Origin of the sequence: Robertmurraya kyonggiensis (assembly GCF_005116465.1) — a bacterium.
Taxonomy (GTDB): Bacteria; Bacillota; Bacilli; order Bacillales; family Cytobacillaceae; genus Robertmurraya; species Robertmurraya kyonggiensis.
The window spans coordinates 346,029-403,699 of record NZ_SWBM01000003.1 but is presented as its reverse complement, the minus strand read 5'-3'; the positions used below and the strand labels follow the sequence as shown (position 1 = coordinate 403,699).

At 38.5% G+C, this 57,671-nt stretch carries 58 protein-coding genes and 1 other annotated feature (2 of these 59 cut by a window edge); of the genes, 38 read left to right on the top strand and 20 right to left on the bottom strand.

Annotation, left to right across the window (positions count from 1 at the left end; all coding sequences use genetic code 11):
* Positions 1-327 carry the 3' portion of a DoxX family protein gene (locus tag FA727_RS15740; protein ID WP_136832410.1) on the top strand. It extends 78 nt beyond the left edge of the window, so 327 of the gene's 405 nt are visible here — the last part of the coding sequence; its start codon lies off the left edge, out of view; its stop codon occupies positions 325-327.
* A gap of 37 nt (positions 328-364) precedes the next feature.
* The gene (locus tag FA727_RS15735; protein WP_136832408.1) at positions 365-1,444 is read left to right on the top strand and encodes a maleylacetate reductase; all 1,080 of its coding nucleotides are present in this window, start codon (positions 365-367) and stop codon (positions 1,442-1,444) included.
* A 179-nt stretch (positions 1,445-1,623) separates the two neighbouring features.
* Here FA727_RS15735 and FA727_RS15730 read toward each other — a convergent pair whose 3' ends face one another.
* Positions 1,624-2,508: a helix-turn-helix transcriptional regulator gene (locus tag FA727_RS15730; RefSeq protein ID WP_246041919.1), complete on the bottom strand. Its 885-nt coding sequence runs from the start codon at positions 2,506-2,508 to the stop codon at positions 1,624-1,626.
* 74 nt (positions 2,509-2,582) lie between these two features.
* Here FA727_RS15730 and FA727_RS15725 point away from each other — a divergent pair, with 74 nt between their 5' ends.
* Positions 2,583-3,278: a DUF4386 domain-containing protein gene (locus FA727_RS15725; RefSeq protein ID WP_136832406.1), complete on the top strand. Its 696-nt coding sequence runs from the start codon at positions 2,583-2,585 to the stop codon at positions 3,276-3,278.
* Positions 3,279-3,407: 129 nt separating this feature from the next.
* Here FA727_RS15725 and FA727_RS15720 read toward each other — a convergent pair whose 3' ends face one another.
* Entirely contained in the window at positions 3,408-4,358 is a 951-nt protein-coding gene (locus FA727_RS15720) for a Ppx/GppA family phosphatase (RefSeq protein ID WP_246041917.1), read from the bottom strand.
* A gap of 170 nt (positions 4,359-4,528) precedes the next feature.
* Here FA727_RS15720 and FA727_RS15715 point away from each other — a divergent pair, with 170 nt between their 5' ends.
* From FA727_RS15715 to FA727_RS15700, 4 genes are all read left to right on the top strand, one after another.
* Entirely contained in the window at positions 4,529-6,715 is a 2,187-nt protein-coding gene (locus FA727_RS15715; protein ID WP_136832404.1) for an RNA degradosome polyphosphate kinase, read from the top strand.
* Between the two features lie 500 nt (positions 6,716-7,215).
* Entirely contained in the window at positions 7,216-8,349 is a 1,134-nt protein-coding gene (locus FA727_RS15710; protein WP_136832402.1) for an MGDG synthase family glycosyltransferase, read from the top strand.
* Between the two features lie 15 nt (positions 8,350-8,364).
* Positions 8,365-9,321, top strand: a complete 957-nt coding sequence (locus tag FA727_RS15705; RefSeq protein WP_136832400.1) for a metal-dependent hydrolase — start codon at positions 8,365-8,367, stop codon at positions 9,319-9,321.
* A gap of 41 nt (positions 9,322-9,362) precedes the next feature.
* The gene (locus FA727_RS15700) at positions 9,363-9,725 is read left to right on the top strand and encodes an MmcQ/YjbR family DNA-binding protein (RefSeq protein WP_136832398.1); all 363 of its coding nucleotides are present in this window, start codon (positions 9,363-9,365) and stop codon (positions 9,723-9,725) included.
* A gap of 53 nt (positions 9,726-9,778) precedes the next feature.
* Here the strand turns inward: FA727_RS15700 and FA727_RS24085 are convergent, their stop codons facing one another.
* Positions 9,779-9,934 (bottom strand): hypothetical protein, encoded by a 156-nt coding sequence (locus FA727_RS24085; protein ID WP_158318887.1) that lies wholly within the window; start codon positions 9,932-9,934, stop codon positions 9,779-9,781.
* A 283-nt stretch (positions 9,935-10,217) separates the two neighbouring features.
* On the opposite strand from FA727_RS24085, the gene FA727_RS15695 reads away from it, so the two are divergent.
* Together FA727_RS15695 and FA727_RS15690 are read left to right on the top strand one after the other, a co-directional pair.
* Positions 10,218-11,075: a PHP domain-containing protein gene (locus FA727_RS15695; RefSeq protein ID WP_136832396.1), complete on the top strand. Its 858-nt coding sequence runs from the start codon at positions 10,218-10,220 to the stop codon at positions 11,073-11,075.
* Between the two features lies 1 nt (position 11,076).
* Positions 11,077-11,709 (top strand): DapH/DapD/GlmU-related protein, encoded by a 633-nt coding sequence (locus tag FA727_RS15690; protein WP_136832394.1) that lies wholly within the window; start codon positions 11,077-11,079, stop codon positions 11,707-11,709.
* A 299-nt stretch (positions 11,710-12,008) separates the two neighbouring features.
* On the opposite strand, the gene FA727_RS15685 is transcribed toward FA727_RS15690, so the two are convergent.
* Positions 12,009-12,500 carry an Rrf2 family transcriptional regulator gene (locus FA727_RS15685; protein WP_136832393.1) on the bottom strand — a complete coding sequence of 164 codons (492 nt, stop codon included), beginning with the start codon at positions 12,498-12,500 and terminating at the stop codon, positions 12,009-12,011.
* A 226-nt stretch (positions 12,501-12,726) separates the two neighbouring features.
* Here FA727_RS15685 and FA727_RS15680 point away from each other — a divergent pair, with 226 nt between their 5' ends.
* The 16 genes from FA727_RS15680 to ileS all read left to right on the top strand — a co-directional run bounded on the left by FA727_RS15680 (position 12,727) and on the right by ileS (position 28,848).
* Positions 12,727-13,365: an FMN-dependent NADH-azoreductase gene (locus FA727_RS15680; protein WP_158318886.1), complete on the top strand. Its 639-nt coding sequence runs from the start codon at positions 12,727-12,729 to the stop codon at positions 13,363-13,365.
* A gap of 481 nt (positions 13,366-13,846) precedes the next feature.
* Complete coding sequence (locus FA727_RS15675) at positions 13,847-14,548, top strand: GntR family transcriptional regulator (protein ID WP_136832389.1); 702 nt, start codon at positions 13,847-13,849, stop codon at positions 14,546-14,548.
* 460 nt (positions 14,549-15,008) lie between these two features.
* A complete protein-coding gene (locus FA727_RS15670) occupies positions 15,009-15,353 on the top strand; it encodes a DMT family transporter (protein ID WP_136832387.1) in 345 nt (114 codons plus the stop codon).
* Complete coding sequence (locus FA727_RS15665) at positions 15,353-15,670, top strand: DMT family transporter (RefSeq protein WP_136832385.1); 318 nt, start codon at positions 15,353-15,355, stop codon at positions 15,668-15,670. The genes FA727_RS15670 and FA727_RS15665 overlap by 1 nt, the downstream gene beginning before the upstream one ends.
* 325 nt (positions 15,671-15,995) lie before the next feature.
* Complete coding sequence (gene phnG / locus FA727_RS15660) at positions 15,996-16,421, top strand: phosphonate C-P lyase system protein PhnG (protein WP_136832384.1); 426 nt, start codon at positions 15,996-15,998, stop codon at positions 16,419-16,421.
* Between the two features lie 14 nt (positions 16,422-16,435).
* Positions 16,436-17,041 (top strand): phosphonate C-P lyase system protein PhnH, encoded by a 606-nt coding sequence (phnH, locus tag FA727_RS15655; RefSeq protein ID WP_136832382.1) that lies wholly within the window; start codon positions 16,436-16,438, stop codon positions 17,039-17,041.
* On the top strand, positions 17,041-18,156 hold the full coding sequence (locus tag FA727_RS15650; protein ID WP_136832380.1) for a carbon-phosphorus lyase complex subunit PhnI: 1,116 nt from the start codon (positions 17,041-17,043) through the stop codon (positions 18,154-18,156). The genes phnH and FA727_RS15650 overlap by 1 nt, the downstream gene beginning before the upstream one ends.
* Positions 18,156-19,001, top strand: coding sequence for an alpha-D-ribose 1-methylphosphonate 5-phosphate C-P-lyase PhnJ (locus FA727_RS15645; RefSeq protein WP_136832377.1), 846 nt, complete (start codon positions 18,156-18,158; stop codon positions 18,999-19,001). Before FA727_RS15650 ends, FA727_RS15645 begins: the two co-directional genes overlap by 1 nt.
* Positions 19,002-19,847 (top strand): ATP-binding cassette domain-containing protein, encoded by an 846-nt coding sequence (locus FA727_RS15640; RefSeq protein WP_136832376.1) that lies wholly within the window; start codon positions 19,002-19,004, stop codon positions 19,845-19,847.
* Positions 19,848-19,877: 30 nt separating this feature from the next.
* Positions 19,878-21,056, top strand: coding sequence for a phosphonate metabolism protein PhnM (gene phnM / locus FA727_RS15635; RefSeq protein ID WP_136832374.1), 1,179 nt, complete (start codon positions 19,878-19,880; stop codon positions 21,054-21,056).
* Positions 21,057-21,090: 34 nt separating this feature from the next.
* Positions 21,091-21,786 (top strand): phosphonate C-P lyase system protein PhnL, encoded by a 696-nt coding sequence (locus tag FA727_RS15630; RefSeq protein WP_136832372.1) that lies wholly within the window; start codon positions 21,091-21,093, stop codon positions 21,784-21,786.
* A 121-nt stretch (positions 21,787-21,907) separates the two neighbouring features.
* Positions 21,908-22,951 (top strand): phosphate/phosphite/phosphonate ABC transporter substrate-binding protein, encoded by a 1,044-nt coding sequence (phnD, locus tag FA727_RS15625; RefSeq protein WP_136832370.1) that lies wholly within the window; start codon positions 21,908-21,910, stop codon positions 22,949-22,951.
* 24 nt (positions 22,952-22,975) lie between these two features.
* A complete protein-coding gene (phnC, locus tag FA727_RS15620) occupies positions 22,976-23,761 on the top strand; it encodes a phosphonate ABC transporter ATP-binding protein (protein WP_136832368.1) in 786 nt (261 codons plus the stop codon).
* Positions 23,751-24,536 carry a PhnE/PtxC family ABC transporter permease gene (locus tag FA727_RS15615; RefSeq protein ID WP_136832366.1) on the top strand — a complete coding sequence of 262 codons (786 nt, stop codon included), beginning with the start codon at positions 23,751-23,753 and terminating at the stop codon, positions 24,534-24,536. The genes phnC and FA727_RS15615 overlap by 11 nt, the downstream gene beginning before the upstream one ends.
* Positions 24,536-25,396 carry a PhnE/PtxC family ABC transporter permease gene (locus FA727_RS15610; RefSeq protein WP_136832364.1) on the top strand — a complete coding sequence of 287 codons (861 nt, stop codon included), beginning with the start codon at positions 24,536-24,538 and terminating at the stop codon, positions 25,394-25,396. Before FA727_RS15615 ends, FA727_RS15610 begins: the two co-directional genes overlap by 1 nt.
* A 97-nt stretch (positions 25,397-25,493) precedes the next feature.
* Positions 25,494-25,734, top strand: a binding site (T-box leader).
* A gap of 54 nt (positions 25,735-25,788) precedes the next feature.
* Positions 25,789-28,848 carry an isoleucine--tRNA ligase gene (ileS, locus tag FA727_RS15605; protein WP_136832362.1) on the top strand — a complete coding sequence of 1,020 codons (3,060 nt, stop codon included), beginning with the start codon at positions 25,789-25,791 and terminating at the stop codon, positions 28,846-28,848.
* A gap of 101 nt (positions 28,849-28,949) precedes the next feature.
* On the opposite strand, the gene asnB is transcribed toward ileS, so the two are convergent.
* Entirely contained in the window at positions 28,950-30,848 is a 1,899-nt protein-coding gene (asnB, locus tag FA727_RS15600; RefSeq protein ID WP_136832360.1) for an asparagine synthase (glutamine-hydrolyzing), read from the bottom strand.
* 284 nt (positions 30,849-31,132) lie between these two features.
* On the opposite strand from asnB, the gene FA727_RS15595 reads away from it, so the two are divergent.
* From FA727_RS15595 to FA727_RS15575, 5 genes are all read left to right on the top strand, one after another.
* Positions 31,133-31,588, top strand: a complete 456-nt coding sequence (locus FA727_RS15595) for a hypothetical protein (RefSeq protein WP_136832358.1) — start codon at positions 31,133-31,135, stop codon at positions 31,586-31,588.
* Between the two features lie 322 nt (positions 31,589-31,910).
* Positions 31,911-32,357, top strand: a complete 447-nt coding sequence (locus FA727_RS15590; RefSeq protein ID WP_136832356.1) for a GyrI-like domain-containing protein — start codon at positions 31,911-31,913, stop codon at positions 32,355-32,357.
* 145 nt (positions 32,358-32,502) lie between these two features.
* A complete protein-coding gene (locus tag FA727_RS15585) occupies positions 32,503-32,727 on the top strand; it encodes a cyclase (protein ID WP_136832354.1) in 225 nt (74 codons plus the stop codon).
* A 235-nt stretch (positions 32,728-32,962) separates the two neighbouring features.
* Positions 32,963-33,841: a MerR family transcriptional regulator gene (locus tag FA727_RS15580; protein ID WP_136832352.1), complete on the top strand. Its 879-nt coding sequence runs from the start codon at positions 32,963-32,965 to the stop codon at positions 33,839-33,841.
* Positions 33,842-34,033: 192 nt separating this feature from the next.
* A complete protein-coding gene (locus FA727_RS15575) occupies positions 34,034-35,050 on the top strand; it encodes an oxidoreductase (protein ID WP_136832351.1) in 1,017 nt (338 codons plus the stop codon).
* An 82-nt stretch (positions 35,051-35,132) separates the two neighbouring features.
* On the opposite strand, the gene FA727_RS15570 is transcribed toward FA727_RS15575, so the two are convergent.
* Positions 35,133-35,777, bottom strand: coding sequence for a response regulator (locus FA727_RS15570; RefSeq protein ID WP_136832349.1), 645 nt, complete (start codon positions 35,775-35,777; stop codon positions 35,133-35,135).
* Position 35,778: 1 nt separating this feature from the next.
* Entirely contained in the window at positions 35,779-36,570 is a 792-nt protein-coding gene (locus FA727_RS15565) for a sensor histidine kinase (protein WP_136832347.1), read from the bottom strand.
* 202 nt (positions 36,571-36,772) lie between these two features.
* Between FA727_RS15565 and FA727_RS15560 the strand changes: the two genes are divergently transcribed.
* On the top strand, positions 36,773-37,414 hold the full coding sequence (locus FA727_RS15560; protein ID WP_136832345.1) for a YcnI family copper-binding membrane protein: 642 nt from the start codon (positions 36,773-36,775) through the stop codon (positions 37,412-37,414).
* Positions 37,415-37,769: 355 nt separating this feature from the next.
* Here FA727_RS15560 and adhE read toward each other — a convergent pair whose 3' ends face one another.
* Entirely contained in the window at positions 37,770-40,364 is a 2,595-nt protein-coding gene (gene adhE / locus FA727_RS15555) for a bifunctional acetaldehyde-CoA/alcohol dehydrogenase (protein ID WP_136832343.1), read from the bottom strand.
* 63 nt (positions 40,365-40,427) lie between these two features.
* Positions 40,428-40,655 (bottom strand): hypothetical protein, encoded by a 228-nt coding sequence (locus FA727_RS15550; RefSeq protein ID WP_136832341.1) that lies wholly within the window; start codon positions 40,653-40,655, stop codon positions 40,428-40,430.
* Between the two features lie 586 nt (positions 40,656-41,241).
* Here FA727_RS15550 and FA727_RS15545 point away from each other — a divergent pair.
* A complete protein-coding gene (locus FA727_RS15545) occupies positions 41,242-41,739 on the top strand; it encodes a hypothetical protein (protein ID WP_136832340.1) in 498 nt (165 codons plus the stop codon).
* Between the two features lie 18 nt (positions 41,740-41,757).
* Here the strand turns inward: FA727_RS15545 and FA727_RS15540 are convergent, their stop codons facing one another.
* The 4 genes from FA727_RS15540 to FA727_RS15525 form a co-directional block, all read right to left on the bottom strand.
* A complete protein-coding gene (locus tag FA727_RS15540; RefSeq protein ID WP_136832338.1) occupies positions 41,758-42,258 on the bottom strand; it encodes a GNAT family N-acetyltransferase in 501 nt (166 codons plus the stop codon).
* Positions 42,255-43,256, bottom strand: coding sequence for a glutathione S-transferase family protein (locus FA727_RS15535; protein WP_136832336.1), 1,002 nt, complete (start codon positions 43,254-43,256; stop codon positions 42,255-42,257). Before FA727_RS15535 ends, FA727_RS15540 begins: the two co-directional genes overlap by 4 nt.
* A 156-nt stretch (positions 43,257-43,412) precedes the next feature.
* On the bottom strand, positions 43,413-44,501 hold the full coding sequence (locus tag FA727_RS15530) for a DUF1648 domain-containing protein (RefSeq protein ID WP_136832334.1): 1,089 nt from the start codon (positions 44,499-44,501) through the stop codon (positions 43,413-43,415).
* The gene (locus FA727_RS15525) at positions 44,498-44,890 is read right to left on the bottom strand and encodes a GntR family transcriptional regulator (protein WP_136832332.1); all 393 of its coding nucleotides are present in this window, start codon (positions 44,888-44,890) and stop codon (positions 44,498-44,500) included. Before FA727_RS15525 ends, FA727_RS15530 begins: the two co-directional genes overlap by 4 nt.
* Before the next feature lie 275 nt (positions 44,891-45,165).
* On the opposite strand from FA727_RS15525, the gene FA727_RS15520 reads away from it, so the two are divergent.
* Both FA727_RS15520 and FA727_RS15515 read left to right on the top strand, forming a co-directional pair.
* Complete coding sequence (locus tag FA727_RS15520) at positions 45,166-45,600, top strand: hypothetical protein (protein ID WP_136832330.1); 435 nt, start codon at positions 45,166-45,168, stop codon at positions 45,598-45,600.
* 168 nt (positions 45,601-45,768) lie between these two features.
* Positions 45,769-46,584, top strand: a complete 816-nt coding sequence (locus FA727_RS15515; protein WP_136832328.1) for a class I SAM-dependent methyltransferase — start codon at positions 45,769-45,771, stop codon at positions 46,582-46,584.
* Between the two features lie 66 nt (positions 46,585-46,650).
* Here FA727_RS15515 and argH read toward each other — a convergent pair whose 3' ends face one another.
* The 3 genes from argH to FA727_RS15500 form a co-directional block, all read right to left on the bottom strand.
* Positions 46,651-48,114 carry an argininosuccinate lyase gene (argH, locus tag FA727_RS15510; protein WP_136832326.1) on the bottom strand — a complete coding sequence of 488 codons (1,464 nt, stop codon included), beginning with the start codon at positions 48,112-48,114 and terminating at the stop codon, positions 46,651-46,653.
* A gap of 116 nt (positions 48,115-48,230) precedes the next feature.
* Entirely contained in the window at positions 48,231-49,658 is a 1,428-nt protein-coding gene (locus FA727_RS15505) for a sodium:solute symporter family protein (RefSeq protein WP_158318885.1), read from the bottom strand.
* Positions 49,659-49,701: 43 nt separating this feature from the next.
* Positions 49,702-50,811, bottom strand: a complete 1,110-nt coding sequence (locus FA727_RS15500) for a mandelate racemase/muconate lactonizing enzyme family protein (RefSeq protein WP_136832322.1) — start codon at positions 50,809-50,811, stop codon at positions 49,702-49,704.
* A gap of 254 nt (positions 50,812-51,065) precedes the next feature.
* Here FA727_RS15500 and FA727_RS24975 point away from each other — a divergent pair, with 254 nt between their 5' ends.
* From FA727_RS24975 to FA727_RS15480, 4 genes are all read left to right on the top strand, one after another.
* Positions 51,066-51,767 (top strand): GntR family transcriptional regulator, encoded by a 702-nt coding sequence (locus FA727_RS24975; RefSeq protein ID WP_136832320.1) that lies wholly within the window; start codon positions 51,066-51,068, stop codon positions 51,765-51,767.
* Positions 51,768-51,804: 37 nt separating this feature from the next.
* A complete protein-coding gene (locus FA727_RS15490; RefSeq protein WP_136832318.1) occupies positions 51,805-52,341 on the top strand; it encodes a GNAT family N-acetyltransferase in 537 nt (178 codons plus the stop codon).
* Between the two features lie 215 nt (positions 52,342-52,556).
* On the top strand, positions 52,557-53,144 hold the full coding sequence (locus FA727_RS15485) for a GNAT family N-acetyltransferase (protein WP_136832316.1): 588 nt from the start codon (positions 52,557-52,559) through the stop codon (positions 53,142-53,144).
* A gap of 109 nt (positions 53,145-53,253) precedes the next feature.
* A complete protein-coding gene (locus FA727_RS15480) occupies positions 53,254-53,877 on the top strand; it encodes a sterol desaturase family protein (RefSeq protein ID WP_136832314.1) in 624 nt (207 codons plus the stop codon).
* Positions 53,878-54,000: 123 nt separating this feature from the next.
* Here the strand turns inward: FA727_RS15480 and FA727_RS15475 are convergent, their stop codons facing one another.
* The 4 genes from FA727_RS15475 to FA727_RS15460 form a co-directional block, all read right to left on the bottom strand.
* Positions 54,001-54,900 (bottom strand): glycine betaine ABC transporter substrate-binding protein, encoded by a 900-nt coding sequence (locus FA727_RS15475; RefSeq protein ID WP_246041916.1) that lies wholly within the window; start codon positions 54,898-54,900, stop codon positions 54,001-54,003.
* A 29-nt stretch (positions 54,901-54,929) separates the two neighbouring features.
* A complete protein-coding gene (locus FA727_RS15470) occupies positions 54,930-55,784 on the bottom strand; it encodes an ABC transporter permease (protein WP_136832310.1) in 855 nt (284 codons plus the stop codon).
* Positions 55,781-57,031: a quaternary amine ABC transporter ATP-binding protein gene (locus FA727_RS15465; protein ID WP_246041915.1), complete on the bottom strand. Its 1,251-nt coding sequence runs from the start codon at positions 57,029-57,031 to the stop codon at positions 55,781-55,783. Before FA727_RS15465 ends, FA727_RS15470 begins: the two co-directional genes overlap by 4 nt.
* A 73-nt stretch (positions 57,032-57,104) precedes the next feature.
* Positions 57,105-57,671, bottom strand: partial view of an aromatic ring-hydroxylating oxygenase subunit alpha gene (locus FA727_RS15460; RefSeq protein WP_136832306.1) — the 3' portion only. 582 nt of this gene lie beyond the right edge of the window; 567 of the gene's 1,149 nt are visible here — the last part of the coding sequence; its start codon lies beyond the right edge, outside the window; it ends in the stop codon at positions 57,105-57,107.

Genomic DNA, 57,671 nt, shown 5'->3' with positions numbered 1-57,671 from the left:
GGCTGGTTTGGTGGGAACGGATTAGAAGGGACAGGCGGTTGGTTTGAATCAGTCGGAATTAAACCTGGTTATACTATGGCCCTGCTTGCAGGATTAGTAGAAGTACTTGGAGGGGTGTTGTTTGCGGTAGGTCTCTTAACTCCAATCGCAGGTATCATGATTGCTGCTACCATGGTTGTTTCCATTGCGAAGGTGCACGGTGGAAATGGAGTATGGGCACAAGCAAATGGTTATGAATATAACTTAACCTTACTGGCTGTTGCTATTGGTATTGCTTTAATCGGCCCAGGACAATATGCGCTAGATTCATTGCTTTTTCAAAAATAGAAATATAGTCATTTGTGGGAAGAAGGAGGGAATTGAGGTGGAGAGTTTTATTTATGACGTTCAGGCGAGCAGAGTCATATTTGGGATAGGAAAGATTAAAGAAATTAAAAATGAGTTGGAGAATCTTGGTGGAAAAAGGGCTTTCGCGATTTCTACACAAGAACAGGAAGGGCTAGCTTCGGAGGTTAAAAATCTACTAGGGGATTTATGTGCTGGCGTCTATACGAAAGCAATTCAGCATGTCCCTTTGGATACAGTTGAGGAATCACTTAAACTAGTAAAGGATTTAAATGTGGATAGTCTTGTCCCTATTGGTGGAGGTTCATCCATAGGGCTTGCAAAGGCGATTGCTCTACAAACAGCATTGCCGATATTGGCTATCCCGACAACCTATGCTGGTTCAGAAATGACACCTATTTGGGGAATGACAGAGAATGGGTTAAAAAAGACAGGCAAAAATTTAGTGGTAAAACCTAAAACCGTTATTTATGACCCAGAGCTTACATATACACTTCCTTCGCGGTTGACAGTAACAAGTGGCATGAACGCTATTGCTCATTGTGTGGAGGGGTTATATGCAGAAAATGCAAATCCGATCACTACGATTATGGCGGAAGAGGGAATCCGCGCACTTAGTTCGAGCTTGCCCAAAATTTTAGCTGATCCAAGCGACTCCAATGCCCGTTCCAATGCCCTTTATGGCTGCTGGTTAGGAGGTACAGTATTAGGTTCTGTAGGAATGGCACTTCATCACAAGTTATGTCATGCATTAGGTGGGAGCTATAATCTGCCCCATGCGGAAACACATACTGTCATCTTGCCTTTTGCTCTTTTCTATAATGCAAATTATGTACCAGAGGCGATTAAGGTAATCGCGAGGGCGATTGGGTGCGACGAAAGCGATCCGGCAGGTGCCTTATTTGATTTAGCATCCTCCCTTGGTGTTCCAACTTCATTAGAAGAGATTGGGATGAAGGAGACTGACCTTGATGAGGCTGCGAAAATTGCTACTGAAAATCCTTACTATAATCCTGGTCCCGTTCATGAACAGTCCATTCGGCAATTACTCGAACTTGCCTATAAAGGAGTACGTCCTCAGCCAGTGTTCACTTCCTAAAGTTAATAACTTTATAAATGTAAAGAATAGACTGATTTTAAAAGGGTGTTGATGCTACCCTTTTGAAGTCAGTCATTTTTGTTTATCAGGATTTTAAAATACAGCAAGATTTGGAAAGTCAAAGAAACCCGATGTTGTTATTTTATAAGTATAAAAAGAAAATCAAGAAAGAACGGCATTTACATTTCTGAATCAATCGGGAGTTTTTTGATAGGTGCATAGATGTGGTAGGTTGATTCAAGGTGGTGTAGGTTCTCAAAAACTTGAATTAGTTCGATATCCGTATTCTCGGATTCTTGTTTGGAAATCTTTAAAAATCTTGCAAAGTCGCTCTTAAGGACCTCGCCTATTTCAAGGAGATCACCCGAATATCTGAACTTGGCACAAAAGATTTGTGGTACATCAATGGTAAAATATAATGGTTTATCTATTTGGATATCACGTGGAATCCCAGCCAGTACATTGAATCGGGTTGAATTGTGATGGCAGTTCGAATAGACCACATAACATGGACCATTTACCGTTGTATCAATATGCTCTAATACCATTTTTATATGAGAGTGAATCTTCTTTTTGTAATCTTCAGTTGCTAAATCAACTTCAAAGACAATTCCAGTAATCCTAATAGATTCAAATTCCGTAAGGGTAAAATCGGTGACAATATCCCCATTGATGTTTTTAATCGGTCTTTTCACGACTGATGGTATTGGAAGTGGAGTTAAGGTATCGTTGCCTCTTACAGAGCTTGGAGTAATACTATATTTGCGCTTAAAAGCACGGGTGAATGAGGCTTGAGTTCCAAAGTTGAAATGATAGGCAATGTCTGTTAAAGACAAGGTGTCGTTTTGTATCAAATTAACTGATGCATTTAATCTTCTGGATAAAATGTAATTGTTTAAAGAGCACCCCATCATGGCAGAAAAAAGTCTATGAAAATAGTATTTTGACATGTTGAAGGTACTCGAAACTGAGTCGAGAGACATGGGGTTTTGTAAATTGTCCTCAATATAATGCAAAGCATTTTCGATTACTTCATAATGTTCCAAAGTATCACCTTTCTCCATGCATTTTTCAAAATTTTTCATAAACAGTTTACCATATGAATCTAGGAAAGTAATTATGTTGAGGAGGGAAAGTAATGACTCAAGACAGAATGAATGGAATTTTAATCGGTCTTTTTTATATCGCGGCTGCAGCCACTTCTATTGTAGCTGTTGTCTTTTATCAGCCAGTACTAGAGGACGAATGGTATATGGCTGTGGCAAATGGATTCAAAACAAAGGTATTGATGGGAGTGTTAAATGACATTTTGCTTGTTGTTTCAGCTATTGGGACAGCCGTGATGCTATTTCCTTATCTTCGGCGCTGGAATGAACATATGGCGTTAGGATATCTTTGTTTTCGGTTTATGGAAGCTGTTTTTATAGCCGTAGGTTTAGTCAGTATACTTGGTTTAGTACATCTAAGTGCGGAGTATGATGCGGGTCGCTTAGCGAGTGAAGAACATCTTCTTTCCATTGGTGTATTATTGCAAGCATTTCATCGCTGGACGGCTATGTTGGGCCCGAATCTTATGTTAGGGTTAAATACATGTTTGTATAGTTACTTACTTTTTAAAACGAGACTCGTACCCAAACCGTTAGCGTTATTTGGTATGGTTACAGCCGTATTCGTATTCATAGCTGGTTTGCTTGAAATGTTTGGGATTGTAGAGCCTTTTTCTGCTGTAAAAGGACTCATCGCCCTACCGGTGGGCGTCTTTGAAATGAGCTTGGCGATCTGGTTAATCGTCAAGGGATTTGATAAGCAAATGCTTGGAAATGTAAAAGTGTAGTAGTTGTCTCGAAGTGTTGATCAGGGCTGATAAGTATGAAAAACCAACGCCCGCCTCTGTCCAAGAATCAATAGAAATCTAGGACAGAGGATAGGGTGTTTTTACCAGGCTAATCAAGAATCGGCTTTTTTATCCAAGCTTGGTATTGCAGTCAATAGAATTTTGTTTTGGGCTTTCTGCTTCTATAATTTTTTCTTTAAGAATTCCATCTCGAATCGATTTTTCGCTGAACATAAAATATCGAGTTTGAACTACTTCCATAAGAGTTAAGATTGTCGTGATTCCGGGGATAATAATGTCTTTTCGCTTTTTCGATAATCCTTTGATTTTTGCCCGTTCATTTACTGGTAACGAAGAAAGATTTAATAAGATGTTGTTTACATCATCAAATTGTAAATGGATTTGGTTTGTATTATTTTGTTTTTGATAAATCTTCCCTAGATTCCGAGCGGTCCCGCCAATGCCGATAATGGGATATTTTACGTTGCCTAGCCAAGGAAGGCTTTGAAATTGGGAAAGGATGAAAGTGCGGAGTTCCGCTAATTGGGCATGCGTCGCTTGTTCTCCCAAGGTGAATTTTGTATTTAAAGAGACTGCACCAAAAGGAAAGCTATGATATTCAACTAGTTTTCGATTTTGGAATAACGTAATTTCTGTACTTCCACCACCAATATCGATCGTGACTCCATCCACTATATCGATGGAGTCGATGACACCAAGATATCCGTAATAAGCTTCTTCGTATTCACTCAATACGATGAAAGAGTAATCCGTTTGCCTCTTTATTTCAGATAAAATCTCTTTTTGATTGGACGCTTGTCTAATGACAGCTGTCGCAAACCCAATTACCTTGAAAATCTCAAAGGAATTTATCACCTCTTTGAATTCTTTTAGCGTCTTGAGAATTAGTTGGATTCCTTCTTTAGATAATTTTCCTTGTTCATCTATATGATTAATAAGGCGAGCGGCCACTTTTTCCTTTTTGATTTCTTTATAATTACCTACGTTATCGATTTGATAAATCGCTAATCGTATAGAGTTGGAGCCCATATCAATTAATGCCACAACCTTATCTTTCAATGTAAAGAACACTTCCTTTGCGAATTAGATATCTAACTATTATAACGATTTTAAAAACAGAAGAGTATCCATATCGTATAATACATGAAAAAATTACATTATTTTTACAATTATTTTACAATGATAGTGTAGTGTATTGTTGTTAGATACATAAAAGGAGATGTGAATTAGTGCAGACAGCAGGTGAAAACTCTGTAGCAGTAAATTTAGATAATCCTAGTCTATACAACAATAGAGAGCTAAGTTGGCTAGAATTTAATTATAGAGTATTAGAAGAGGCATTAGATGAACGGAATGCTTTATTAGAACGATTTAAATTTTTGTCTATTTTTAGTTCAAACCTGGACGAGTTTTTCATGGTTCGTGTGGCTGGATTACTCGATCAGGTGAAAGCAGGTTATAATAAGCCAGAAAATAAAGCAGGATTAACTCCGAAAGAACAATTATCTGCGATTTCCGAAATGACGCATGTACTAGTAAAAGAACAAGACGATGCTTATTTAAATCAGTTATCTCCAATTTTAGCAAAAGAACATGTGGAAATTTTGTCCATAGAAGAGGTTTCTTCTCAAGGAATGTCTTTTTTGGAGAAGTTTTTTGATGAACAAATTTTTCCGGTTCTAACCCCCATGGCAGTTGACGCTTACCGTCCTTTTCCAATGTTATTAAATAAGTCATTAAATCTCGCTGTTGTCATTGAGGAAAAACAAAAAGAAAAAAAGCGACATTTTCCTTTTGAAGGGAATTTAGTAATCGTTCAGGTACCTTCTGTTATTCAACGATTTGTTGAACTGCCCCAAAAAGGTGATCAAAGGGTATTCGTTCTACTTGAAGAAGTGATTTCGAAATTTATTGAGAAACTATTGCTAGGTTATCAGGTAAAGTCAGTTACCCCTTTTCGAATAACGCGTAATGCTGACTTGAATATTCATGAAGATGAAGCTGAGGACTTGTTGCAGGAAATTGAAGAAGAGTTAAAGAAACGTAAGTGGGGGGCAGCCGTCCGACTAGAGGTACAACAACAGCGTAGCGATCAGCAAGTGATCGATTATTTAATAGAAGAATTAGAAATTCACAAAAAAGATGTGTTTTCTTTTCAGGCTCCGCTAGACTTAACTTTTTTATTTTCATTTATTAATACTATTCAATCGACTCATGAGCATTTAGGAGCAACTTCCTTTATCCCGCAGCCTTCAACCGATTTGGAAGGAGAAGGTGACATTTTTCAAATCATTCAACAAAAAGATGTTTTGCTTCATCATCCGTATGACTCTTTTGAACCAGTCGTTGATTTTATTTCAAAAGCAGCGGACGACAAAGATGTTTTAGCGATTAAGCAAACTCTTTATCGGGTTAGTGGAGATTCTCCTATTATTAATAGTCTTAAACGAGCGGCAGAGAATGGAAAGCAAGTAACCGTTCTGGTAGAGCTAAAAGCGCGATTTGATGAAGAAAACAATGTTCAGTGGGCAAAAGAGCTAGAGATGGCGGGCTGTCATGTCATTTATGGAATGACACATTTAAAAACGCATAGTAAGATTACCCTCATAGTTAGACGGGAAAATGGGAAAATTCATCGATATGTTCATTTAGGGACAGGAAATTATAATGATGCAACCGCTAAAATTTATACCGATATGGGATTGCTTACAGTCGATAGCGAAATCGGGATTGATGCAACGAACTTTTTTAATTACCTCAGTGGTTATATGGACAAGCCAACGTACCACCATATAGCTGTTGCTCCATTTGGTATTAGGGATGCATTTATTCAGTTAATTGATGAGGAAATTGCCTTTCATCAGCAGTATGGCAACGGCCAAATTATTTTAAAAATGAACTCCTTGACCGATAAGAAGATTATTAAAAAACTATATGAGGCATCCATTGCTGGAGTAAAAATCGATTTAATTATTAGGGGAGTTTGTTGTTTGCGTCCCGGTATTAAAGATGTGAGTGAGAATATCATGGTGCGAAGTATCGTAGGAAAATTCTTAGAACACACAAGAATTTATTGTTTTCATCATAACGGAGAAGATAAAGTTTTCCTATCTTCGGCAGATTTGATGACGCGTAATATGGAATATCGAGTTGAGATTCTATTTCCAATTTTAAAAGAACATCTAAAGCTACGGGTACATGATATTTTGAACCTGATGTTAAAAGATAATTGTAAGGCGCGTGTACAAGATTCAAACGGGAAGTATCATTATGTAGAAAGAATAGATGATGAAGAGGAAATAGACAGTCAACAATTGCTTTGTGAAAGGGCATATGATCATCTAAATGAAGTAGAGAATCATGGACATAGTTGGACGTTAAAGAACCTATTTTCAACGTTTTTTCCAAAGCATTAACGAAGGACAAAAAGGTAGCTAACCCAATTTTTGGAAGCTGCCTTTTTGTTGTTTTAGGAAATTACATATTTCGCTGTTTTGGATAACTTGTTATAAAGTGAATCTACGTATAGCTCCAGCGCCGAGCCCCTCGATTGAAAAACAAGGAACATTTTTCAGTGATTGCTTTTGTTCTTAGGTTTTCTGATAGAGGATTTTTCATTGTTTTGTGGAAATCATAAAGACACTATTTAGAGAAGACCGGAAGATAGTGTCCACATGAAGGAGTCATGAAGACGCTAATCACAGAAATCATGAAGATAGTGTCCGCATGAAAATTGGCTTTCTCGAAGATGGAGGAAAGTCTCTTTTTTTTAAGTCTCTAGAGAACCCTAATTCTGAATAATTTTACATATTCTTAAAATTACCTCCACAATTCTTTGCTACATTAATGATAAATAGATGTACTCCTTTCACCCCCATTTAAATGAATCCCCACTAATAACAAGGGAGCTGTGTAGATGAGAAAACCAAAAATATTAATCTTAACAGCCAATTATGGTAATGGACACCTTCAAGTGGCACGAGCACTTCAAGAACGATTCTTGAACGCTAATGCCGATGTAAGTGTGAGAAATATGTATCTAGAAGCTAGTCCACGTATAAATGAATGGACGAGAAAATTATATTTAAAAAGTTTTACAAAGGGTGGGAAGCATCTTTATCGCCTTTTCTACTATAGCAGTCAAGAGATTACAAAACGTCAAAACTTATTGATGTTCCCTTACGGTTATGCGACACTTCGGAAAATAATAGAAGAAGAACAACCAGATGCAATTATTAACACCTACCCTTCTCATGCAGTCGAATATTTTTTAACAAAAACAAATAACAGACTGCCTACGTATACGATCGTTACAGATTATTGCCTCCATCACGCGTGGATTCAGCCTTCCATTGCGAAATATTATGTGGCCACCCAGCATCTCAAGAATCTATTAATCAACCATGACATTGATACGAACAAAATTGCTGTTACCGGAATCCCTGTTGAAAAACAATTTGATTATTCCTACAGTCGGCAAGCATTACTGGACAAATATCAACTCGACGGCAATCTAAAAACTGTCTTAATTGTTGCAGGTGCGTATGGCGTTTCAAAGGAAATTAAATATATTTGCGAGGAGTTAAGGCAAGTAAAGGGACTGCAAATATTGGTCGTCTGCGGGAAAAATCAGCAGCTTTTCAATCAGTTAGAGACGAAATATCAAGAGGATAAACAGTTTCGAGTTTTTGGATATGTAACTCAAATGGCAGAATTGTTTGAGTTAGCAACCTGTGTGATAACGAAACCAGGAGGAATTATTTTATCGGAGGCGGTTGTGAAAAACGTGCCGATTGTTTTACTAGGTGCGACGCCAGGTCAAGAGAGGGAAAACGCTTTGTTTTTTCAAAGCCATGGCGCGGCCATCTTTTGTGAGAAGTGGGAACAGCTTGTGGTTGAAACGCAAAACCTTGTTATGGACGACGAAAGGCTAAAGGAAATGAAAGCTGCGGTGGCAAAATTTTATGTTCCTCTAGCAGCGGGTGAAATTGTAACAGATGTAATGGATGCTTATTATTGGAGAGAACAGCAAAATAAGCTAAAAGTTTGAGGGAGGAATAGCCATTTGGATACGTCAACTCATGTCATCACAGGAGTAGGATTAGCTGGTATATCCTTTATCGATCCTACGATTGGAACTCACCCTGAACTTCTTTCATCGATGTTATTTTGCACGATTGTTGGCTCCAATGCTCCAGATGTGGACTTTCTCTATAAATATAAAGGCAATGATACGTATCTAAAAAAGCATCGCGGGATTAGTCATTCTCTCTATTTTCAAGTCATCCTAGCGTTCTTAATTGCTAGTATAGCAACCATTGGAAACGGTGGCTCCTACTTTCCAACCTTTTTCTTATGGACGCTTATCGCAGTGAGCCTTCATGTGTTGTTTGATATTTGCAATATTTATGGAACACAAGCGTTTCGGCCTTTTACGAACAGGTGGGTTGCGTTGAATCTTTTGCCGATACTCGACCCGTTCATTATGGCAGCTCACCTAATTGGAATTGGATTCTGGTTTGGTGGTTATCATTCAGGCATGATATTCTCTTTTGTCTATATCGGGATTTTGATGTATGTTGCGTGGAGATATCGAGTTCATCAGAACGTGCTGAGGCGATTAATTCGAGATGGTGAAAAAGGAGTTACTTACACACTTCTTCCAACTTTTCGTTCCGATTGCTGGGGTGTCATCGCGAGCTGCAATCAACATTTTAAACTAGGAAAATATGATAAAAACGGGGTTGTATGGTCCAAGGTGTTAATGAAGGCTAGTGATAAAAATGAAATTATCCAAGCTTCAAGAAAGCATTCTTTTATCAAATACTTGCAGACGCACTCAGCATACATGCATGCGAGCATTATTAACAAAGAGGACGGATACGAGGTTCATTGGTTTGACCTTCGCTATCAATGGAAAATCGATGAACCCTTTATTGCAATTATCAAGCTTGATAAAAAGTTAAACTTTGTTCAAAGCGACGTGAAGCGAGGGTTACTGGCGATACCTGAGCGGGCATAATGAATGGTATAATGAGCCCAAAAGTATAGGTGATTAAAAATATGAATTCCGAAGCCACTTTAGAAAAACTGCGTAACGTCTGTCTTGAACTGCCTGAAGCAATGGAACATATCGATGGGTTTGGCCATAATACGTTTAAAGTCAATGGGAAATCCTTCGTCATCTCAGGTGAAATGGAAAAAGGATTCCGCATTTCGTTCAAGTCGGACCGGGAAACACAGGAATTATTGCTACAAAAAGAGTACTTTTTCAAAAATCCGTATATTGGTCATCATGGTTGGGTGTCGATTGAAAACCCTACGGAAGAGGTCTGGGATGAATTAAGTGACCTTTTGCAAGAAGCGTACCTCCGAGCAGCTCCAAAGCGTTTGGTTAAGAACTGGATGGAATCGCATCATAGGTAAAAATAGTAGAAGCCTTCACAAAAAAACGTGAAGGCTTCTTAATGTTATGTTGCTTACTCGTTTGTTTCTTCTGTTGTTCCTTCATCTTCTGCAGGTGTTTCAGTTGCTGGATCCTCCGGCTGTTCCTCGTTTTGGTCTGAACAAGCAGTCATAAAGCCAGTGAAAAGTAAAGCTGTCATCATTGCTAATGTTAACTTTTTAAATTTCAAAAGAATCACCTCATAGAGTAATTTTTGGTACTACCCCAGTGTAAAACACTATTATTAATTAAATATTAAGTTAATTCTAATTTTTGTTAATAGTTTCCAAATCTATTTACCTAAAAGCTAAATATTACTTTCATCCTAAGGAGCGCCATTTTACTAGCTTCAAGCGAAAAATAATAGTCATTACCGTCTTAACAATCCCTTAAAAAGATCTTAACGTCCTATTAACCTTTTAAACTTGGTGCCAAGTTATTCTTAAATTAATAAATAGAGGGAGGTACCATGTATGAAAGTAGAACTGCATTGTCATACGAATATTTCCGATTGTCCGCTGTCCATTGAAGAGGTCTTATCTCTAGCGCTTGAACAGGAAGTAACCCACTTAGCTGTGACAAACCATGACACAACAAAGGGGCTCGAGGAGGCTATAGAATGTGGCAAGCGAGTCGGCATCGAAATCATTCCAGGAATTGAGGTTTCTGGCTTCGATTATGAACGAGGTAGACGCGTGCATATACTTGGTTATTTTATCGAACCTGGAAGTAAAGCTATTGAGCTTGTTTGTCAGCCATTAGTGGAAAAAAGGCATCAGGCTTCGATGGCAATGGTGGAACGCTTGAGGGCAGCAGGCTACAACATTACATGGGAACGATGTCTTGAAATCGCTCTTGGGGGAACGGGTGTGTACAAACAACATATTATGCAGGCACTAATAGAAGCGGGTTATACCGATTCTATTTATGGAGAGTTATATAAGAAACTATTCAATCGCGGTCAAAACGGAGAGCAGCCTGGGATTGCTTTTATTCCGATGAAATATATCGATGCTTTTACGGCTGTTAAAATTATTCGCAAGGCTGGAGGCGTTCCAGTTCTCGCACATCCTGGACAATATCGCAATTTTGAAATGGTTCCAGAATTGGTCGAAGCAGGATTACAGGGAATTGAAGTATGGCATCCTTTGCATGACACAAAGGATGAGGAAATGGCAAAAGAGCTAGCCAATGAATATGACCTCGTCATGACAGGCGGGTCCGATTTTCACGGTGCATATGGAGAGAAACCAGTCCTTTTAGGGAGCAAAAATCCAGGAATCGAAGCACTCGAGGCACTTAAGTTAAGAAGAGAAAGGTTGAGTGTGTAGAATGCCACTAATCTTTCAGCCTCATAATGAAAAAAGGTTGTCTGCTGCACCTAGCCTAGATGAGACGAGTCATATCGTTGATAGTTATGCAGGAGCGTGGACCTCAATCGGGCCGAATAATAAAATCATCGAATCTTCATTCGGTGACTACACGTACACAATGGATGATGTGACGGTCAACTATGCTGAAATCGGGAAATTTAGTTCGATTGCTTCTCATGTTTGTATTAATCCAGTTCAGCACCCAATGGACCGAGTGACACAACATCATATGACATATCGTAGAGTAGCTTATGATTTTGCTGAAACGGATGACGAAGTGCTATTTGATTGGCGCCGAACGCATCGTGTCAAAATCGGACATGATGTTTGGATTGGTCATGGTGCCATTATTATGAAGGGTGTGGAGATTGGTACTGGTGCTGTTGTGGGCTCTGGAGCAGTCGTAACAAAAAACGTTGAACCGTATACGATCGTGGTGGGGACACCTGCCAAACCAATAAAGAGAAGATTCTCAGAAGAAGTGGCCGAAAAATTATTAGAAATCGCCTGGTGGGACTGGCCACGAGAAAAGCTTGAATCTCATTTTCATGAGTTCAATAATATAGATGCTTTCATCAAAAAGCATGGATGAACGTATGAATTGGTCATAGAGCCGGAGAAGGATGGCCAAGATATCTACTTCTATATCCGAGTAAGAAGATGAACCAAGAAACGCTAAACTTTCTTGTCATCGAAGTGAATGTAGAACAATAGAATGATTTCTCTGCTTGTCAAAGTAGTTTTTGTCCAAGTCTACGTACATTTCTTTTCGCGTTAAGAGGTAATAAGCGAACGCGCAGGTTAGGACTGTGCATTGAAAATCGAAGGAATGTTTCCTTTGGATTAAAGAAACTCTCTAAATACCTTATTTAAGGAATTTAGAGAGTTTTTTTATATGCTACTTTTCGAAAAAAATTTCCGGGTATCATCACGTATTTGTTTGGGCAAGACACGATTAAGTTCTTCATTTAACCATGAAAGAGTTTTACTACGTAAATCATCACGCATTTTTTCTTCCGCAGAAAGCATAACTAAATTGATGGTACAAAAAGATGGAGCTGAACAGCAGCCTTCTCTATACAAATAACCATTTTCTTTAATATTTTTACATTGAAAAATAGACTTAGGACCTTCAACTGCTTCAACTACATCCCAAAAGGAAATATCTTCTGGGGACTTAGATAACCTATATCCTCCCTTTACACCAGGGACAGAACTTACAATGCCAGCCTTAGACAATTTACCAAAAACCTTTGATAGAAATGTCTCAGAAAGTCCTTGGAACTCTGCCAAATCCTTTATCCCAACACTTTCCTTGGAAGGAACATCAATTAAATAAACTAGACAATGTAAAGCATATTCGACTCCAACACTATATTGCAAATACTTCACCTACTTTTAATTAGGATTATCAAATTGTATCTTAGGAGTATCTAGAGTTCCAGTCAAATAAAAGAAACCTCTTTGGAAAGTTTTATTCATTTGACAAAAATAATTATAGTATATAATATGGATAACATCAATCGCCGATTGAATTAGTCTTTAATTGAAGTCTGTTTTGAAGCAAAGAATGGAACTACAAAATAATGAAACTAATAGAGGTGGAACAATGAATATTTTACAGCTAATGGCTCATCCTGAATATAACAATCAAAAAAGAGCGGCAAACCGCTTAGCGGATGTTGGCTTGAAAACTTTACAAGAAAAATTAAATGGTCGAGGGACAATCGAAGTATTAAATGTTTATGATCCAAATAATTTTATCCCTCAAATTACTGCTGATACTTTAAATTTTACTAATCCTAAAGAAATGACTACTGAAAGATTAAAAAAACATGAAGCACAATATAAATTAATTAGACAATGGAAGTCAGCAGATTATATTTATATTTACATGCCTTTGCATAATTGGAATGTGCCTGCAAAGTTTAAAGACTATCTGGATAATATTCTAACAGCAGGAGAAACATTCAAATACACTGAATCTGGTTCAGTTGGATTAATGTCAGACGAAACTTCCAAGGTAACATTTATCCTCACGAGTGGAAGTGAATATGAAACTAATTACCGATATGTAAATTTAGATATTGCGCCACAATATATGCGCGGAGTACTGCACATGATGGGAATTAACCAAATGAAATTAATACGTGCTCAAGGCTTAGACATGTCTACTAACGACAAAGAGGAAATAATGAAATCAGCTGAAAAAGAATTAGTAGATTATATTAACTCACAATCTTTCTAAACTAAAAAATTCAGAGACCTTATGACGAAAGACAATATGTTGAGATTGTTCTAATTATCAATCAAATCAACAGTTAGAATAGTATTTCTATTGCAATGGCGAATACAGCAACTGAGAAGTGATTATTCCGAATGATCATCTTATGGTGTCTGTATCGGATTTTGACAAAAGGCATCCAAATGAACCAGTTTGGATGCTTTTATATTTGTTGCCTTTATAGCATAAATAAACACCTCGCTCTACTTTACGTCAAAATATTTTTCCAGTATGAATTAATCTCCTTCATTCTTATTACACATAATGTGATATAAAAATATTGTCATTTTGTGTGTATTAATAAAGCAGCTCAAAACGGACTCTTTATCATTGGTTTAGAGCTTTCCAATATAGTTTGAATTTGCGAAATTTACATAGTTGATACAGTTTATTTATATTCAAGGGATATACTCTTTTTAGATTGGTCGAAGGGGGCAACGTCAAATTGTCTGAAAAAGCATTGTTGGTGGATAGACTGATTTCGGAAATACGGGCAGGCAACTACAAACCTAATGACAAGCTACCGTCGGAAAATGAACTGGCCGATTTTTATCAAGTACCAAGAATGGTTGTTCGAAAAGCCTATGAACGTCTGCAAGAGCTCGGCTACATTTTTTCCAAACAAGGAAAAGGAAGCTATGTTCAAAATCAGAAGCTACAAATTCCGCTCATTTTAACTGGAGACGTTAGTTTCAGCGAAAAAATGAGAGAGCTAAATTATGAATTTGAAACGAAGAATATAGTAAGTGAAATGATCAACTATGATTCTTCTATTTATCACGCATTACAGGCAAAAAAGGACGACGCAGTTTATAAAATAAGCCGACTGAGAATCGTGGAAGACTGCCCAATTGCAGTCCATACATCCTACTTATCTCAATCAACCTTTGAAAATATCGCACAAGAAGGCGAGGTCATAAACTCGATCTTTCAATACTATCACGAACAAGGCTACACTGACTTCGAAACGATGCGTAGCCAACTGAGTGTCGTATTTCCGAATAAAAAGGAAAGAGAAATCTTAAAATGTCCAAGTCTCGTTCCACTCCTACAACTAGAATCAGGCTGCGTCGATAAAAAAACCGGAAAAGTACTAGAATACTCAAGAAATATCTATAGAAGCGACTGCTTTACCTATTTAATCTAAATTTTGGTTGTAAAAAGTTTCTAGTGCCATGTTAAGGGTATGAGACTCAGGAGGAGATCCCAAATATGTACAAGGTGTGTACTTAGATTGTAAGTTAACATACAAGTAAGAAAGCTAATGTAGTTCATCCATCTACTAATCTGTTCTCTATTGGGGTAACTGTATAGTATAAAAAATATAAAAGCAGTGGATTTCTCAAGTGAAATCGCACTGCTTTTAGCTTTTTGAGAACAATATTATGGTAATATTATCAAAGAAATTTGGTAATCGAAAGTCAGGTATTTAAGCAATTGTAAAAAAGAGGATTTTTATAGAGAATAACACTATATAAATGGCAAAGATTTATTAACTTCTTGGAAGTTCAAAACGGACGAATGAGTACCCGGCTAAGAGGCAATGTTAATAACTTCACTCATCTTAAATGATATATCCAAAGTTTACATAAAGGGAGGGAATACAGATGGAAAAAAAGAAGAAAAGCATCAGTGTTAATCGAGCTTGGATTTATGTCCTCGTAGGTGGGGGACTGGAAATTGTTTGGGCTACCGGATTTAAATATGAAGAAATTCCGTCGCTGGTTGTCCTGATAGCCCTGCTCGTTAGTTTCGATCTTTTAACACGTGGAGCTACAGTTATACCGATCGGCACTGTATATGCAGTATTCGTTGGGATCGGGACAATTGGAACAACGGTTGTTGAGGGGATAATGGAAGGTGGGATACTCCCACTTAAAGCGGGGGTAATTCTGTTCTTGTTGCTATGTATCATCGGACTTAAAACTACTTCGAAGGGAGGAAAAGCTTGATGTTCGAATGGACTCTACTTATAATTGCTGGGCTTTTCGAAGTAATTGGTGTTATTGGTATTAAGCGTACAGTAGAAGAAAATAACCTATTAAATAACATCCTGCTTTACGGCGGTTTCATCATTAGCTTTCAAATACTGATACAGGTCATGGAATGGATACCTTTGGCGACAGCATACGCGGTATGGACCGGTATTGGGACGGTCGGGGCAGCTATTGTTGGTATGATCTTTTTTCAGGAATCGCGTAATCCATTTCGCCTCCTGTGCATTCTCGGTGTTATTGGGGCAGTAACCATGCTGAAGTTCCTTGAGTAGTTGATTGAAGACAAAGCGATCACCAACCTTGAAAACGATTTGTTGCTAAAACTACATAAGATACTTCAAAAAACTCAATTAATCAATGAAATAGGAAAGCTAATTCAATTCGAATTACTCTCCTATTTTACTTCCCTTGATAGTTGTTTTTGTATCTTCAAATGAGAGAGGCTGACCAAAATTATTGGTGGCCTATTTTTTTTCTCGAAAATCAATAACATCTTTACAAAACCCAAACAAACTTCACCGTTCTTTTACGTGCGCTCACTTGGCAACAAGATACAGTAAAAGAGTAAAAACAAACGAAACGCACGGAGGCCTAGCGATGAAAAGAAGACGAAGAACTGAAATCTTAATCAACGGCTCTCAAAAACTAGCAGAAACATTAACAAAGACAATCACCGAACACTACGACGTGAAAGTCATTCAAGAGCCCGAAAATGGTTTAGTCATGATGAAAGTAAGAGAAACATCAAAAAAAAGCCTTTTCTATCCAGGTGAAGTACTGGTCACTGAATGCAAAGTTCAAATCAATGACGTCATCGGAATCGGCATCGTAACCGGTGAACAACCAGAACTATCACACCATCTCGCAGTCATTGATGCAGCCTACGAAGCCAACCTTCCTGAAACAAAGGAATGGATCCAACTCCTAGAACATGAAGAACAAAACATCATAAAAACAAAAGTAACAGAGAACCAATCCATTTTAAAAACAAAAGTTAACTTTGAAACCATGGATGTATCTTGAGGAGGGAATTGAGAGTGAAGCTAGATATCGTTCACGATTTGCAATCCGTTTATCGAAAAATAGTGGATGCTTCTGCAAGACCAGGGCAACTTGCTGATTTAACGAAGGATGCGTGCTTCGTCAAGGAAGAAGGCAACCATGACTGTCCAGCCTCCATATTATTATTGGCCCTAACCTTATTTGATCAGGAAATAACCTTTAAAGTGATTTCCGAAAAAGAAGAGAACATCACAAAAACAATTAATCAATTAACATATGCAAAGCCAGTAGAAACAGAGGATGCTGACTACATCTTAATCCTTCAAGATGCCGAAGTAGGAGCACTCAACAATGCAATCGAAATAGCGAAGCCAGGAACACTAAAAAATCCTCATTCCTCTGCGACGATCATTGTGGAAGTGAGTGAAGTATCAGATGAACCATCACTACGACTAAAAGGGCCAGGAATCCAAGCGATTGAGTTCGCTCACGTGGAAACAAACGAGAAATGGGTAGAATCCCGCCAAATGAAAAATATAGAATATCCACTTGGAATTGAAATGATGTTTGTTGATCACCAGGCTCAACTACTGTCATTGCCACGCACAACACAAATTACCGAAAATAGGGTGATTGTCTAATGGGATATGTAGCTGTTAAAGGTGGAACGCTTGCGATTGAGGAATCAATTAAGCGACTAAAATTTGAACGAGTAAAACAAGGCAGAACGATTGAGGTTGAGAAGATCCAAGCAGGAATGCGTGGACTCATCGATCAAGTGATGTCAGAAAGTAGTATCTATGACGAGACATTAGCGGCACTAGCGATCAAGCAAGCAGAAGGAAATCCTGAAGAAGCGGTATTTCTATTAAGAGCGTACCGTTCGACCATTCCAAGAAAGCATTATTCGAGAGTAATAGAATCTGATGAGATGCAATTAGAACGTCGTATCTCCGCTAGCTTTAAAGACATTCCCGGCGGGCAGATTCTTGGGGCAACAACAGATTACACGCATCGCCTTCTTGATTTTCGTTTAATGGAGGAGACTGATGAAAGTGTGCAGGAATGGCTCCATCAATTTCATAATGAAGATTCTCAAAATGAGGAGCAGGTTACCGACCTCACTCTCGCAAAAGTGCTTGATTACTTGCGTAAGGAAGGCTTAATCCCTCCTTGTGAAAATAATAATCAAGAACCGGACGATGTAACAAGGGAAAGTCTCGAGTTCCCATCAACACGAAGTCAAAGGCTACAAATTTTAACAAGAGGGCAAACAGGAGCAGTCACGTCTCTAGCATATGCGGTCATTCGTGGATATGGGGCGTTGCATCCGACAGTTGGCGAGCTAAGAGTTGGAAAATTGCCAGTGACGATCGATCATCCAACGTCAGAAGGTAATGATGAAGACTCCTATTATATTGGTGAAGTCCAAGTAACGGAAGCTGAAATGCTCATGCCGGTGAGTGTTGAAAAAGAATACGGCAAAAAGGAAATGGAGTTTGAAATCGGCTATGGTCTTTGCTTCGGTCAAAATGAGACAAAGGCGATTGCTATGGGAATTCTTGATAATTGTCTCGAGCATCCGAACAATGAGTTTCCTAGTCATAATGAAGAATTCGTTCTTTATCATATCGATTCTGTGGAATCAACGGGCTTTATCTCGCACTTGAAAATGCCTCATTATGTCACCTTCCAATCGAAGCTCGATAGCGTGCGGAAGACGAAAAAAGAGGAAAGACAAGAGGTGAATAGCTAATGAATACGGCCTATAACTTTGCTTTTTTTGACGAAGGTTCAAAACGAGAGATTCGCCGTGCAACCTTAAAGGCGATCGCGATTCCGGGGTACCAAGTACCATTTGCCTCAAGAGAAATGCCGATTGGAAGAGGTTGGGGGACTGGAGGATTGCAGTTAACGCTCTCCCTTATTGGGAAAAATGATGTGTTGAAGGTCATTGACCAAGGATCGGATGAATCGGTCAATGCCGTCAATATTAAAAAGCTTGTTTCTGACACAACAGGAGTAGAAACAACTGAAGAAACCCATGACGCAACTCTAATCCAGTCCAGACATAGAATCCCTGAAGTACCGCTCACTAAAGACCAGATTCTGATCCTGCAGGTGCCAATCCCAGAACCACTTCGCTACTATGAGCCGAGTGAAAGTGAAACGAAGAAACTTCATGCGGAAAAAGAATACTCGGGTGCGTGGCTGATGTTATTTGAGCAGATTATGAAATATGGAAGTATGACCACAGGGGCAGACCATCCCGTACTTGTACATGAACGCTATGTGATGGCGCCAAGCCCGATTCCACGTTTCGATAATCCAAAAATGGATGAAAGTGAAGCCCTTATTTTACTAGGAGCTGGCCGTGAAAAGAAAGTCTATGCCGTTCCTCCGTATACAAAAGTTGTGTCACTGGACTTCGAAGATTTTCCTTTTGAACCAGAATCCTTTGAAGACAAAGAATGTCGCTTGTGTGGTTCAACTGGCGTGTTTTTAGATGAACTTGTCGATGAAGCAACAGATGAAACCGTCTATCAATGCAACGATACAAGTTATTGTCTTGAAAAATTAAATGCGGTTGGAGTGAAATAAATGACTGAATTTGAAGTTCCAGTTTTATCGGTAAAGAACTTAAATAAACAGTATGGTCCTGGCTGCCCGCATTGTAAAGAAGGAGAATCTGAGACACTCGTGAAAAACTACTGTCAGGTTTGCGGAACAGTCTACGCGTGCCGAGATGTATCCTTTGATGTGTTCCCAGGGGAAGTTCTTGGGATCGTCGGGGAGAGTGGCAGTGGGAAATCAACTTTGATGCAATGCCTTTATTTTGACCAGGAAGTCACTGCTGGAGCAGCATTTGTTCGCTCTTATGAAAATGGGGAAAAAAATCTTTTTCAGGAATCGTCCCAGCAGCAACGATACATCCGTAACCACATTATGGGGAAAGTCTATCAAAATCCTTTACTAGGATTAAGAATGAATTTTTCTTCGATTGGAAACATTGCTGAAAAGCTTATTGCAGCAGGAAGCAACCATGTGGGGATGATGGAGAGCAGGGGTACTGAACTTTTAAATAAGGTTAATATTCCTGTGCACCGCAGGAAAGAAGCTCCGAAATATTTTTCCGGTGGAATGCAACAGCGTGTACAAATTGCCAAGGCTCTTTCCAATAATCCACCTGTGCTTTTGCTAGATGAAGTGACTACTGGACTTGACCTATCTGTTCAAGCGAGTGTTCTCGATTTAATCAAGAGCCTGCAGCGTGAACTAAATATTAGCATCGTACTCGTATCACATGACTTAGGTGTTATACGCATGCTCGCAGACAGAACACTTGTGATGCTAGAAGGGAAAGTAATTGAAGAAGGCTTAACTGATCAAATTTTAGAGGACCCACAGCATCCATATACACAGCAATTGGTTCATTCTTTGCTTTAAACATATTCGAAAAGCTTAGGGGGAAGGACTTTGTACGTCATTACAAATGGAAGATTGATCACCGAAGATACCGTGTTGCATGGCTATGATCTTTTAATAGAAGAAGATCGAATCAAAAAGATTGCACCAAAAGGTGAGATTAAATTTAAAGAGGGAATGGAGATTATTAATGCGGCTGGAGGCTATGTTTCTCCAGGGTTTATCGACATCCATTCCGATTATATTGAGCATATGGCGGCTCCAAGACCGACTTCTTTGATGAACTTTGATTTGAGTTTAAGAGAAACAGAGAAGGAATTGATCGGGCACGGAATTACAACGATGTTTCATTCGCTGTCTCTTTTTAAAGGCACAGAATATGACTATAAACCGATCCGAGAGCCAGAAAATGTTCGAAAATTCATAGACTTAATCGATAAGAGCCATACAACAAAGCACCTCGTTCGTCATCGTTTTCATGCAAGATTTGAGATTGATAATGTTGACGAAATTGAAAATCTGAAATGTTATATTCGAGAGAATAAAGTTCACCTCGTTTCGTTTATGGACCATACGCCGGGACAAGGCCAGTACCGTCATCTAGAAATCTATCGAAAAACGGTGAAAAGCTATAACAAACTTAGCGATGCCTCCATTGATGTGCTTATTCATAACCATCAAACGAAAGAAAAACTATCGATTGAAGATATCAGGGAAATTGCAGAGTTGGCCCATGAGTATCAAATTGCAGTGGCTTCACATGATGACGATACGGTTGAAAAATTAGAGCTTGTGAAAAGCTTCGGTACAACGATTAGTGAATTCCCGATTACGCTTGAGGTGGCACAAAGAGCTAGACAGCTTGGCATGTATACCATTGCAGGTGCGCCAAATGTTCTTCTAGGAGGATCACATAGTGGGAATTTAGGGGCAGCAGAGGCGATTCAAAATCAGGCTATTGATATTTTGTGCAGCGATTATTATCCTGCGGGGATGCTCCATGCCATCTTTGCTTTAGTAGATAATTACGACATGGATCTAGCAGAAACGATGAAGCTTGTGACGATTAATCCAGCAAAGGCGGTCAAAATGGATCATGAAATCGGGTCGCTTTGCGAAGGGAAAAAAGCTGATTTGTTAATTATTGAACGAATAACAGATGATTTTCCGGTTATTACAGGCGTCTTTGTTGATGGAAAGCTCATTCAAAAGACCAACTATCGAATCTAGAGTCTAGAAATCAAATGGGAAAGCAGGTGAGCAGGTGGAAACTCTTTTAGAAATAAAGGATTTATCCAAATCGTTTGACCTTCATAACCTTGGCAAACATATCCGTGCTGTTAGTCATGTGGATATCCAACTTAACGAGGGTGAATTTATTGGGATCACTGGAAAAAGCGGGAGTGGAAAGTCGACCATTTTAAAATGTATCTACGGGGCTTACCGAATCCAGCAAGGGAGTATCTGGTATCACTCAAAAAAATTTGGTCGTATTAATTTAGCAGAAGCCTCCGAACGCCAAATGCTCTACTTAAGAAAGCATGAAATTGGCTATGTCTCACAATTTTTGAATGTCATGCCTCGAACGACAGCAAGACAGCTTGTGCAGCAGGCGATTCTTGAAATGGGTGAAAGTAAGAGTTTTGCAGAAAAGGAAACAGAAAAAATTCTCACTCATTTTGAATTGGATCAAGAGCTATGGGACAGCTATCCAACGACTTTTTCGGGTGGGGAAAAGCTAAGGCTTAATATTGCGAGGGCGATGGTGAAAAAGCCACGTTTGCTCCTTTTAGATGAGCCAACAGCGAGTCTTGATCATGACTCGAAAATAAAGGTAAAGCTTCTGATTGAGCAGCTGATGAACGAAGGAACAACAATGCTAGGAATCTTCCATGATCTAGAGTTTATGAATCATTTAGTTAATCGTGAGTACAACATGCAAAATGGAGTTTTCTCTTAATCTTCCATTTTTACCAGGAGTTAATAAAACTTAATAATTCATAATATTGCCTTAATAGTAGATTGACAATTAGTAGATATAGTAATGAGGGTAAAAAAACTAAAAGGCGAGGAGATTCATAATGAAGAAATCTTTCTTATTTTTGCTATCACTAGTAATACTTTTTGTTGCAGGTTGTTCATCATCGGCAAGTTCTGAGGAAGGCTCAGGAGAAGACAAAGACACGATTACAATTGCATGGCTTCCGAATGAATCTGGTGCCGATTTAACTGAAGCACGTGATGCTATTGGTAAAGTGATCGAAGAGAAAACAGGTAAAAAAGTAGAGCATCAAACAACTACTGACTATATTGTGGCAATTGAAGCTGTTGCTAATGGAAATGCTGACATGGCATTCCTAGGAGCACAAGGTTATATCGAAGCAAAAAACAAAAATGACAAGGTTGAACCTTTAGTCGTTCCAACAGGTGCATCAGGTACATTAGAAGATGCCGTTTACTATAGCTGGTTAGCGGTTGAAAAAGGAAATATTGATGAATATAAAGATGGCGAAGCGTTTGCGATTGATAATATTCAAGGAAAGAAATTCTCATTTGTATCTAATAGCTCAACTTCAGGCTTTAAAGTTCCTTCAACCGGAATTGTGGAATACTTCAGCCAAAAAGATGATTTCAAAGATTTAACTGCTGAAGATTTACTTGAAGGTGGAGACGATAAATTCTTTAGTGAAGTTCTATACGGTGGTTCTCACCAAGGTTCTGCAGTGAACCTTTTATCAGGAAAAGCGGATGTAGCAGCATTCTGTGATACTTGTGTCAACAACTATGTAGAGCTAGCTGAAGGTGATGTGAACAGACCAGGTGCGGTTTATAAAGTAAAGGCGGATGCTGCTGAACCGTTCAATACAGTAGTAGGAAAAGAGTTCCAACTTATCTCTGTTACACCAGTATTGAATGCACCATTTGTTATCAACACAGAAAATATCAGTGAAGAGCTTCAAGCACAACTTAAAGAAATCATGACTTCAGATGAGATTACGAACAATGAAAAAGTGTTCGTACCAGAGGATTCTGAGTTCTCAGGATTATTTAAGAAGACAGCGGACGAGCGCTTAGTGGAAGTTGAAGATAAGTGGTTCGATCCGATTCGTGAGCTTTCAAAATAATATAGATATAAGGAGAGTTAACCAATGACCCTTTTAGAAGTCAATCATGTGTCCAAGCAATTTGGAAATGAGACTAAGGCGTTATCAGATGTTAACTTCTCCGTCAGCGAGGGAGAGTTTGTATCAATCATCGGTCCATCTGGAGCGGGGAAATCAACTCTCCTTCGCTGTATCAATCGAATGATTGATGCATCAAACGGAGAAATCATCTTTGATAACATGAACGTGATGAATTTGAAGAAGAAAGAACTTAAAATGGTCCGTACGAAAATCGGGATGATTTTTCAGCATTATAATTTAGTCAATCGTTTGAGCGTGATTGAAAATACCCTTCATGGAAATCTCGGAAAGAAATCTACGATTGCCGGTGCTCTTGGTCTCTACAGTCAGGAGGAAAAAGAGCAGGCGGTTAAAATTCTATCGACCCTTGGATTAGATGAGCATATTTACAAGCGGGCGGATCAATTAAGTGGCGGTCAAAAGCAGCGCGTTGGAATCGCGCGTGCCTTAATCCAGAATCCGCGGATGATGCTTTGCGATGAACCAATTGCTTCACTCGATCCGAACTCAGCTAAGGTCATTATGGATCATCTTCGTAATATTTCTACGACGATGGGCATTACCGTTTTAGTGAACCTGCACCAAGTAGATGTGGCGCTCAAGTATTCGGATCGAGTGATCGGGATTAACCATGGTCAAGTCGTATTTAATGGTACTCCGAAAGACATTACAAAAGATGATATTCAGCGTATTTATGGTTCGGAAGCTGAGGATCTCATCTTTGACATAGGAGGCATCCATGCAAGCTGATTTCTTTGCTCGAAAAAGAAAAAATTCGCTCGGGTTCTTTGGGATTTTAGTGGCAATTACGGTCGGTGCCATTGTCATCACAGAGTACGATATTGTAAAAGGATTTGAATCACTTCCACGTGCGGTTACATGGGCATTAGGGAATTTTTATCCGACACAAGAGTCTTTGGTGAAGTTTCCAGATATTTTGAGTAGCCTTATTGAAACATTGCTCGTTTCGATTGCAGCTACATCCATCGGTGCGGTGTTTGCATTGTTTTTTGCCATTATGGGTTCGAATACGACGAGAGTGAATGCCTTTTTCGGAAGTATCAGCCGTGTGATCGCGACTCTTTTTCGAAACATTGATGTTGCAGCATGGGCTTTGATTCTACTCTTCTCCTTTGGACAAAGCTCATTAACCGGATATTTTGCCTTGTTCTTCGGTTCCTTTGGATTTCTAACAAGAGCTTTTGTGGAAACCATCGATGAAGTCAGTGGAGGCTCGGTTGAAGCATTAAGAGCGACGGGTGCTAATTATGCTTCGATCATCTTTCAATCAGTGATTCCGTCTAGTGTGCCGCAAATGCTTAGTTGGGTTCTCTTTATGATTGAAACGAATATTCGTAGTGCGACACTCATTGGTTTGCTGACAGGTTCAGGGATTGGCTTTACTTTTAACCTGTATTATAAAAGCTTAAATTACGATATCGCGTCACTTGTGGTTGTAACCATCATCGTTTCGATTCTCTTGATTGAATCGATATCAAATTATGTAAGGAGGGTGATTCTATAATGGATGTTAATGAACAAGTCGTGTCTGGAGAGCAGATGCTGAAAGAACAGTCATCTAAGCCGATCAAAATTAAGCTCCTGACAAAATCAACGATTGCCATTCGAATCACTCTTCTTGCACTAGCGTTTTTAACGGTATATGCCTTTTTTAGCTTTGATTATAAGGAAATTGATTTTGGTGAAGCAATGCTTGCGACTTTTGCCAATATAAAAGCAATGTTTTTTGAAGCGCATTTTAATCACTTCACTTTCACTCATGCACTCTATCAGGTCTTGATTACGCTTGGCCTTGCGTTCTTAACGACGATATTTGGGGCTGTTATTGCCGTATTCCTAGGCTTATTAGCAGCCGAAAACTTAACTTCTAAGCGAGTATCAGCAGGGATTAAGGGAATTGTTGCTTTTATTCGCGCCGTTCCAACTGTTTTGTGGGTTCTTATTTTTGCAGTGGCAGCAGGTCTTGGTAGTGTGGCAGCAGTCATCGGGATGACGTTCCATTCGGTCAGTTATTTAGTGAAGGCTTATTCTGAGTCTTTTGAGGAACTGGACAACGGAGTGATCGAAGCTCTTCAATCAAGTGGAGCAAGCTTTTGGCAAATCATTTTTCAAGCGGTGATTCCATCCTCGCTTACGTACATGATTTCATGGACGTTCCTGCGCTTTGAAATTAACTTCGCGGTTGCGGTTGCGATGGGAGCTGCAGCAGGCGCAGGTGGAATCGGTTTCGACATGTTCATGGCAAGTAACTTCTACTTGGATATTAGAGAAATCGGTACGATTACGTACTTCATTTTAGCAATTGCTATTCTATTAGAGGTTTTTGCAACGAAGTTTAAGAAGAAGCTTCGGGTGAATGGATAAGGGACAGAGGGACAGGTACCTTGTCCCTTTTTTGCATTTTGGAAAAATATTGTATTTGTGATAAAAAGGTGTTACTATGATTGCAACATTCCATTCTAAAAAATCTGTGAAGAGAACAAGTACGTGAGGAAAGACTCCAAAGCGAGCTGGGTATGGTGGGAGCCAGTGAGGAAAGCCTTATCGGAAAAATCATCTCTGAGATGCAAGGCTGAAGTTTGAGTAAGTCTTGACGGGAGTCCGCCGTTAAAAGGAACGCGTATGATAGTACGTTGACAAAGTGCTGTTGCGGTTGGCAACAGAATTTGGGTGGTAACGCGGGTATTTCACTCGTCCCTTTTATAGGGACGGGTGTTTTTTATTTTATTTTATTTGAAAAAGAAGGAGGTTTTATCATGGATTTTAGCAATCAGAAGGAAAGTAGAGTAGAGCGTGAAAATAGGATTTTGGACTACTGGGAGCAGAACGATATTTTTCAAAAGTCGATGGAAAATCGAAAAAATGAAGAATCATTTGTTTTTTATGAAGGTCCACCAACAGCAAATGGCCTTCCCCATGTCGGCCATGCATTAGGTAGGACGCTTAAAGACATTGTTGCCAGATACCACACAATGAATGGAAAACATGTCGTTAGAAAAGCTGGTTGGGATACACATGGATTGCCAGTCGAATTAGGAGTTGAAAAAGCGCTAGGGATTTCAGGTAAGCAAGAGATAGAAGCGTATGGAGTTGAAGCTTTTATTCAAAAATGTAAAGAAAGTGTCTTTTCATACGAGAAGCAGTGGCGCGAATTTACGCGGGAATTGGGATACTGGGTCGATATGGATGATCCGTACATGACGATGGACAGTGACTACATTGAATCGGTATGGAATATCCTTGGTACGATTCATGAAAAGGGGTTGCTGTACAAAGGGCATCGTGTCTCACCTTACTGTCCGAGTTGCCAAACCTCTTTAAGTTCTCATGAAGTTGCGCAAGGATACAAAACTGTCAAAGATTTGAGTGCAACGGTGAAATTCAAAATTGCTGAAAATGAATATGTACTTGGTTGGACTACGACGCCTTGGACGCTTCCTGCCAATGTTGCATTAGCTGTAAATGGTGAGCTTGAGTATGTGAAAGTAAAGAAGGGAGGGGAAGTGTACATTGTTTCAGCTACTAGGGTAGAAGAGGTTATCCAATCACCTTATACCATCGTCCAAAGGATGAAAGGAAAAGAGCTGATCGGCCTTACTTATCAGGCACCATTTGATTTTGTTGAAGTGAAAAATGGTTATCGGATAATTGAAGGTGATTTTGTCACAGATGAAAGTGGGACGGGAATTGTTCATATTGCCCCGGCTTACGGAGAAGATGATTATCGAATTGTTCAAGAAAATGGGTTATCTTTTATCAATGTAGTTGATGAACGTGGCAAATATATGGATGTAGTTGAACCATTGGCTGGGACGTTTGTAAAAGAGTGTGATGTGGATATAGTGAAGCTGTTGCATGACAAAGGGTTACTTTTCCACAAAGAAAAGTATGAACACTCTTATCCACATTGTTGGCGTTGTGATACGCCATTACTGTACTATGCGACCGAAAGTTGGTTTATCAAAACGACTGCATTAAAGGAAACATTCATCAATGAAAATCAAAACGTAAATTGGTATCCTGACCATATTAAAAATGGCCGATTTGGGAATTTTTTAGAAGGGTTAGTTGATTGGAATATCAGTCGAAATCGCTATTGGGGAACTCCTTTAAATGTGTGGGTATGCTCGGCCTGTGAAACTGAATTTGCACCAAAGAGTGTAAAAGAACTACCCGTTACAGATGTGGAGCTTCACAAACCATATGTAGATGCTATAACTTTTGCTTGTCCAAATTGTAAGGGTGAGATGCGAAGGACGCCAGAAGTCATCGATGTTTGGTTTGATAGTGGCTCGATGCCATTTGCTCAGTACCATACCCCATTTGAAAATGAGAAACTTTTTCAGCAACAGTTCCCTGCAGATGTTATCATCGAAGCGATTGACCAAACGCGAGGATGGTTCTATTCATTGTTGGCAGTTTCAATTCTTTATACTGGCAAGGCTCCTTATAAAACTGTTTTGTCGACGGGACATGTTCTTGATGAACACGGACAAAAGATGTCTAAAAGTAAGGGGAATGCCTTAGACCCAGTAGAACTAATAAAAACGTTTGGGGCGGATGCTTTGAGGTGGTCGCTCATTGAAGATAGTGCTCCTTGGAATGCGAAGCGATTCTCGGAACGAAATGCTCAGGAAGCAAAGTCCAAACTCGTTGATACGCTGTCGAGTCTGCATCATTTTTACAAACTCTATGCTGACATTGATTCATTTAATCCTGATGTTCATGAAAAGGGAACAATCACTCTGATGGATCGTTGGGTTCTTTCCAGATTAATGACCACGACAGCTCTCGTGAAAAAAGAAATGGAGAACTTTCAGGTGACAAATGCTGCACGATTGATTGGTCAATTGGTAGAGGAAGTGAGCAATTGGTATGTCCGGAGAAACAGGGAGCGATTCTGGAGTCAAGGGATGTCTCCTGATAAACTGGCAGCCTTCCATACATTGCGTACAGTATTACTCGATATTTCCAAGCTTCTGGCACCGTTTGTTCCATTTATTTCAGAAGAAGTCTATTATTCTTTGACCGGGGAAAGTGTTCATTTAGCTGAGTATCCAAAGGTTCAGAAGGAGTTCGTTGACCAACTGTTGGAACAACAAATGCAGGCTGTTTTAGAAATCGTTGAGTTGGGTAGAAGTATCCGCAATAAGCATCAAGTGAAGACCAAACAGCCTCTTTCAAAAATGGTGGTCGTTTCGAACTTTAATGAATTGTCATTGAAATCTTTTGAGGATATTATTCGAGATGAACTCAATATGAAAACAGTGGGGTGGGCAGATTCTTCTAACGAGTATATTGAGTTTAAGTTAAAGCTCAATTTTAAGACGGCGGGTCCGAAATTAGGGAAGGTTGTTAATGAGGTGAATCAAGCCTTAAGTCAGGCAACTGCAGAGGAAATCGAACAATTTTTAAAAGAAGAGTATTTGATAGTGAACTTAGACGAACAGGTCGTAACGCTAGAAAGAGCAGATGTACTCGTACAAAAAACGGCTGTTCTAGAAGGTTTTTCGGAAGCTTCTAATGGTAATTTCACTGCGATTGTTGACGTCCATATCAGTGAGGATTTGAGAAGAGAAGGAGTAGCACGTGATTTCATCAGAGAAGTTCAAGAACTGCGTAAGAAAATGGATTTACCAGTGGAGAAGAGAGTGGGGCTTTTTGTAGTGTGCTCAAAGGAAATGCAGCAATTACTTGAAGAGCACAAGTTATTGATCGATCGTAGTCTCATCTTAAGTGGACTTTATTTTTCCAAGACTGACCGAGTGGAGCGGGTCACATTAGGGGAGGAAGACATCTTTATTGGGATAGGATAAAAGTTAGAGTAGCTGGATTAAAATCAGCAGTGCAATTCTGAAACAGAGTTGCACTGCTTCGCTTTATAAAATAACTGGCCCTTTCGCCCAATTAAGAACACTTAATTAATAAAAGCATATTCTCGTTGAATTACAACTTCAGCTTTCGCATTTTGCATTTCTGCTTCTTCGTAAATGGAATACCAAACCATAAAAGTTAAGATGGTCCATAGCTTTCTACTATTATCTTTTTTCATCGTGACGTGTTCCTCTAGTAAAGAAGTTATTTCTGATTTATTAAAGATAGTACCTAGAGTGGAGCTATTGTTTATCGTATCCTTTGCCCAATCATACAGCTCATTTCTCAACCACTGCCTTATCGGAACGGGAAACCCAAGTTTTTTTCGATGTAAAATAAAGTCTGGTATTAGATCCTTCACTGCTTCTCTTAAAATAAACTTCGTTGTACCATTGGCTATTTTCATATGGTCTGGTATCCGGCTTGCAATCTCAAAAACCTCTTTGTCTAAAAAGGGAACGCGAAGCTCTAAGGAATGGGCCATCGACATTCGATCTGCTTTAACAAGAATGTCCCCCGGAAGCCAAGTGTGCATATCGATATACTGCATCTTACTAGATTCGCCGTACGATATTGCTTCTCTAAACAAGCTTCTCGTAATCTCTGTATAAGCTTGATTCGGTCTGTAATCTGTAAGCATCCTCATCTTTTCGCTTTCTGAAAAAATAAAAGCATTACCAATATATCGAGCTTCTAAAGGAGTAGTCCCTCTGTATAAATAGCTTTTTCCTTTCATCCCATCGGGCAATATCTCTGAGCCCTTATTTAACCAAGCTTTTAGCCAGTTGGGTAAATCATTAATTCCTTTCAATGATAAAGGCTCACGATAGATGTTATACCCTCCAAACAACTCGTCAGCGCCCTCACCTGATAGAACGACCTTGACATGCGTGCTGGCTTCTTTTGCGATGAAATATAGGGGAATTGCTGCTGGATCAGCGACAGGCTCATCCATGTGCCAAATAATATTTCTTAGTTCTTTAATAAATTCCTCTGGAGTGATAACCTTATGAATGTTTTCAACCTCTAATTTTTCTGCAGATTCTTTTGCTATATCAATCTCGCTATAGCCCTCTATTTCAAAACCGGCGGTAAACGTTTTCAAATAAGGATTATGATTTTTTGCTAGTGCGACCATCGTGGTAGAATCAATCCCACTAGACAAAAAAGCACCGACGGGAACATCACTCCGCATATGCTTTTCTACGGAATCTTCGAGTACTTTTCTTGTTTTATGAACAACCACAGAAAAATCATCCGTCTTGGGTGAAAACATTTTATGATAGAAGCATTTTGTCACAGCTTTCTTATTTGTTTCTTTTAGTAAAAAATATCCCGGTTTGAGCTTAAGAATACTCGTTGATAGACAAAAAGGTTCAGGTACATATTGATAGGTCAAATAATGTTGCAAACTTTTTTTTGATAACTCATGATCGTCAGTCAGGTGTCGAATACTTTTCTGTTCTGACGAAAAAATAAACCTCTCATCAGATTCCCAGTAATAAAAGGGTTTTATCCCGAAAGGATCACGGGCTGCGAAAAGAATTTCTTCTACTGAATCCCAAATAGCAAATGCAAACATCCCTCTTAATGCTTGGACACATGCTTGGCCCATATGTGCATACAGAGCTACTATTACTTCTGTGTCTGAATTGGTTTGAAAGCTATAACCATACTTGATCAAGGACTCCCTTAATTCAACATAGTTATAAATCTCCCCATTAAATACAATATGGTACCTACCTTCATAAGATAATGGTTGTTGACCTTGCTCTATATCAATAATGCTCAACCTTTTAAAGCCCAATTGGACCCAGTCATCTTTATATTCACCGGTTGCATCTGGTCCTCTATGATGTATGGAAGCTAATGCCTCGTCCCACTTTCTGAGATCGGTCTTTTCAACGTATTTGTTTCTTAAAACTCCTACAAACCCACACATTCAAATTTCCCCCTAAGATTTTCAAAATAAAACTCTTAACCTTTTATAACCTTTCATCAATTACTACCCCTGTCTTCGACAAAAAGTTTGTTCCTTTATATGGAATTTTTAAAAAATAATAAACATAAAAAAGGCTCACGGAGAATGAGCCTTTTGTTGAAGGGAGGTAAATCCAAGTTGCTATAGTTATTTTAGGTAAAGACCCATTTCCGAGAGAACAAGTTACTAGGTTAATTCCCAAAGAATAATATGACGTGAACTTAATAAAGTTAGGAGTGAATTTTATGTATCCACTACATCCGTATTATCAAGTTCCTTATAATCAGGATGCCTATTCGTCAACAAATCCATTCCAAGAGGACAGCATTTACAACTCAGAAGTTGACGAAAGACTATTTGGACAATTTTTTCCTCCAATAGGGTTTCCACCAGGGCAACCTGGATTCCAACCTCCGTTTGGCCCACCTAGCCAAGGTCAAGCGGGAGGACCACCAACAGCGCCACCACCATCTTTTGTTCCTACACAAACACAACAATTTGAACCTTTTGCTGTAGATCTGGGTGGCATTAGAAGATGTCTATTCAGGTTTACTTACGTTTGGCTACGAGGCTCTCAGCAATTTTGGTTTTATCCAATCTTTGTAGGTCGAAACTCTGTTGCCGGGTGGCGTTGGAATGGATTTAGATGGGTCTATTTCGGTATAAGTCTACGACAAATTCAGTCGTTTACTTGCTTTTAACAAATAAGAAACTCAAATAAGTTGGAACACAGAACCTGAACGATACACCATCATCCAAAGATGACAAGTGTGATACTTTTAAAAAAGTATCCTCTATTTTTGATTAGATTAATTTAACGGATATGAAGAATTATCAACGCGTGTGTTCATCTAAGAAAAAGGATTAATGCTTATTTCTAAAGGGAATTTACAAATGGTTATTTTGACCTTGGTGAATAACTTCTTCTTTAAATTTTAACTTCTAGGAGGAAGTAAGGACTTTTTGTTGAACACTAGAATGATAATATTATGAAAACTAATTGCGTCTGGAGGAATACCTAGTATGGCTTTTATGAAAGTATTAAAAGAATTCAAGGTTGTGGGTTTGAAAGGTAGTGGAGAGTTTATTAACTTTGGAAATGAAGTACCTTTGCTTGCCAAGCAAGTATTAAGTCGTGCGAACGAAATTCTAAATTCAACAGAAACTGAAATTGCCTTATTTGAACCTAAGCGGGGCGAAGAACATAGGGCAGGTCAATATTTTGTAGGATTAATTGTAAATGAACGATTAAGTAAAGTACCCACAGGAATGGATTATATTGAAACAAACATAAGTTACGTTACTACAAAGGGGAATATAAGGAAATTGGAAGAACTTCATGAAAATCTATTGAAATGGTCAGAAGAGCAAGGTTATCAAAGGGATCTTGATTCTTATATTGTGGAGACCTATCACCCTATTAGAGATGGAGAAGAAGAGGTACAGATATACTTACCTATAAAATCTTAAAACGTTACATATGCAAAACCTTATCTAACAGCGTAAGTGATTTTGGAAAGTAGGATATGCATTCTACGAAAGAGAAGGTAAGGGAAAAGTGCATGTAGTTGTACTTTAAAGCCAGAAAAAATTAACTCTATAAGGTGGATTCAAAATGGATAAAAGGGTTCAATTCGACTTTGAAATCGAGTTTACGAATGGTGGTGGAATTCAAGGGCAGGAATTCCGTCTAGATATTAATGGAGATGACATTTCTGACGAAGAGTTAGCTAGCTATATTGTAGAAGATATGAGGTTGCTAATGGTTGGTAAAGTACGGATTCTTAACAAGAAAATCATAAATGAACAACATAAACGAAGACCTACTGAACAGAAATAGGAATGTTTTTAGAATCTAGGAGTTTAGGCTGCCATACCAGGCAGCTTTTTTATTGTTATAGGGCCACAAAGCTACTTAAGGGGAAAATGGACAAATGCTTAAATACTTAATGACATACAAATGTTTTGAATAAATAATATGATCAAAGCTACATATTAATAGATCCGAAACAAGGATAAATAACGATTGACTACCACCTTGGGTAATAGCTTATTTTATTTGGGAGGTGATAAATATGCTAATTAACGAAGTGAGTAAGTTAACAAATTTAACTAAAAAGGCTATTGAATATTACATAGAACAAGAATTGGTATTTCCTAATGTTTTAGAAAATGGGTACCGGAATTTCAGCGAAAATGATGTTGAATGCTTAAAAAAGATATATGTTTTTCGTAAGCTTGGCCTTAGTACAACGGAGATAAGGGCAGTGCTTGCCGATGCGACAAACAACACATTGCAAAAAATAACGGTACTTAAAGAATTATCTATTCAGAGGGAACAGGCAAAAAAGGCTATTCTTGAGAATCTAAGTTTTGGCAAAGATTATGCTGAACTAAGTTCGGAATTGAGAGCTATTGAACAGAGTTCAACTGTAAACGAAAAGCTATTAGAGGCGTTTCCTGGATACTACGGTCGATTTATTTGCCTGCACTTTGCACGATTTTTGAATGAGCCTATTACAACCTCAGAGCAGCAATCAGCCTATGAGGAAATAATAGCATTTCTGGACAATGTACCTTCATTGCAGTTTACTGAAGACTTGCAATTGTTCTTAATGGAAAGCACAAAGCAAATGAACACAGAAAATATTCGTGACGTTTTAGAGAATACAAAACAATCTATTGAAAATCCCGATAAATTCTTGTTAGAAAATAAGGAAGTTATAGAGAGATACTTGGCATACAAGCAGTCCGAAGAATACAAAAATTCACCAATCTATAAAATCCAAACAATTCTTAAAGAGTTTAACGATACAAGTGGTTATTATGATGTATTTATTCCTGCAATGAAAAAATTAAGTGTTTCTTATTCGGAGTATTTTAAGCAGATAGAAGTAGCAAACGAAAAATTATCATTCATATATCCAGAAATAAATAACTTCAATAAAGAGTAGAGTTTGTTTATATTATTTCAAACTACTCGGGCAAGGATAAAGCCTCTGAGGTAAAATATGGGATATAATGTTTAAGGGAGATACATTACATAATTGTTAGAGCACAGCTAGAGTGCTACCAAAGTACAAACTAATGCTATGTAGTATTTCAAGCAACTATCGAAAAGATAAATATATTTTTAGGAGGCAGTTATGCTTACAATTGGTTATATTGGAAATGGGAAAAGTACGAACAGATATCATCTGCCTTTCGTCCTTCAAAGAGAAAATATAAAGGTAAAAACGATTTATCAAAGAAATCCTGAAAATGAAAGCTGGAATAGAATTGCTGGAGTCAATTATACTTCCAATCTAGAAGAATTATTGAATGATAAGGAAATTCAACTCATTGTCGTTTGTACAAGGCATGACAGTCATTATGAATATGCAAAACAAGTATTAGAACATAACAAACACTGTTTGGTTGAAAAACCTTTTATGGAAACTTCGAAGCAAGCAAAAGAAATATTTGCATTAGCACGAGAAAAAGATTTGATTGTTCAAGCGTATCAAAATAGACGTTTTGACAGTGACTTTTTAACAGTTCAAAAGGTCATTGAGGATGGAAAACTAGGAGACTTACTAGAAGTGGAAATGCATTATGATTATTACCGTCCAGAAGTTCCTGAATCAATTCATCACTTTGATCCTACATCGTCCTATTTGTATGGGCATGGATGTCATACATTGGATCAGGTTGTCAGCTATTTTGGCAAGCCAGATCATATCCATTATGATGTGAGGCAATTATTAGGACAAGGAAGAATGAATGATTATTTTGATTTGGATTTGTATTATGGTGAGTTAAAAATATCTGTAAAGTCTAGTTACTTTAGAGTGAAAGAAAGACCAAGCTTCGTTGTATACGGGAAAAAGGGATGCTTTGTAAAAGAAACAAAGGATCGCCAGGAAGAACACTTGAAGTTATTTTATATGCCAGATAACAAAGATTTTGGTGTAGATACCATACAGCATTATGGTGTCATTACCTATATCGATGAAGAAGGGACGGTCCATGAAGAAAAGGTGAAATCCGTAACTGGCGATTATGGAAGAGTGTATGATGATTTATATGAAAGTATCATAAATGGGGTAGCTAAAACGATTACGGACGAACAGACACTACTGCAAATGGAGATATTAGAAACCGGGGTTAGGGATCTAGAATAATTAAATACAGTCATAAAGTGATAGAAAAAATGCTCAGCGATTGAACTGAGCATTTTTATTTTTCAAAACTGAACCCGTCTAGTTAGGTTTTATAATGTTTAAAAGCATATGCTGCAAGCTGTACTCGATTTTCGACCTCCAATTTTTCTAGTAGGTTTTTAATATGGTTTTTCACCGTGTTTTCGGAAATGAAAAGTTGTTCGGCAATTTGCTTATTAGTGATTCCTTTTGCAATTAATAAAAGAATTTCTCGTTCTCTCGGAGTTAATGATTTTTCGAGAGCGGAATTCTGTAAGTCATTTTCACGAAATTGATAAAGGAGTTTGTTAGCAATACCACGCGTCTTTTCACTGGACCCTTCCGCAACTGACAGCAAATATTCCAGCCAATCATCTGGATCCATATTTTTTAACAAATACCCCTGTGCACCATATTGAACCGCGGTAAAAAGGTCCGCTACATCATCCGAAACACTTAACATGATGACTTTAATATAAGGAGATTTCTCCTTGATGATTTTTGTTGCTTCTAACCCATTCATTTTCGGCATTTCAATATCCATCAGAATAATATCTGGAGAATGTTGTTGACTTAGTTCAATCGCCTCTAACCCATTTCGCGCTTGAGCCACAATACTAAATTTAGGATGATCTTCAAGCATGGCGGAGATTGCCTCTCGTGCATGGGGATGATCATCGGCAATCATTACTCTAAAAGGATTCGTCATGTTACATATTCCCTCTCAATTTAATTTTAGTCCCTCGATTCAGTTCTGTATCTATCTCAATGTGAGCACCCAATTTTTCTGCCCGTTCCTTAATCATGGAAAGACCATAGTGATTTGACCCAATTTTAGCCAAGTCAAATCCACAACCATTATCTTCAATACTCATTTCCCACCCGGCATTATGAACATCGAGCTTGAAGCGGACAGTATCAGTTCCCGAGTGTTTTCTTATATTCATAAAGGCTTCTTGAATGATACCAAAAAGTTGGATTTCATCAGCTGGAGTGAAATATTTATCGATAAAATGGATATCCGTTTCGATGTCAATTCCAGAAACAGCAGTCCACTCTTCGAACCAATTTTGAATTCTATTTGTAAAATGAATCTGCTCGTCCGGATTCATACGCAAATTAAAAATGGCCTGTCGTAACTGTGTATCAATGGAATTTATAAGGGAATCAGCTTCTTTATGTTTCCCTTTTTTCAGATGAACTCGAAGTAAGAAGAGAGTTTGTGCAATACTATCATGCAATTCTTTTGCTAATCTCTCTCTTTCTTCATAGATGACTCTCATTTCTCTTTCCTTTGTGATTCTTTGATTTTTTACCTCAATCGTTTTAAACATCCATGTGGCAAAAATATATGATATCAAGAAAGTTAAGATGGTAATGACATAGTTCCCAGTTTCCATAGAAAGATGATGAAGGAAGATACTGTGTCGGAAAAACTCAAAACCTCCGATGATGAGTGTAGGAATTAATATGGTGAAAAGCTTCAAATAACGGTACGACATCCTGTTAATCTCCTTTAAACAGCATTGCTATCATTAACGATACATCAATGTGAATGTTTTATGAACATTAATAAATGGATTGAAAAAAAATAGCCCCTTTGAGTCATATTAAAGTTTAAGAGAAAAACGTACTTTTATATAGGTAGACTTTTAGAAGAATTCGTTACGAAAATAATTATAGAATTGATAGGAGAGTTTTAAAATGAAAAAAATATTAACATTTGCAGCTTCAATAGCTGGAGCATTCTTTTTATTTGCGAGTGCTGCTAGTGCCCATGTAACCGTCGCACCAGCAGAAACGACACAAGGGAAATATGAAGTGTTCACCGTTAAAGTTCCTTCCGAAAAAGAAGAAGTTTCAACTAAAAAAATTGAAGTGACCGTTCCAGAAGAGGTGAACATTTCTCGTATAGAACCAAAAGCAGGCTGGACTTATGAAGTTGAAAAGGATGCGACTGAAAAAATTACGAAAATTATTTGGACAGCAGAAGGAGACGGTTTATCTCCAATTGAATTTGGGATGTTCAATATGTCAGGAAAAGTGGCTGATGATGCAACTGAAATCGTTTGGAAAGCTTATCAAACGTACACAGATGGAAGTGTAGTCGAATGGGTTGGAGCAGAGGGTGCAGATACGCCTGCTTCAGTCACTACTGTACAACCAGGTGATGGTTCGAGTGCTGGACATGGTGTTTCACATGAGGGTGCGTCTAATGTAACAAGTGACCAAGATGAGGATGAAAATGGACAAGATGTATCAGCAACGCCATTATATCTTTCAATCGTAGCCCTAAGCGTAGCATTAATAGCACTAGTTTTATCTTTAAAGAAAAGAAGAAATTAATGATTTGTTGATTTGTTAAAGGTGTCTCCATTTAACCGGAAAAAGTCCGTCTATTTTGAAAATAGTAATGAATTTTAGGTGAAATAGGCGGAGATTTTCCGCTAATTGACCTAAACATCCTTGAAATCATGAAAAATGTATAGCTTAACCGGAAAAGTTCCGCTTATTTATAGGAAAATAGGTGAATTTCTTGATTTAACCGGAATCTTTTCTCCTATTTATCAATGAAATAAATTGAACACCCAACTTTAACAGCAGGTTCAAGAAAAATGCCCGTATCGAATGTGCTTGAGCACCTATGATACGGGCTGTTTTTATATCAATTGAGAGGAAATCCTATATTTCGATTATTCTTTTACCAAGCTTTACGATAAATCTCAGCTAATTCAAAAACGAGAGGGAGCTTCGGATTTGCTGTTGTACATTGGTCCTCAAATGCTCTTTCTGCAAGGAAATCTATTTTGCTGTCAAATTCTACTTTGTTCACGCCATTTGCCTTGATGGACATTGGAATGTATAGCTCTTCCGCTAGCTTAATCACTGCCTGTACGAGACTTTCCACACCTTCCTCAGTTGTCCGTGCAGGTAAGCCTAATGCACGAGCAATTTCCGCATAGCGTTTGTCCGCAACAAATTTTTCATACTTTGGAAAAGCTGCTAATTTGCTAGGCTTTGAAGCATTGTAGCGAATGACATGCGGCATTAAGATCGTATTGGCACGACCATGGGCAATATGGAATTCTCCTCCAAGCTTATGAGCTAAGCTATGATTGATGCCTAAGAAGGCATTTGCGAAGGCCATTCCAGCGATGGTAGACGCATTATGCATTTTCTCTCGTGCGATTTCATCATTTCCGTTTCGATAAGCCCTTGGTAAATATTCGAATACGAGCTGTATGGCTTTCATGGCTAAACCATCTGTATAATCATTGGCCATTACGGATACATAGGCCTCAATCGCGTGTGTTAGGACGTCCATTCCTGTATCAGCTGTAACATGCTTTGGTACAGTCATGACAAACTGAGGGTCAACAATCGCCACATCAGGTGTGAGTTCATAGTCAGCCAGTGGATATTTAATATTCGCTTTCTTATCGGTAATAACAGAGAAGGAGGTTACCTCAGACCCTGTACCAGAAGTAGTCGGAATAGCGACAAACTGTGCTTTCTCTCCGAGTTTAGGATATTTCACGAGACGTTTTCGGATATCGAGGAATTTCTGTTTTAACCCAAAGAAATCAACATCTGGATGCTCGTAAAATAACCACATTCCTTTCGCTGCGTCCATTGCTGACCCGCCACCGAGTGCGATAATCACATCTGGTTGGAAGTTCGCCATCATTTCTGCACCCTTCATCACTGTTTCAATGGACGGATCTGGCTCTACATCTGAGAAAATTTCACAGTGTACATAGTCAGGACGTTTTCTTAAATAATAGAGAACTTTATCCACATAGCCCAGTTTTACCATTCCAGGATCCGTTACAATAAGTGCTCTTGATATATTCGGCATTTTTGCTAAATACTGTGTAGAATTTTTCTCAAAATAAATTTTTGGTGGAACCTTGAACCACTGCATATTCACATTTCTTTTTGCGAGCTTTTTAATATTGACCAAATGAATCGCTCCTACGTTTGTCGATACTGAGTTTCCTCCGAATGTTCCACATCCAAGTGTAAGGGAAGGGAGGTAGGCATTATAAATATCTCCAATGGCACCTTGAGAAGAAGGGGCATTAACAATGATGCGCCCTGCTTTCATCCGTGCACCAAATTTACGAATGACCTCATCATTGGTGGAGTGAAGGACAGCCGAATGACCGAGCCCGCCAAATTCCAACATTTCTTCTGCTCTCTTTAAGCCTTCTTCAAGGCTTTTTACTTTGTAGCATGCTAACACTGGGCTTAGTTTTTCACGAGAAAGCGGAAATTCTGGTCCAACACCTGCTAATTCGGCCACTAAAATTTTTGTACCCTCAGGGACTTTGACACCGGCCATCGCAGCTATTTTAACAGCTGGCATTCCTACAATATCTGCATTGACAGCACAGAAATGTTCATTGATGACGAGCTTTTCGACTTTCTTTCTCTCTTCTTCATTGAGGAAGTAGCATCGATGGGCGATCATTTCTCTTTTAACTGCGTCGTAGATTTCCTTGTCGATAATAACGGCCTGTTCTGAAGCACAAATCATTCCATTATCAAAGGTTTTAGATAAGATCAAATCATTGACAGAACGCTGAATGTTGGCAGTCTTTTCAATATAGCATGGTACATTCCCTGGACCAACACCAAGAGCTGGCTTTCCTGAGCTGTAAGCAGATTTGACCATACCGGATCCACCTGTTGCGAGAATTAATGAGATATCTGGATGATTCATGAGTAAGCGAGTTGCTTCAAGTGATGGTGTTTCAATCCATTGAATGCAGTGCTCAGGGGCACCTGCCAAAATAGCTGCATCTCTCAATGTGCGAGCTGCTTCACTGCTGCTTTTTTGAGCAGAAGGGTGAAAAGCAAAAATGATCGGATTTCGTGTTTTAATTGAGATTAAAGCTTTGAACATAGTAGTGGAAGTTGGGTTTGTAACCGGAGTAACACCAGCGATAACACCAACCGGTTCGGCAATTTCAATGATTCCTTCGTGTTCATTTTCATTGATGATTCCGACGGTTTTATTGTATTTAATATTGTGATAAACGTATTCAGTTGAAAACATGTTTTTAATAATCTTATCCTCATAAACGCCACGACCTGTTTCTTCTACGGCAAGCTTTGCGAGAGGCATATGCTTATCTAAGCCTGCAAGCGCCATTTGTTTCACAATGTCATCGACCATTTCTTGGTCAAAATCATTAAATTCTTTTAGAGCTTGGCGACCATTTTCTACAAGACGGTTAATCATTTCGGTTACAGTGTTGTCAGTGGTTAACGTTTTTTCTTTAATAGCCATTTTTCATACCTCCAAAAGTTTGTGAAATATTTCACAAGTATGTGTAAAAAAAATTGAAACCGTTTATGCACTTACTGGATTTCTAGGAAGTTTTTCAAATGTGATGTCTGATAGGATTTTAGAACATTGCTTAACAATAATAAGATAGTTTACTGTCCAAATATAGGAGGGAAGCTGGTCATTCTCATGAACCATCATTGCTTCGAATTTGTCTCCAATTAATTCTTCGAAAACATTTTGTGAATAGGTTTCAGCATCAGTGGAAAAAGGCTTCCACTCAAAAATAATCATTCTGAATCACTCCTTTTGTATTTCTTGAATTTAGAATACCATATATTCTCAATAATAGATTGTGAAATATTGAACAAACTTTGAACTATTAAAATGATAGCGTATTCATTTTGTTTTGAGTATCTTGGACAATCATAACTTTATCTCAATATAATACTTTTCCGGAGCTGGACCTCTTATCTAGCCCAAAAGAACACCCTAATAGGAACGAGGCGAAAAGTGGACTCCGTAAGGAATGTGACCTAAATGCTAAAAGAGAAAGAGATCAAATCACATGTTGATTTGGTCTCTTTTTCCCCAATGGATAAGTTGACTGTTTCTGTGAAAAATATTAGAAACATAATACTAGTTTAAAGGTATGGTTCGAAATGTTTAATTTTGTGTCCCTAGGTTATTCCTCAGTAAAAAGTGGACAAAGCGATTTTTTATTTCGCATTTGGCTGGGTGGTTTCTAGCCAATCTTCCAACATTTTGAATCGTGTATGAAATTAGAAGGGCAATAAGGATCCTTAAAGGATAAATAGCATTTGTAAAAAGCACTAGGAGCTAACTTTTCAAATGATTATCAGTAAAGAAAGGGATTACTATGATCGGACTTGCTACAGGAATTGTGGTATTTATCTTTATTGCCTTAAAGATAAATAGAAAATTGCCGATGAACCATGTTTTACAAATTTGGACATTTTCGGCTGCGTTCCAAACGGGATTTGATGTCTATATGATAGTTAGATTTAAAGGTTACTGGTATTTCGACAGTGAAACCATCGAATATGCGGCGATTCTTCCTCATTTGCTCCTTGTCCCAGCGGTTAATATTATTTTCTTGAATGGGTACCCGTTTAATAGCCCACGGATTAAACGGGTGCTCTATATTGCGATCTGGACGATAGGTATCGTGATTTATGAATTAATTACGCTATTGCCTGAGCCATGGGGATTCCTTCGTTATGGCTGGTGGAATATAGGGTATTCTGCGCTTCTCGATCCTATTCTGTTATATATTTTAGTTCAGTATTATAAATTGATAAAGAAGTTGGATGAGAATGAATTTAACAAGTCAAAGAGCCAACACAAAAAAATATGAGTTGGCGCCTTGATTTAGTCATAACGTTAAACGATACGCTTTGACAATGATTCCATCGTCAGCAGGTTCAAAATCATATTGTGGCAAACGTTCAAAACCGAAGCGTTCGTACAGTCTCATAGCTTGCACCATAAATGCACCAGTGTGCAGACCAATGAATGGGTGGCCATTAATTTTTGCCCTTTGAATGCATTCCGTTATCAAAGCTGTAGCAACACCTTTTCCACGAGCCTCTGGCGCTACAGCAAGCATTCGAATTTCTGGATAATTCAATTCTTCAATAGCCCCTTCGTAGGCATCGGATTTTGCCGGAAACAAAGAAATGCTCCCAACAATTTTACCCTCTAATTCAGCAACGATATTTTCTACGCCTTCAAGTATATCAGCTTCAGAAGAAATGGCTTGCCTGAGCGCATTCCAATGATCCGTCGGAATGCTATTGGCATGTTCTAAATATGCCTGAACCCTTTGCTCTCTGATAAAAGGTCTTTCATCCTTTAATAAGTCTCGAATGATCATTTTTGTTGTACCTCACGAATGAGAAATTTTTCCTCCTTCTTGCTAAGAGCTTGCCTGTTATGAGGAGTATGCCAAACAGAAAGGTCTGGTCCCTTAGGCAAGATTTTCGGTTTGTCTTCATGGCTATCAATCGTAGTTGATAGATGGTAATGAATTTTAATGGAATGAAAATCCGTTGTATCGCCAAAGCCTTTTGTTTCATATAAATCACGTGCATAGCCCCACAAATTCGGAAAGTCAATTAAACGATTACGGTTTGTGTTGAAGGCATTGTAATAGGCCACATCAAAGCGTGCGAGTGTTGCATATAAGCGAATATCTGAGTCGGTAACATAGTCTCCGAATAAGAAACGCTTGGTTGATAGGCGTTCATCTAATTCATCTAAGCGTGCAAACAAGGTATCAAAAGCTTCTTCGTAGGCTTCCTGCGATCGAGCGAAGCCACATTTATAGACACCGTTATTTATATCGTGAAAAATGATGTCATTCAAAGCATCAATTTCTACCCGCAATTCTTCAGGATATAAATCTGGAGCATGTTCTTTATGAAACGGTGCCCAAACGGTTTCGAGATAATTGGTTAGTCTAAAATAATCATTGTTTGCAACTTTTTGTTCCTTTACATCGACAAACACTGGGACGGTTGGACGTCCGCTATATTCTGGATCGGTTTTTTGATAAATCTCACTCATAAAACGAATACCCATTACCGGATCGACTCCATCTGGATCCAAGGAGAATTCCCAATCCACATGAAGTAACTTTGGTCGCATTGGACTTGCCGTCCCTAAGCTGATGGCATCCTCTAGACCTAGGATTCTTCTTACGATGACCGAACGATGGGCCCACGGGCATACAGGGGACCATAACAAACGATAGCGTCCAGCTTCAACTGGGAGTTGTCCAGGTTCATTTCCAAAGGGAGTTGTAAAATCATTTGTTTGACGGACAAATTTTCCGTCCTTACTGATTTCTTTTGGTTTTTGCTGACTTGTCATATGTATCATCCTTTTATGGCATATTTGTTAAAACATATAAATTCAATCGGAATTATCTCTATTTTAGAGTTGATGATGTTTTAACGTCAATGAAAATGTACTAAAATTCAGATTTTTTGACGTAAAAAAGATGCTCTCCAATAGGAGAACATCATCTTATAAGAACGAAAACAAAAGAATGGCGATAAGTGGTACAAATATGATGAGATAGCCAATGGGATTGGCCAAATTGATTGTCCAACCGACGCCAAAACGTTTTTCCACAAAGATCGACGGATCATTTTTATTGAAGTAAAAGAGTCCGCCTTTCCAATGGGAATCGTCTGAATCTGTCAGTTTCTCTTCAATCGTTTCGATAGCAAATTTGTCTGAACGTCCTACTCGTACTGCAAATACAATCGTTCCTACTAAAATTAGAAAGAGAAAACCTAGCGGAATCGCAAACATTGCTGTTGCTGAAATGATATCAGGATGAATGATTTGTAATTGAAAGAAACTTAACAACACGGTAATTAGGAAGCTTACGAAAAACATGAGCCAGCTAGAATATTTCCGTAAAGCAAGTTGTCTTTGTCTAGAAGCTTCTGTACTTTCTCCGCTTAATTTAATGCCCGATTTTTTTGTCCCCAAATGAATCCCCAAAAACATTAGTTGCATCACAAACAAAGTAAGAGGCATAAGAATGGCTGACAGGAGTGTTTTTTCCGTAAAGGCATCCGGTTGCCCACTTGGACCCCAATGTGTTGGGATTTGCTGTGGTAAAAGATCATATTGGAGTAGGGTATAGCCAATAACTCCGATCGTAATAATCATCGGCAGCAGGAATACTTGCCAAGGTAGCATTTCATCACGAGAACGTGCAGATAAATCCGCCACTCGTATTTGCTTCAAATTTCCTGTCCATTGATTATCTGTTTTTAATTTAAGTGTTTTTCCATGGTAGTAAAAATATAAGGCAAAGCTGAACAGGATAATCACGAATTCGAGAAGGATTCCAACGATTACGATTTGCTCTTCAGTGGCAGTCTGAAAAAGTACCCAGAGAGTATAAGCTGCTAAAAGAATAATTGAAAGTAATCCAACTAATTTGCAGTAGTTTTTCTTAAAAGCGATAAGTGTTTCATTTTGTAAATGTTTTTCCGGAATCGTCACGCCAAAAATGACGGAACGATTGACTAAAAAAGGGATGGCGGTTTGGATTCCGGCGATGATAAGTGACATGAATAGAAAGATAGTTAAAGTCATTGCGTTTCCTCCTTTGAGTTCTTAAATACCTCAATCATAGAGGTGACAAGTTCTTGAATTTGTTGATGGGACATCCCTACGACAAGCGATTCGGCGATTAGGGGTTTAAACGCATCTTTTAGCCTCGTAATTGAGGTTTCGTTGAAATCTTGTGGTGATGCGATAATTGCCCCAGATTTCGGCATAATCTGAATAATGCCCTTTTGCTCTAGATGATGATAGCTTTTATTAACTGTGTGCATGTTGATACCAAGGTCTGCAGCGAAGGTCCTAACCGAAGGGAGAGACTGTCCTGGATGTATATGTCCTCTTGCGATTCCTTCAATAATTTGATTAGCAATCTGTAAGTATATAGGAACTTCTGACTCAGGTTCAATTCTAATAATCATGCGCACACCTCCAATCTGTTCTATCTTTATTATAACAAATCTGTTCTATATTGCATAGAACAAAATTTGATTTTGGGCACCCAAAGGGGAGGGAATCTTATGTTTCCTGTATTTCTAGCAAGAGAACAATTCATATCTTGTTCAAAATGTGGAATAATTTCAACTTTTTGATGAAATACGCTCAATTGATAGTTGAATAGGTTACAATGTGTGGGAGAATGGCATGTCGGTGCACAAATTAATTGTTTTTTATGCCAATGGGAGGTATAGGTCTAATGAGTTACCATTTTGGTTTTTCGTGGAAAGGTCTTATAGTCTTTTTATTACCCATGATACCCAACCTATTTTACTTATTAATTCCTCAAACAGATAGATTAGGGAACAAGGGGAATAGCCATTTACTGTTAGATATTTTGGAACATGGAAGTCAGGTAATTTTTATCTTCCTAATTATTTTTCTTGTAAATAAACAAACGTCTGAAATGATAGGTCCGTATACAATAGGAATGGCAGTGATGCTGGCATTCTATTTAGTTCTGTGGATATTCTATATTATGGGCAACGTTAATATTATTTTTCTTCTGGGAATGGCGATTGTTCCAGTAGTTTATTTTATATTGGCTGAGTTGTGGCTTCATAATTACATTGCGATTATACCAACAGTAATTTTTGGTATTGTGCATGTTATTATTACCTGTATAGATCTTTAGCACTAATTCTAACTTCTAAGATGCTAACCAATTATCAAAGGGTACCAAGTGAAATCCGAAGTACGTATTTTCGCTTGAATACCTATGTATACAGAGTGAGTTTTTTGTACCTGTTGTGATAAAATTGTTTCAAATACTCATGAAATTTTTGAGAGTGGAGATGAGAAAATGGCTGAAGCAAATCGCAATAATATCGAGCGCTTTACAGGTTTTGGTACATTATACGATCGCAATCGTCCAAGTGCACCGGAAGAAGTGGTAAAAATCTTAACGAATTACTTGAAAGATAAGCCTAAGCTCGTTGTCGATGTTGGATGTGGTACTGGATTGTCATCATTTATTTGGCTGGACGTAGCTGAAAAGATTATTGGGGCAGAACCGAATGATGATATGCGACAGGTGGCAGAATCCCGTTTGGAAGAGGTTGGAGCACCAACTAGTCTTTCATTTGTGAAGGCATTATCTCATCAGCTTGGATTGCCAGATGAATCAGCAGATATTATTACTTGTTCGCAAGCTTTTCACTGGATGGAACCACAGACTACTTTAGAGGAATTTGCCCGCATCCTTCGTCCAACTGGAATTTTTGCAGCGTACGATTGTGATTGGCCACCAACATGTGATTGGCGTTTGGAGGAACATTATAATAGATTGTATAGTCTTACAGAGGAACATCTTTCTCAGTTTCTTTCAAGTGAAGAGAAAATACATAGATGGCCAAAAGGGGAACATCTGCAACAAATCCAACAATCAGGACTGTTTTCTTTTGCCAAAGAAATTGTTTTCCATCATTGGGAAGAGTGTAACGCGGAACGGTATGCGAATATTGCTCTAAGCCAAGGTGGTCTACAAACGGCTCTGAAATTGGGCGTAAAAGAGCTGGAATTTGAATTTACGGAATTTAAAAATCACGTAGAAGAGGTTTTTGCTGGAGAAACAAAGGAGATTTTATTCAGCTATCGTATGAGGATTGGGATTAAATAGGAGAAAGAAATCCCCTGAGCGTATCAGGGGATTTTAATATACTATGAATCATGTATATGTGATTTCTTAGTAAGTATAGATAGTATCTTCTATCTGCTTCAATTTGCTCAATTTCTCATCGTGCCATTTACGTTCGAAATTGAGCTGTTCATATCCACTACTCAGCATAATCTGTATTTGTTCAGTAGATGTTCCACCGGCGATATTTTTTCTATTAATACAAGTATACGGATTTAATACTTCATCAAGCTCATTTTGCTTAATATCTAAAGTGAAACCTTGTTGGAATGCAATAAGATTGAGGTCTTTAGCACTTAATTCGTTTGCATTTTTGGACTGAGAAAGAGATGTTCGTACAAAGCTCGCAATGATATGATGAGACTCTCTAAAAGTGATTTTATGTTTTTGGACCAGATAGTCTGCAAGGTCCGTCATAGTGGAGTATCCTTCATTGGTAGCCAGTAGCATTCTTTCATTGTTCCATTTTATTTTTGGAAGAATTTCAGTAAAAAGTGTGACTACATTATTTGTCACTTCTAGTGCATGCCATAGGGGACTATAAAGATATTTCGTTGCATCGCGAATATCACTATAAGATATTCCTTTCGGTGAACTAATAACTCCAATTGTGTCACCTAGTACCCAACTCGCAGCAGAACGTAGAAACTCAAATGCAGCTGGATTCTTTTTTTGAGGCATGATACTGCTAATAGCAGCGTATTCGTCTGGGATCTCAATAAAAGAAAACTCGAACATATTCCAATTCATTAAATCAGAGACCACTCTGCTGATGTCGGAAACTGTTGTATTTATCGCTAATGCTACATCATTGACATAGTCTCTACCTGAAATTGCGTCATATGCATTGTAGACGATCGAATCAAAGCCGAGAATGTCACTTGTATAGCATCTGTCCAGCTTAAAACTTGTCGTAGTTAAAGCTGCAGAACCTAAAGGACTTTTATTAACAAATTCCCATGCGTTTTTTATGCGCTGATGATTACGAATCAATACCTCGAATACTCCTAGAAAATAATAGCCTACAGTAATTGGCTGAGCATGTTGAGTATGTGTATAACCAGGCATTACAGTATCTTTTTGTGATTCTGCAACGTTCAAAACTTCCATAGAAAGTTTCAATACATTGTTGGAGATTTCTAATAGTCTTTCTCTCAGAATCATTCTATAGATGGTGGAATAAATATCATTTCGGCTTCTTCCTATATGAATATTTCCGGCTTCTTTGATACCAAGTAATTCGATAAGTTTTTGTTCAACTGCAAAATATAAATCCTCTGCTTCGTCTGTCTTCAACTCGGATAATCCTTGCTTATCTATTTGTTTTAATACAGATATTAGCTTATTTGCAGTATCTTTAGGAATTAGTCCTTGTTTCTTGAGCATTTTGACATGAGCGACATTTACATATAGTAATGGAGTTAAAGCAGCTTCCCCGATTTCACTAAGCTCGTGACCTAAAACAATCTTACGGAACACCTTACTTGGCTCTCCGCCTAATCGACCAGCCATTTCTATCCCCCCCGGTATATATTGAGTGTAATCAGAAATTGGAAGACAGACATCCACTTTCTGGAAAAAGATGTAAATCCGTAATAAATGACAACGTTTTCATTTTATCAACCAATCTATAAAACGCGTTGTGTGTTTATATTATTATGGTGTTTTTTATCAAAATAACCTACCATTGCACCAATTAGAATGATAACCAAGGATGTTACAAACGCAGGAATCGTACCACCACTTAGTAATGCTTTTAGTGACGGAATCATTTCAAAAACTACACCCACAATACCTGAAAGGATCATACTGAGAATAAGATAATTTTTTGGTATTTTATCTCCTTTTCTGTCGAATATAGCAGCACAAAGAACAGGAATGAGGGGAGGGGTAAGCCAGACACCAGCCCAAATAAATAGGCTAAGTACACTTGGAACTAACCAAGCAATTAGCAAAGTTCCGACACCGATAACTAACGTAATAATCCGTAAATCTTTCAGAAGTGCACCTTCAGAGCGTTGGCCCTTTTTAATCACCTTAAACCAGAGGTCGTGTCCTAGAAGAGTCGTTGAAGAATTCAAAAATCCTGCTGCAGAGCTTAGAATTGCTGCCCACAAGGCACCGAGGAAAAATCCAGCTAACCATTTTGGAAATAAAGATACGGAGTATTCGGCAAAAATCATTTCAGGGTCGCTCATCCCACCTGGATTAATTTTATATGCGGCCATCCCTGTGAGGGCAAGTGCAACTCCTAAAATACCGGTAACAACCATTCCGAGTATGATTCCGCGTATCCCTGTTTTGGCATCTTTGGCGCTACCGATACGTTGCCAATATGGAAAGTTCGTGAATCTAGAAAGTCCCTTATTTAACCAGAACATTAAAATAGTAATCGTACCAACGGGTCCTATAAATGTTGAATAGTCTGCTGGCAATCCTTGTTGTACTTCAACAAATCCACCGCCGTGCATTGTGACGGCAATAAACACAGCAATGACACCGATTGCCAAAAATAGTCCCTGAAGTACATCTGTGTAAATAACGCTCACCAATCCACCTACCACAGTATAGGAGATAAATAGAGCTGCACCTATTAATAGTCCAATGAGGGGATCCGCGCCAGTCAACAAGTTCAGTGTTTTACCAAATGCAGAATATTGTGCAGCTAACCAGGAGAGCATCCCTAAAGAAATACAGATACTCGGGATAATACGGAGATATTTGTTCTCTCCATAAATTCTACAAACTAGGTCACTTATCGTAGTTACTTTTAAATCATAATATCTTTTACCTACTGTCAGAGCCATAATAATGATGACTACGGGCATCGCTAAAATAAAGTGTAAGGAGGACCAGCCTTGTATGTACCCTAAAGCTGGATAGCCTAACATATCACCTGCTCCGAGAGAAGTAGCGAATGTTGTGAAAATTAACACTCCAGTTCCCATTTTTCGATCACCAAGCATATAGTCTTTACTATTCTTTGTCCGTCTGGCAGACCAAAAGCCGAGAGCTAAATTAGCTACAATAAAGAAAATCATCATGGCAATAATCATACTTGTTTCCTCCATAAATTGAGATTTTTAATATTAGAGAAAGCTATTGGTCTACTCTATACTTTTTAATAAAGTCTTCATCAAATTCTAAGCCAAATCCAGGTTGTTCACTTACTTTTATCTTTCCATCTTGAATCTTTGGTTGGTTTACAACAATATTTGGTGTAAGTGGATCCCGAATTTCTGAAAAATACTCTGGATAAAGCCCTAGAGAAATACCTGCTAACAAGTGCATCGCAATTAGAGGGTCTTCATGATGAGCCATTCTGATTTGATATAGCTCAGCCATTCGTGCAACCTTTAACCAATCGCTAATTCCACTTCCACCTGACACATCGTAGTTGATGATATCTACAGATCTAGCTTCGATCATACGTCTACAACCATCATGATAGAAGTCACTTTGTCCGGCATTGACAGCCAAACCTGTCTGTTCCCGAACGTATCTCATTCCTGGAATATAGTCATGCCATTGAACTGGTTCTTCAAACCATGCAATATCTAAATCTCTGACTCTCAAACCAAACTCAACTGCTTCAAAACGAGTCCAACCTTGATTAGCATCACAAGCAATAATGAAATCTTCACCTATAGCACCTCTGACTGCTTCAATACGATTTGCATCTTCTCGGGGGGAGAGTCCACCAACTTTAATTTTTGCTCCAGCAAACCCTTGTTCCTTAAAATCTAGCATTTCTTCACAAAGATATTGGCTATCGCGGTCTTTGCCGTAATAGCCACCAATGATCATTGGTTTTACTGTATCACTGTAACCACCTACTAGCTTATAGATAGGTTGATTACTGGCTTTTCCTAAAAGATCCCACAATGCTGCATCAACTGCTGCGATAGCAGAGCAAATTTGTGGACGATTTCCTAACCGAATCGTTAATTGAAACATCTTTTGCCAGCATCTTTCTATACAAGTTGGATCTTCGCTTAAGAGGATTGTTCTCATATTGTTATTAATCAAAGCTACAACTTCTGCTTGATGATCACGATTATCTCCAAGAAATGTTCTTCCATTAATTCCTTCATCAGTGATAACTTCGGTTATGATCGTACATCGTTCAGTCATACCGTAAGTTGAACCATCAAAAGCTTCTTTAAGTGGCATTCGTATAGGTGTTGCCTTAATATCGATAATTTTCAAGATTTTCACTCCTAATCAGTTTTTTTGCCAGTATGAATTATGTTTATGACTGCCTCTGGTAATCTATCAATATTTCACATTCAAATCTTCCTTTCTATTTGAAATTTTAGGTAAAAAATGGTATGTTTAAGTGAGAATGCTATAACATCTATAACGTCTATGATGACTATAACAACTTATTCTGTATAACTATATTAAATTCCTTTAATTTTAATACAAATTTTTAGAAAATTAAAAAAGAGAGGGAAGCTTTTATGAGTCAACCTTTATATCAACAAGTAGCTGATCAAATTAGAGAGCATATTCAAAATAATATTTGGACGGATAAAATTCCTACCGAAAATGACTTGTGTAACCAGTTTGGAGTAAGCAGAATTACAGTACGTAGAGCTGTACAGGATTTATGTGATGAAGGTCTCATTGAAAAACGACATGGACTTGGAATGTTTGTAGGAAAGAACGATTACAAACTACTAGGCTCTGTATTAAAAGATCGTCTATTTGATAAAAAACATATCGAACACAAATTATTACAGGTCTCTCGTGATAAGAACCCCTCTATATTTATTAAAGAAATGTTAAAACTTAATTCAGAGGATAAGATGATTTACATGGAACGTCTTGCTTTTCATAAAGGGGAACCTGTTGATTTTGAAAAGATTTGGATACCTGAACGATTGGATAATGGGAATCTCTTTGAAAACATTTCGAATTATGAATTGGTCATTCCAGCTTTGGAGCATGCCGGAATAAGCATATCTAAGACTCGCCTGATGCTTGAACCTCGAGTAGTGGATGAAGATTTATCGATATTAAAGTTGGATAAAGGGTCACCCGTACTATTACTATGGAGAATAGCATTTGACCAAAATGAGAATCCAGTGGCACTAATTGAGCATCTTTTAACGAATAAGGGGTCTCAGAGTTTACTTCACTTCGATTTTCAGAACAGTTAAGTAAAGAATGATAATGGTATCATTAGGAGAGATAAAAATGCTTTTTCAAAACGGTAAGTTAATTGTTCGTGAATTAGAAATAGAAGATAATCTCTTATTAGTGAAATGGCTTTCTGATCCTAGAGTTCTAGAGTTTTATGAGGGCAGGGATAATCCTTTTGATATAGAGCAAGTAAATAAGACGTTTTATGAGCGTGAAAATGGTTTGGCTAGGTGCATTGTAGAATTCGAAAATGTTGAAATTGGATATATTCAATTTTATCTAGTGGATGAAGAAGAGCGAAAAGTTTATGGATATGATGAAGTACCGGATGTGATTTATGGAATGGACCAGTTTATTGGAGAGACTGAGTATTGGAATCGGGGAATTGGTACGCTGCTTGTTAAGTCTACGTTAGAGTTTTTAGTTGAGGAGAAGCAGGCAAACAGAGTGGTCATGGACCCTCAAACTTGGAATGAACGAGCTCTTCGTTGTTATGAAAAGTGTGGTTTTAAAAAGGTGAAACTTTTACCGAAAAGAGAACTGCATGAGGGTGAGTATCGCGATTGCTGGTTGATAGAATATGTGAAATAGATAGATTATTATTTGAAAATTCGATATAATTAGAGAGTAAATAAATGAACGGATAAAGGAGGGGATTGCCATGATAATTAAAAATTCTATAAATGTGATAAATTACGATGGTTCAATCCCCATAAATATGAATGATATTTAGAATGTTGAGGCCTTCGTGTATTCGGAGGTCTTTTATTTTTGGGGAGAGGAGAACAACAAATAGGGAGGAAAAAATGGAAATTAGAGCTTATCAAGCAAAAGACGAAATCAGTTGGGTACGCTGTAGAGTTTTATCCTTTTTGGACACGGCGTATTTTGATAATGTCCTTCAAGAAAAAGAAAAATATGAAAATCCAGCGATTGAGCTAGTGGCAATTGAGGATGATCAAATTGTGGGGATATTAGACGTTGAATACGAAGTTGTGGAAAGAACAGTTTGTTCACGAGGAGAAGGCTTAGGTGGAATGGTCTGGCATGTCGCGGTTCATCCGGACTATCGTCAAAAAGGCATTGGCAGTCAATTATTATATGAAGTTGAAAAAATAGCAAAAGCAAAGGGATTAAATCGTTTAGAGGCTTGGACTCGAGATGATGGATGGGTCAATCGATGGTACGAAAAGAATGGTTTTACAAATGTAGAGTCCTATTTGCACGTATATCTTGAAGGTGGGGATGAACTGAAGGGAGTATTAAAATCAGAAATCCCAGGTTTGTATCCTGTTCATGCCTTTGCGCATTATGTGGGAGAAGATAAAGAACTTATAAGAAAGAGATTCAAGAGAGTTCATGAATGCATCTGTTTTGAAAAGAAACATAAATAAGGAATTCTCTGAAGGTGCACTTGCTATGCGAGTGTGCCTTTTTAAGTGGTAATCAGAACGACATTTGTACCATATAAGTATAGAAAGAAATGTGTGGGAGGTTTAAGCAATGAAAAAACATGTTAAAGCGTTTTTCTTTTATCCGGATATCTTGATTATGGGATGTCTGTTCCTTATTTGTTTTGCAGTCACGATAGCTCATTTAAGCTCTTTCGAAACGTTGATAGCCTTTATAGTGGGAATGTTAGGATATACTCTAATCGAGTATTTAACACATAGGTTTGTTTTCCATATGAAGGCACCTAAAAACGCTTTTTTACTAAAAATAATGAAGCTCATACATTATGATCATCACGCCAATCCAAACGAACTGCATTTATTATTCTTGCCACTTTGGTATAGCCTGCCTAATATTGTTGTAGTTGGTGTAATTGCATATGTGATTACATCGAGCCTAGTTACGACTATAGCTCTCATTGCTGGAGTTATGCTCTTATTGCTATTCTACGAATGGAAGCATTTTGTTGCACACCGTCCGATAAAACCTATTTCCCCATGGGGCCGTTGGATGAAAAAAGTTCATCAATGGCATCATTATAAGAATGAAAATTACTGGTATGGCGTAACAACTCCCACCTTTGATTATCTGATGGGAACTTATAAGGAACAGAAGGACGTTGAGCTAAGCAAAACAACTCGAGATTTAGAAAAGCGGGGAGAACAAGTAGACTGAATCAATAGAAGAATAGATAGTCTAGAGAAGAAATTTATTTATAGCTTGTAACGCATAGCACTAATAGAAAGGTCACCATTCACCCAACCCAGTATGGTGACCTTCCAATCTATAATTCTCTTACTACTCTACCCAACCATCAGCCACATCCTGATGCTCAGAAACCCACTTCTCAACTCCATCCATCTCATCGCTGGCGTCCTTAATCGCTGATTCTAAAGTTGCTAGGTCAGACAATGAAATCTTGAAATTAGAAATCCACTCCGCAACCTCAGGGTAATCATCCGCGAATCCTTTGCGGCTGATTGATTGCAGCTCCTCAATGCCATTCGGGTTCATCATATTTTGTGGGTCTTCGAGGTAACGCAGATTATACGCTTCAAATGCCCAGTGAGGGCGCCACAATGTGACGACAATTGGTTTTTGATCAGCAACTGCTTTTTCAAGCTCGGCTAACATAGCGGGTGTACTGCTTTCCACCAATGTCCAATCCTCTAAACCGTACTCTGGCATCGCTTCTCTTGAAAGTCTCATCAATCCTGCTCCAGGCTCAATCCCAACAATCTTGCTGTCCAAATCACCAGCCAAATCCTTTACTTCTTCGATGGATTGAATGTCCATATAATCTGGTACAGCCAGTCCATTGTCAGCCTCGTCGTACCACGTACCAAGCACCTCTAAATCCTTTCCGTAATCCTCCATATAAGTGGAGTGAGTCGAAGGCATCCATACGTCTAAAAATAAATCAATGCTTCCTTGTGCAACACCAGTGAAAACAGGAGCTACATCTGCAAGAGTTGCATTGACCTTGTAGCCTTTTTCCTCTAAAAGATACTTCCATAAGTAGGTGACAGCCACGTCTTCATCCCAAGGAATATACCCGATTTTGATCTCTTTTGACTTATCAACGGTACCTGTAGATTCCTCTCCTTCGCTACTAGAGGTACCACTCGTTCCGCTATTGCTACAGGCCGCTGACACTAATACCAACATAAACACAATCAATAACCATGTTTTCTTCAACCCTTCCAACTCCATTCTTTACTTAATTTCTACGATATATTTGCTTTTTTCTGTGCTGAAAAATTGGTCAATCGATCTAAAATAATCGCAATGATCACGACGGAAATTCCACCGATGAATCCTAATCCCACATCAAGCAAACTGATGCTTCTTAACACTTCTGCTCCTAAGCCACCAGCACCAACCATCGAGGAGATAACGACCATCGATAGAGATAGCATAATCACTTGATTCACTCCTGACATAATCATTGGAAAAGCGAGGGGCAATTGAACCTTGAACAATTTTTGCCATTCAGTGGCACCAAATGCTTCAGCTGCTTCTAACGTCGTTTGCGGAACTTGCTGCAAACCTAATAATGTTAAACGGACGGCTGGAGGCATCGCGAAAATGAAAGTGGCAATCAGTGCTGTGACATTTCCTAGTCCAAAAAGGATGACAGCAGGTATCAAATAGACGAAGGCAGGCATGGTTTGCATGATATCTAACAGCGGGATGACAATAGCTTTTACCCGATCAAAACGGTGGGCAAGAATTCCAAGAGGGATGCCGAATAGCAAAGAAATAATTGTGGCGGCGAGCACAAGCGATAATGTTAACATCGATGCTTGCCATAATCCTAGGTTCATAATCAAAAACAAGCCAAAAGCAGTAAATGCAGCAATTTTCCAATTGGTCAGCCACCAAGAAAGTCCGACAATCAAAACTAGCATGACGAGGGGAGGGGGTAGCATCAAAAGCCATTCTAAACTATCGATAACACTTGAAATCATCGTATTTATCACATCAAAAACGACAGAAAAGCTCTCGGTCAAATAATCAATAAAAGAGTTTGACCAATCATCTAAAGGAATACGGGGAATGCCAGCGACCGCCATATTCATTTTTGCAATACCTCCTTTTGGAGCATTTCATTAACAGTTTCAGAATCTACATCTATCTGCTCAGTTAAACTAGCAATCAATGAATCTTTATCGATTTGTCCAATCAAACGGTTTTGTTCATTGACAACAGCAACAGGTAAATGACGATTCACAAATAGGGGAATGACTTCTCGTAAAGCAACATCAGGATGAACACACATCGAATTCTCTAGCTTAATCCCCGTTAAATTAGGCTTATGAAATTCAACAAACTCAGCTACTCTCTCTAAAGGCACTGCACCTATTAACATTTGCGAATCATTCACCACAAGGATTGACGATAGTTTTTTTGCCTTCATTCTCCGTAACACAACCTGAGGGGATTCATGCTCCAAAGCGAATAAATCGACAGTGCTCATTGCGCTTTTCGCCTGGCGAATTTTACTATAATCCACATCCTGAACAAGTCTCTTTACATATTCAGTAGCCGGGTGGCTCAAAATATCCTCAGCTGTTCCAATTTGAACAATTTCACCATCTTTCATAACTGCTGCCCGTTGTCCAAGTGTTAACGCCTCATCTAAATCATGAGTCACAAAGATAACGGTCTTATGAATCTCATCTTGGATATCCAAAAATAATTTTTGCATTTCACGGCGAATGAGGGGGTCCAATGCGGAAAAGGGTTCATCCATTAGTAAAATTTCCTGATTAGAGGCAAGTGCCCGTGCTAATCCTACCCGTTGCTGCATCCCGCCGGATAATTCATGGATTCGTTTATATGCTTGACCATTAAGCCCAACTAACTCCAAAGCATCTCGCCCTTTTTTATTACGCAAATGAGCCGGAACTCCGTTTATTTCTAAACCAAACGTAATATTTTCTAAAACAGTTCGATTCGGCAACAGGCCAACATTTTGAAAAACCATGCCCATCTTATTACGGCGAATTTGCTGGAGCTGCTTTTTCCCCATATGAGCAATGTCGTCGTTCTCTAAATACACCATGCCTTCAGTAGGAGGAATGAGCCCATTTAGACAACGAAGAAGGGTGGACTTTCCACTACCGGACAGGCCGATTAAAACAAAGGTTTCTCCTTGCTTTACTTCAAAAGAAGCATCCAGTATCGCAACCGTTGTTTTTGTTTCGGATTCCACTTCGTCTTTCCCTTTTCCAGACCTTCGCAATTCAAGAGCCTTGTCTGTTTCTTTTCCAAAGGTTTTCGAAACATTTTCAACACGTATGAGAGCGTCTTTTGACTTACTCATTCGCATCACTCCCTTCTAAGAAATGGAGTGGAGAGTTGGTTGACAAGCATACACCTCATCAACCAGCCCTTCACTATTTACCGGCTAATCCGATTGCTTCAAGGACATAGTTATAAAAAACAGATACATGCTGTTCAACGGGGACTAACACGCCGCCGTTTTTGTAAGATTTAGAGCCCATATTTTCCTGGCACCATTCACAAGCAACAAAGTCCTGTTCATTGGTACGGTGGAAAAGTTCAACAGCATCTGACGGATCAAAATCTTGCTTTGCGATTTCGTCTGGGTCAAACAACCAATCACAAATGACCTTAGAATGATCCGCAGAAACAGGGATGATTCGATGGATGATGATATGGTCAGGCGTTAAATTGATAAATACATGAGGGAGAATCGTCATCCCGAAATAGAGACGGTCATCCTCAGGTAGTAAGCCTTTTAACTTTGGACGCTCTTTTTTTCCGCTGATGGAAAAAGAGTGCATGTCATCGCGTAATTCTGCACCGGTGCCAATGCCATTTTGTGTCCCTACACCTGTTTTGAAGGAGGGGAAAGCAGCCGTCAATTCTGGATGGATGGCAGAACAGTGATAGCATTCCTGGAAGTTTTCCACAATTAGCTTCCAATTGGCTTTCACTTC

What these genes read in the sequence shown, in the direction of transcription:
- FA727_RS15615 (WP_136832366.1), top strand. Translation starts at nt 23,751, where the DNA reads ATGCAAGCTGATTTCTTTGCTCGAAAAAGAAAAAATTCGCTCGGGTTC.
- FA727_RS15695 (WP_136832396.1), top strand. Translation starts at nt 10,218, where the DNA reads ATGAAAGTAGAACTGCATTGTCATACGAATATTTCCGATTGTCCGCTG.
- asnB (WP_136832360.1), bottom strand. Translation starts at nt 30,848, where the DNA reads ATGTGTGGGTTTGTAGGAGTTTTAAGAAACAAATACGTTGAAAAGACC.
- FA727_RS15560 (WP_136832345.1), top strand. Translation starts at nt 36,773, where the DNA reads ATGAAAAAAATATTAACATTTGCAGCTTCAATAGCTGGAGCATTCTTT.
- FA727_RS15700 (WP_136832398.1), top strand. Translation starts at nt 9,363, where the DNA reads ATGAATTCCGAAGCCACTTTAGAAAAACTGCGTAACGTCTGTCTTGAA.
- FA727_RS15485 (WP_136832316.1), top strand. Translation starts at nt 52,557, where the DNA reads ATGGAAATTAGAGCTTATCAAGCAAAAGACGAAATCAGTTGGGTACGC.
- FA727_RS15515 (WP_136832328.1), top strand. Translation starts at nt 45,769, where the DNA reads ATGGCTGAAGCAAATCGCAATAATATCGAGCGCTTTACAGGTTTTGGT.
- FA727_RS24975 (WP_136832320.1), top strand. Translation starts at nt 51,066, where the DNA reads ATGAGTCAACCTTTATATCAACAAGTAGCTGATCAAATTAGAGAGCAT.
- FA727_RS15650 (WP_136832380.1), top strand. Translation starts at nt 17,041, where the DNA reads ATGGGATATGTAGCTGTTAAAGGTGGAACGCTTGCGATTGAGGAATCA.
- FA727_RS15575 (WP_136832351.1), top strand. Translation starts at nt 34,034, where the DNA reads ATGCTTACAATTGGTTATATTGGAAATGGGAAAAGTACGAACAGATAT.
- FA727_RS15645 (WP_136832377.1), top strand. Translation starts at nt 18,156, where the DNA reads ATGAATACGGCCTATAACTTTGCTTTTTTTGACGAAGGTTCAAAACGA.
- FA727_RS15565 (WP_136832347.1), bottom strand. Translation starts at nt 36,570, where the DNA reads ATGTCGTACCGTTATTTGAAGCTTTTCACCATATTAATTCCTACACTC.
- FA727_RS15570 (WP_136832349.1), bottom strand. Translation starts at nt 35,777, where the DNA reads ATGACGAATCCTTTTAGAGTAATGATTGCCGATGATCATCCCCATGCA.
- FA727_RS15545 (WP_136832340.1), top strand. Translation starts at nt 41,242, where the DNA reads ATGATCGGACTTGCTACAGGAATTGTGGTATTTATCTTTATTGCCTTA.
- FA727_RS15525 (WP_136832332.1), bottom strand. Translation starts at nt 44,890, where the DNA reads ATGATTATTAGAATTGAACCTGAGTCAGAAGTTCCTATATACTTACAG.
- FA727_RS15680 (WP_158318886.1), top strand. Translation starts at nt 12,727, where the DNA reads ATGAATATTTTACAGCTAATGGCTCATCCTGAATATAACAATCAAAAA.
- FA727_RS15690 (WP_136832394.1), top strand. Translation starts at nt 11,077, where the DNA reads ATGCCACTAATCTTTCAGCCTCATAATGAAAAAAGGTTGTCTGCTGCA.
- phnC (WP_136832368.1), top strand. Translation starts at nt 22,976, where the DNA reads ATGACCCTTTTAGAAGTCAATCATGTGTCCAAGCAATTTGGAAATGAG.
- argH (WP_136832326.1), bottom strand. Translation starts at nt 48,114, where the DNA reads ATGGCTGGTCGATTAGGCGGAGAGCCAAGTAAGGTGTTCCGTAAGATT.
- FA727_RS15640 (WP_136832376.1), top strand. Translation starts at nt 19,002, where the DNA reads ATGACTGAATTTGAAGTTCCAGTTTTATCGGTAAAGAACTTAAATAAA.
- ileS (WP_136832362.1), top strand. Translation starts at nt 25,789, where the DNA reads ATGGATTTTAGCAATCAGAAGGAAAGTAGAGTAGAGCGTGAAAATAGG.
- FA727_RS15590 (WP_136832356.1), top strand. Translation starts at nt 31,911, where the DNA reads ATGGCTTTTATGAAAGTATTAAAAGAATTCAAGGTTGTGGGTTTGAAA.
- FA727_RS15580 (WP_136832352.1), top strand. Translation starts at nt 32,963, where the DNA reads ATGCTAATTAACGAAGTGAGTAAGTTAACAAATTTAACTAAAAAGGCT.
- FA727_RS15465 (WP_246041915.1), bottom strand. Translation starts at nt 57,031, where the DNA reads ATGAGTAAGTCAAAAGACGCTCTCATACGTGTTGAAAATGTTTCGAAA.
- adhE (WP_136832343.1), bottom strand. Translation starts at nt 40,364, where the DNA reads ATGGCTATTAAAGAAAAAACGTTAACCACTGACAACACTGTAACCGAA.
- FA727_RS15610 (WP_136832364.1), top strand. Translation starts at nt 24,536, where the DNA reads ATGGATGTTAATGAACAAGTCGTGTCTGGAGAGCAGATGCTGAAAGAA.
- FA727_RS15480 (WP_136832314.1), top strand. Translation starts at nt 53,254, where the DNA reads ATGAAAAAACATGTTAAAGCGTTTTTCTTTTATCCGGATATCTTGATT.
- FA727_RS15710 (WP_136832402.1), top strand. Translation starts at nt 7,216, where the DNA reads ATGAGAAAACCAAAAATATTAATCTTAACAGCCAATTATGGTAATGGA.
- FA727_RS15520 (WP_136832330.1), top strand. Translation starts at nt 45,166, where the DNA reads ATGAGTTACCATTTTGGTTTTTCGTGGAAAGGTCTTATAGTCTTTTTA.
- FA727_RS15725 (WP_136832406.1), top strand. Translation starts at nt 2,583, where the DNA reads ATGACTCAAGACAGAATGAATGGAATTTTAATCGGTCTTTTTTATATC.
- FA727_RS15670 (WP_136832387.1), top strand. Translation starts at nt 15,009, where the DNA reads ATGGAAAAAAAGAAGAAAAGCATCAGTGTTAATCGAGCTTGGATTTAT.
- phnD (WP_136832370.1), top strand. Translation starts at nt 21,908, where the DNA reads ATGAAGAAATCTTTCTTATTTTTGCTATCACTAGTAATACTTTTTGTT.
- phnG (WP_136832384.1), top strand. Translation starts at nt 15,996, where the DNA reads ATGAAAAGAAGACGAAGAACTGAAATCTTAATCAACGGCTCTCAAAAA.
- FA727_RS15530 (WP_136832334.1), bottom strand. Translation starts at nt 44,501, where the DNA reads ATGACTTTAACTATCTTTCTATTCATGTCACTTATCATCGCCGGAATC.
- FA727_RS15585 (WP_136832354.1), top strand. Translation starts at nt 32,503, where the DNA reads ATGGATAAAAGGGTTCAATTCGACTTTGAAATCGAGTTTACGAATGGT.
- FA727_RS15595 (WP_136832358.1), top strand. Translation starts at nt 31,133, where the DNA reads ATGTATCCACTACATCCGTATTATCAAGTTCCTTATAATCAGGATGCC.
- FA727_RS15470 (WP_136832310.1), bottom strand. Translation starts at nt 55,784, where the DNA reads ATGAATATGGCGGTCGCTGGCATTCCCCGTATTCCTTTAGATGATTGG.
- FA727_RS15540 (WP_136832338.1), bottom strand. Translation starts at nt 42,258, where the DNA reads ATGATCATTCGAGACTTATTAAAGGATGAAAGACCTTTTATCAGAGAG.
- FA727_RS15490 (WP_136832318.1), top strand. Translation starts at nt 51,805, where the DNA reads ATGCTTTTTCAAAACGGTAAGTTAATTGTTCGTGAATTAGAAATAGAA.
- FA727_RS15535 (WP_136832336.1), bottom strand. Translation starts at nt 43,256, where the DNA reads ATGACAAGTCAGCAAAAACCAAAAGAAATCAGTAAGGACGGAAAATTT.
- FA727_RS15550 (WP_136832341.1), bottom strand. Translation starts at nt 40,655, where the DNA reads ATGATTATTTTTGAGTGGAAGCCTTTTTCCACTGATGCTGAAACCTAT.
- FA727_RS15665 (WP_136832385.1), top strand. Translation starts at nt 15,353, where the DNA reads ATGTTCGAATGGACTCTACTTATAATTGCTGGGCTTTTCGAAGTAATT.
- FA727_RS15505 (WP_158318885.1), bottom strand. Translation starts at nt 49,658, where the DNA reads ATGATTATTGCCATGATGATTTTCTTTATTGTAGCTAATTTAGCTCTC.
- FA727_RS15730 (WP_246041919.1), bottom strand. Translation starts at nt 2,508, where the DNA reads ATGGAGAAAGGTGATACTTTGGAACATTATGAAGTAATCGAAAATGCT.